Annotated in this window: 45 protein-coding genes; 13 read left to right on the top strand and 32 right to left on the bottom strand. The window is 72.5% G+C overall.

Translation table 11 applies throughout. The features are described from left to right. Nucleotides 1-297 precede the first annotated feature (297 nt). The 8 genes from ACZ4A5_RS27190 to ACZ4A5_RS27155 all read left to right on the top strand — a co-directional run bounded on the left by ACZ4A5_RS27190 (nt 298) and on the right by ACZ4A5_RS27155 (nt 10,177). On the top strand, nt 298-1,326 hold the full coding sequence (locus ACZ4A5_RS27190) for a rod shape-determining protein (protein WP_398873129.1): 1,029 nt from the start codon (nt 298-300) through the stop codon (nt 1,324-1,326). 90 nt (nt 1,327-1,416) lie between these two features. Beyond that, nucleotides 1,417-1,872: a tellurite resistance TerB family protein gene (locus ACZ4A5_RS27185; protein ID WP_361528839.1), complete on the top strand. Its 456-nt coding sequence runs from the start codon at nt 1,417-1,419 to the stop codon at nt 1,870-1,872. A 447-nt stretch (nt 1,873-2,319) separates the two neighbouring features. Continuing rightward, entirely contained in the window at nt 2,320-3,783 is a 1,464-nt protein-coding gene (locus ACZ4A5_RS27180; RefSeq protein ID WP_467589632.1) for an aminotransferase-like domain-containing protein, read from the top strand. Between the two features lie 158 nt (nt 3,784-3,941). Next, nucleotides 3,942-4,637, top strand: coding sequence for a heme oxygenase-like domain-containing protein (locus tag ACZ4A5_RS27175; protein ID WP_467589629.1), 696 nt, complete (start codon nt 3,942-3,944; stop codon nt 4,635-4,637). A gap of 102 nt (nt 4,638-4,739) precedes the next feature. Beyond that, entirely contained in the window at nt 4,740-5,999 is a 1,260-nt protein-coding gene (locus ACZ4A5_RS27170; protein WP_467589625.1) for an ATP-grasp domain-containing protein, read from the top strand. A gap of 172 nt (nt 6,000-6,171) precedes the next feature. Beyond that, nucleotides 6,172-7,395, top strand: coding sequence for an MFS transporter (locus tag ACZ4A5_RS27165; RefSeq protein ID WP_467589622.1), 1,224 nt, complete (start codon nt 6,172-6,174; stop codon nt 7,393-7,395). 35 nt (nt 7,396-7,430) lie between these two features. Next, entirely contained in the window at nt 7,431-8,693 is a 1,263-nt protein-coding gene (locus ACZ4A5_RS27160) for an ATP-grasp domain-containing protein (protein ID WP_467589620.1), read from the top strand. Beyond that, on the top strand, nt 8,690-10,177 hold the full coding sequence (locus tag ACZ4A5_RS27155; protein WP_467589617.1) for an ABC transporter substrate-binding protein: 1,488 nt from the start codon (nt 8,690-8,692) through the stop codon (nt 10,175-10,177). The genes ACZ4A5_RS27160 and ACZ4A5_RS27155 overlap by 4 nt, the downstream gene beginning before the upstream one ends. A gap of 262 nt (nt 10,178-10,439) precedes the next feature. Here ACZ4A5_RS27155 and ACZ4A5_RS27150 read toward each other — a convergent pair whose 3' ends face one another. Continuing rightward, a complete protein-coding gene (locus ACZ4A5_RS27150; RefSeq protein WP_398873143.1) occupies nt 10,440-11,510 on the bottom strand; it encodes a type III polyketide synthase in 1,071 nt (356 codons plus the stop codon). A 10-nt stretch (nt 11,511-11,520) separates the two neighbouring features. Beyond that, the gene (locus ACZ4A5_RS27145) at nt 11,521-12,729 is read right to left on the bottom strand and encodes a cytochrome P450 (protein WP_467589613.1); all 1,209 of its coding nucleotides are present in this window, start codon (nt 12,727-12,729) and stop codon (nt 11,521-11,523) included. A 337-nt stretch (nt 12,730-13,066) separates the two neighbouring features. Here ACZ4A5_RS27145 and ACZ4A5_RS27140 point away from each other — a divergent pair, with 337 nt between their 5' ends. From ACZ4A5_RS27140 to ACZ4A5_RS27125, 4 genes are read left to right on the top strand one after another with little or no spacing between them, the layout of a single operon-like run. Continuing rightward, a complete protein-coding gene (locus ACZ4A5_RS27140; RefSeq protein ID WP_361529689.1) occupies nt 13,067-13,252 on the top strand; it encodes a hypothetical protein in 186 nt (61 codons plus the stop codon). Beyond that, entirely contained in the window at nt 13,249-13,992 is a 744-nt protein-coding gene (locus tag ACZ4A5_RS27135) for a hypothetical protein (protein ID WP_467589610.1), read from the top strand. Before ACZ4A5_RS27140 ends, ACZ4A5_RS27135 begins: the two co-directional genes overlap by 4 nt. Further along, nucleotides 13,989-14,906, top strand: a complete 918-nt coding sequence (locus ACZ4A5_RS27130) for a DUF6895 family protein (protein ID WP_467589607.1) — start codon at nt 13,989-13,991, stop codon at nt 14,904-14,906. The genes ACZ4A5_RS27135 and ACZ4A5_RS27130 overlap by 4 nt, the downstream gene beginning before the upstream one ends. Continuing rightward, the gene (locus ACZ4A5_RS27125; RefSeq protein WP_467589604.1) at nt 14,903-15,985 is read left to right on the top strand and encodes a serine hydrolase domain-containing protein; all 1,083 of its coding nucleotides are present in this window, start codon (nt 14,903-14,905) and stop codon (nt 15,983-15,985) included. Before ACZ4A5_RS27130 ends, ACZ4A5_RS27125 begins: the two co-directional genes overlap by 4 nt. On the opposite strand, the gene ACZ4A5_RS27120 is transcribed toward ACZ4A5_RS27125, so the two are convergent. From ACZ4A5_RS27120 to ACZ4A5_RS27100, 5 genes are all read right to left on the bottom strand, one after another. Beyond that, a complete protein-coding gene (locus tag ACZ4A5_RS27120; RefSeq protein WP_467589601.1) occupies nt 15,887-16,786 on the bottom strand; it encodes a LysR family transcriptional regulator in 900 nt (299 codons plus the stop codon). The two genes, ACZ4A5_RS27125 and ACZ4A5_RS27120, sit on opposite strands and share 99 nt — an antisense overlap. A 193-nt stretch (nt 16,787-16,979) precedes the next feature. Then, nucleotides 16,980-18,731: a dipeptide ABC transporter ATP-binding protein gene (locus ACZ4A5_RS27115; protein WP_467589598.1), complete on the bottom strand. Its 1,752-nt coding sequence runs from the start codon at nt 18,729-18,731 to the stop codon at nt 16,980-16,982. After that, a complete protein-coding gene (locus ACZ4A5_RS27110) occupies nt 18,728-19,543 on the bottom strand; it encodes an ABC transporter permease (protein WP_467589595.1) in 816 nt (271 codons plus the stop codon). The genes ACZ4A5_RS27115 and ACZ4A5_RS27110 overlap by 4 nt, the downstream gene beginning before the upstream one ends. Continuing rightward, on the bottom strand, nt 19,543-20,484 hold the full coding sequence (locus ACZ4A5_RS27105) for an ABC transporter permease (protein ID WP_467589592.1): 942 nt from the start codon (nt 20,482-20,484) through the stop codon (nt 19,543-19,545). The genes ACZ4A5_RS27110 and ACZ4A5_RS27105 overlap by 1 nt, the downstream gene beginning before the upstream one ends. Then, a complete protein-coding gene (locus ACZ4A5_RS27100; protein WP_467589589.1) occupies nt 20,481-21,992 on the bottom strand; it encodes an ABC transporter substrate-binding protein in 1,512 nt (503 codons plus the stop codon). Before ACZ4A5_RS27100 ends, ACZ4A5_RS27105 begins: the two co-directional genes overlap by 4 nt. A gap of 262 nt (nt 21,993-22,254) precedes the next feature. Between ACZ4A5_RS27100 and ACZ4A5_RS27095 the strand changes: the two genes are divergently transcribed. Next, nucleotides 22,255-22,449: a hypothetical protein gene (locus ACZ4A5_RS27095; RefSeq protein ID WP_467589585.1), complete on the top strand. Its 195-nt coding sequence runs from the start codon at nt 22,255-22,257 to the stop codon at nt 22,447-22,449. Between the two features lie 24 nt (nt 22,450-22,473). On the opposite strand, the gene ACZ4A5_RS27090 is transcribed toward ACZ4A5_RS27095, so the two are convergent. The 25 genes from ACZ4A5_RS27090 to ACZ4A5_RS26970 all read right to left on the bottom strand — a co-directional run. Beyond that, nucleotides 22,474-23,190, bottom strand: a complete 717-nt coding sequence (locus ACZ4A5_RS27090) for a 4'-phosphopantetheinyl transferase family protein (RefSeq protein WP_467589582.1) — start codon at nt 23,188-23,190, stop codon at nt 22,474-22,476. Continuing rightward, complete coding sequence (locus ACZ4A5_RS27085; RefSeq protein WP_467589643.1) at nt 23,187-24,044, bottom strand: metallophosphoesterase family protein; 858 nt, start codon at nt 24,042-24,044, stop codon at nt 23,187-23,189. Before ACZ4A5_RS27085 ends, ACZ4A5_RS27090 begins: the two co-directional genes overlap by 4 nt. A gap of 81 nt (nt 24,045-24,125) precedes the next feature. Then, entirely contained in the window at nt 24,126-24,911 is a 786-nt protein-coding gene (locus ACZ4A5_RS27080; protein WP_467589579.1) for an ABC transporter permease, read from the bottom strand. Beyond that, a complete protein-coding gene (locus ACZ4A5_RS27075) occupies nt 24,908-25,855 on the bottom strand; it encodes an ATP-binding cassette domain-containing protein (RefSeq protein WP_467589576.1) in 948 nt (315 codons plus the stop codon). Before ACZ4A5_RS27075 ends, ACZ4A5_RS27080 begins: the two co-directional genes overlap by 4 nt. 64 nt (nt 25,856-25,919) lie before the next feature. Beyond that, on the bottom strand, nt 25,920-26,756 hold the full coding sequence (locus ACZ4A5_RS27070; RefSeq protein WP_467589573.1) for a DUF4097 family beta strand repeat-containing protein: 837 nt from the start codon (nt 26,754-26,756) through the stop codon (nt 25,920-25,922). Nucleotides 26,757-26,859: 103 nt separating this feature from the next. Beyond that, nucleotides 26,860-27,378 carry a toxin-antitoxin system HicB family antitoxin gene (locus ACZ4A5_RS27065; protein ID WP_467589571.1) on the bottom strand — a complete coding sequence of 173 codons (519 nt, stop codon included), beginning with the start codon at nt 27,376-27,378 and terminating at the stop codon, nt 26,860-26,862. Between the two features lie 165 nt (nt 27,379-27,543). Next, complete coding sequence (locus ACZ4A5_RS27060; RefSeq protein ID WP_467589640.1) at nt 27,544-28,404, bottom strand: AraC family transcriptional regulator; 861 nt, start codon at nt 28,402-28,404, stop codon at nt 27,544-27,546. A 105-nt stretch (nt 28,405-28,509) separates the two neighbouring features. Further along, complete coding sequence (locus ACZ4A5_RS27055; protein WP_467589568.1) at nt 28,510-29,763, bottom strand: ATP-grasp domain-containing protein; 1,254 nt, start codon at nt 29,761-29,763, stop codon at nt 28,510-28,512. A gap of 144 nt (nt 29,764-29,907) precedes the next feature. Beyond that, a complete protein-coding gene (locus tag ACZ4A5_RS27050) occupies nt 29,908-30,228 on the bottom strand; it encodes an AzlD domain-containing protein (RefSeq protein WP_467589565.1) in 321 nt (106 codons plus the stop codon). Beyond that, nucleotides 30,228-31,061, bottom strand: a complete 834-nt coding sequence (locus ACZ4A5_RS27045) for an AzlC family ABC transporter permease (RefSeq protein ID WP_467589561.1) — start codon at nt 31,059-31,061, stop codon at nt 30,228-30,230. The genes ACZ4A5_RS27050 and ACZ4A5_RS27045 overlap by 1 nt, the downstream gene beginning before the upstream one ends. 36 nt (nt 31,062-31,097) lie before the next feature. Then, the gene (locus ACZ4A5_RS27040) at nt 31,098-32,258 is read right to left on the bottom strand and encodes an acyl-CoA dehydrogenase family protein (RefSeq protein WP_467589558.1); all 1,161 of its coding nucleotides are present in this window, start codon (nt 32,256-32,258) and stop codon (nt 31,098-31,100) included. Nucleotides 32,259-32,525: 267 nt separating this feature from the next. After that, on the bottom strand, nt 32,526-33,680 hold the full coding sequence (locus ACZ4A5_RS27035; RefSeq protein WP_467589556.1) for an acyl-CoA dehydrogenase family protein: 1,155 nt from the start codon (nt 33,678-33,680) through the stop codon (nt 32,526-32,528). Between the two features lie 102 nt (nt 33,681-33,782). Further along, entirely contained in the window at nt 33,783-37,859 is a 4,077-nt protein-coding gene (locus ACZ4A5_RS27030; RefSeq protein ID WP_467589552.1) for a non-ribosomal peptide synthetase, read from the bottom strand. A 54-nt stretch (nt 37,860-37,913) separates the two neighbouring features. Continuing rightward, the gene (locus ACZ4A5_RS27025; protein ID WP_467589549.1) at nt 37,914-38,234 is read right to left on the bottom strand and encodes an acyl carrier protein; all 321 of its coding nucleotides are present in this window, start codon (nt 38,232-38,234) and stop codon (nt 37,914-37,916) included. Next, complete coding sequence (locus ACZ4A5_RS27020) at nt 38,231-39,628, bottom strand: DegT/DnrJ/EryC1/StrS family aminotransferase (RefSeq protein WP_467589547.1); 1,398 nt, start codon at nt 39,626-39,628, stop codon at nt 38,231-38,233. The genes ACZ4A5_RS27025 and ACZ4A5_RS27020 overlap by 4 nt, the downstream gene beginning before the upstream one ends. Further along, a complete protein-coding gene (locus ACZ4A5_RS27015) occupies nt 39,628-40,653 on the bottom strand; it encodes a BtrH N-terminal domain-containing protein (protein ID WP_467589544.1) in 1,026 nt (341 codons plus the stop codon). Before ACZ4A5_RS27015 ends, ACZ4A5_RS27020 begins: the two co-directional genes overlap by 1 nt. Next, nucleotides 40,650-41,243 (bottom strand): hypothetical protein, encoded by a 594-nt coding sequence (locus tag ACZ4A5_RS27010; protein ID WP_467589541.1) that lies wholly within the window; start codon nt 41,241-41,243, stop codon nt 40,650-40,652. Before ACZ4A5_RS27010 ends, ACZ4A5_RS27015 begins: the two co-directional genes overlap by 4 nt. Further along, nucleotides 41,240-42,184 (bottom strand): GNAT family N-acetyltransferase, encoded by a 945-nt coding sequence (locus tag ACZ4A5_RS27005; protein ID WP_467589538.1) that lies wholly within the window; start codon nt 42,182-42,184, stop codon nt 41,240-41,242. The genes ACZ4A5_RS27010 and ACZ4A5_RS27005 overlap by 4 nt, the downstream gene beginning before the upstream one ends. Further along, nucleotides 42,177-43,505, bottom strand: coding sequence for a M20/M25/M40 family metallo-hydrolase (locus ACZ4A5_RS27000; RefSeq protein WP_467589535.1), 1,329 nt, complete (start codon nt 43,503-43,505; stop codon nt 42,177-42,179). The genes ACZ4A5_RS27005 and ACZ4A5_RS27000 overlap by 8 nt, the downstream gene beginning before the upstream one ends. Next, nucleotides 43,502-44,278, bottom strand: coding sequence for a thioesterase II family protein (locus ACZ4A5_RS26995; protein WP_467589532.1), 777 nt, complete (start codon nt 44,276-44,278; stop codon nt 43,502-43,504). The genes ACZ4A5_RS27000 and ACZ4A5_RS26995 overlap by 4 nt, the downstream gene beginning before the upstream one ends. Before the next feature lie 45 nt (nt 44,279-44,323). After that, complete coding sequence (locus ACZ4A5_RS26990; RefSeq protein WP_467589529.1) at nt 44,324-46,117, bottom strand: amino acid adenylation domain-containing protein; 1,794 nt, start codon at nt 46,115-46,117, stop codon at nt 44,324-44,326. Between the two features lie 37 nt (nt 46,118-46,154). After that, nucleotides 46,155-46,352, bottom strand: a complete 198-nt coding sequence (locus ACZ4A5_RS26985) for an MbtH family protein (protein ID WP_467589526.1) — start codon at nt 46,350-46,352, stop codon at nt 46,155-46,157. A gap of 161 nt (nt 46,353-46,513) precedes the next feature. Further along, complete coding sequence (locus ACZ4A5_RS26980; protein WP_467589523.1) at nt 46,514-47,227, bottom strand: response regulator; 714 nt, start codon at nt 47,225-47,227, stop codon at nt 46,514-46,516. A 244-nt stretch (nt 47,228-47,471) separates the two neighbouring features. Beyond that, entirely contained in the window at nt 47,472-48,851 is a 1,380-nt protein-coding gene (locus tag ACZ4A5_RS26975; RefSeq protein ID WP_467589520.1) for an FAD/NAD(P)-binding protein, read from the bottom strand. A gap of 3 nt (nt 48,852-48,854) precedes the next feature. Beyond that, nucleotides 48,855-48,990: elongation factor 1-alpha C-terminal domain-related protein (locus ACZ4A5_RS26970; RefSeq protein WP_467589636.1), on the bottom strand; the 136-nt coding region annotated here is incomplete at its 5' end.

The following is a 48,990-nucleotide window of genomic DNA, read 5'->3' as shown; positions in this document are numbered from 1 at the left end:
GGGGTTGGGGGGGGGGGGGCGAGTTGGGGCCATCAGCGGCGGGCGACCCGCAGCGCACCGCGTTCCAGGTCCCCAGCCCGGAAGACCCACCCCCGGCACCCACCACAACCACAGCCCGGCCGGCGATTGAGGCCACCCGAACCCCAGCCACACACAACCCCTACGCCACAAGAGTGGCACCCCCCAACCCCCCATCAGCCAAGCGGCCCAACCCAGAGAGCTCAACCCCAAGACGCCCCGCACGATGGACCCGTGGGCCCCCGGCTGGTCCAGCGCCGTCTTCGGGAAGGATCCGTCTTGACCCCTCACAGCCTTGAGCAGCTGCGCCGTTGCACCGTGGCCGTCGACCTCGGGGCCGCCCGTACCCGGCTCTACGTCCGGGACACCGGACTGATCGTGGACGAGCCGAGCATCGCGGCGGTGAACACGCGCACGGGTTCCCTGATCGCGGTGGGCGCGATGGCGGAGGGGATGGCGGGGCGTACGCCGCACCACATCCGGGTCGTGCGGCCCATCTCCGGCGGCACGGTCGTGGACATCGACATGGCGCAGCGCATGCTCCGCTTCCTGGTGAGCGACAAGATCCGCCGGGCCTGGCGGCGCAAGCCGCTGCTGCGGGCGGCGGTCTGCCTGCCGCACGACGCGGAGCCGCTCGCGCAGCGGGCGGCGACGGAGACGCTGACGGGGCTGGGCGCGCGCCGGGTGGAGCTGGTGGACACGCTCATCGCGGCGGCCGTCGGGTGCGGGCTGCCGGTGGAACAGCCCGAGGCGACGATGATCGTGGTCTGCGGGGCGGCGTCCACGCAGGTGGCCGTCCTCTCCCTGGGCGCGATCGTGGCGGCCGAGAAGGTGCTGGTGGGCGGCGATGCCATCGATTACGCGGTGGTCCAGCACCTGCGCAGCAGGCATGAGCTGATGCTGCCGACGCAGGGCCTGGCGCCGTTGCAGCGCGCGCTGTGCGCGGACCCCATGGAGGAGGGCGCGGAGGTGCGCGGGCGCGATGTGGCCACGGGGCTGTCCCGCACGGTCATGGTGAGCACCGAGCACGTCCGCGAGGCGATCCACACCCCGCTGACGGGCGTGCTGGACGCCATCGGGCGTGTCCTGCGCGACTGCCCGCCGGACCTCGTCGCCGACCTCGCGGAGCGCGGCGTGATGCTGGCCGGCGGCAGCGCGGTGCTGCCGGGTCTGGACCGGATGATCGCGGATGCCACGGGGATGAAGGTGCGGATCGCGGAGCACCCGGACACCTGTGCGGTGATGGGGCTGGGCGCGATGCTGGAGGGCAGGGTGCGCCCGCTGCACCTCGACCCGATGGCCACCTGACCCCGGGACCCCGCCCGCCCCCTTGGGAACTTCTTTACCTTTGGGTCCGTTCCGTCTGTGCACCCCTGATTTTCACGAGGAGAGACACAGATGGCGCTCTGGGACCGGCTCAAGGACTCCGCCGCAACGATGCAGGGTCAGCTCGTGGCGAAGAAGAACGACCTCAAGAGCGGGGCGTTCCGCGACGCGAGCATGGCGATGTGCGCGCTGGTGGCGGCGGCCGACGGCTCGATCGACGCCTCCGAGCGGCAGCGCGTCGCGTCGCTGATCGCGACCAACGACGTCCTCCAGAACTTCCCGGCCGACGACCTCCAGGCCCGCTTCAACGACTACTGCCAGAAGCTGACGGCCGACTTCGACTTCGGCAAGGTCAGCATCCTCCAGACGATCGGCAAGGTCCAGAAGAAGCCGACGGAGGCGCGGGCGGTCATCCAGATCGGCATCGTCATCGGCGGCGCCGACGGCGACTTCGACAAGGACGAGCAGGCCGTCGTCCGCGAGGCGTGCTTCGCGGTGGGCATCAACCCGGCGGAGTTCGACCTGTAAATCAGGCGCGCGGTCCGGACACCGTCCGCCGCAGGCGCAAGGGGGCCCCTCCCCCGTCACTCGCCTGCGCGGGCGGTGTCCGCGAGCGCGTGGAAACCCTTGACACCCCGCCGCACCCCTGTTGAGCATGTGCGCATGACGGGGGAGTCAAAGAGGGGTTGTGAGCCGCGTCCTGCGCGGGCTCGCGTCAGATCGCGACTTGGTCGCCGTACCGGTTCCGCCGCTGCCTTCGACGCTCCGTCACCGCACCGGCAGGGCCGCCCCCCACGCCACTATCGGGCCCCGCTGTGTGCCGAAAGCCCCATTCGCCAGGCTCCACCTGCTACCGAACCCGGATAGCGGGACACTTCCTGTGCGTTCCGGTGGGCGGCCCGAAGGACCTCGGACGACCGCGCGGACGCACCGGCCCTTCCCGAATGGCACACAGTGGCAGAGATATTGCACGTGATGAGCCCAGGGCAGATGGGACGCCTCCTGGGTGACTGGCGTTCGCGCGGCCCCGCGTACGACGCGCTGGCGCGGCGCGTCCGGATCCTCATCCGCGAGGGCCAGCTGTCGCCAGACACCCGGGTGCCTCCTGAACGGGCCCTCGCCGGGCAGCTGGGCATCAGCCGCACCACCGTCACCAAGGCGTACGACATGCTCCGCGCCGAGGGCCGGCTGCGCAGCGCGCGGGGTTCCGGCACCGTGATCGCGCTGCCGGAGCCGGCGGCGGACGGCCCCGAGACGGCCTCGCCCTGCCCCGCCGCGCAGTGGTGCAGGCCCGCCACCGACTGGGCGGCCGACTTCGCCTCCGACCTCCTGCACGTCCCCGACGAGCATCTCGGCCGGGCGCTGGACGCCATCGCCCCGGCCGTGGCCAGGGCGTTCGCCGACCGGAGCCATGAGCCGTACGGGCTGCCGGAGTTACGGCAGGCCGTGGCCGACCGCTACACCGCGCGCGGACTGCCCACCTCGCCCGCGCAGATCCTGATCACCCAGGGGGTCGGGCACAGCTGGCAGCTGATGCTGCGGCTGCGGGCCCGGCCCGCGCAGCGCGTCCTCATCGAATCGCCCGCGGCACCCCACGTCATGGACGCGATCTGGCTGCACGGCGCCCGCCCGTGGCCCGTGGGCCTGGGGGCGAACGGCTGGCACATCGAGCTCTTCAGCGCCGCACTGCACCAGACCAGGCCCCAACTGGCGCTGCTCACGCCGGATTTCCAGCAGCCGACCGGCCATGTGATGCAGACCGAGGAGCGCCGCCTCCTCGTACGGACCGCGCTGCGCACCGGCACGCTCTTGGTCGCCGACGAGAGCGCGGCCGATCTCCGGCTGGACGAGGGCGGCATGCCCGAGTCGCTCGCCGCGCACGCCCCGGAGGGCACCGTGGCGCTGATCGATTCGGCGCGGGCGGTGACCGGGGACGGTGTGCGGGTGGGCTGGATCCGCGCGGCGACGTCGACCGTGCACCGGCTCGCTGTGCTCAACAGCGGCCTGGGGACGACGTGTTCGGTGCCGGACCAGGTGCTCGCGGCCCGGCTGATGGCCTCGGCGGACGAGTTGCTGGCCAAACGGAGAGCGGCACTCCTGGCCGGCCGTACGGCCCTGGCCTCGGCACTCGACCTGCATCTGCCCAGCTGGCGGTACACGCTCCCGAGCGGCGGGACCACCTTGTGGGTCGACCTGGGCACGGCCGTCAGCAGCGCGCTGGCAACTGCCGCGGAACGGCACCGGGTTCATCTGCTGAGCGGCCCGAGGTTCGGCACCGGCGGCACCTACGACAGCAGGCTGCGGCTGCCGTTCACGCTCGACGAGCACCTGCTGCGGGACGGCGTCCGGCGGCTGGCCCGCGCCTTCGACGAGGTCGCGCAGACCGCGGAGGCCGGGGCCGCCGAGCGCCCGGAGAACCGGAGCCCGGTCTTCGTCTAGGGCAGGCCAAGCCTTGCGAATTGGCTATTTGAAGCGCGCCCCCCATGTTTCATACTGGTAAAAGAAATTCTGCGCGGCCCTTCCCATTCCGTCGATGACCCTGGGCCCGGCCTTTTCTGTCGCCCGGTGGAATCACCATCGAAAGGCTGTATAGAAGCATGCCTAAGCTCGACCGTGATCGTCTTGAGTCCCTCGCCGCCGAGCTGCTGGAGAAGCAGTTCAAGCGCGTCCCGAAGATGCGCGAGCTGCACCGCGGCGAGTGGATCGACCGGGATTACTACATCCGCCACATCACCGAGACCGTGCTGCGGATCCGCCTCAACAACGAGGTGGACAGCTACGCCCTCTACAAGGTCGGTTCCAAGGACGATCAGCTGGCCGCGAAGCTGGCCCGCTATCTGGCCGAGGAATTCGGGCACGAGAACATGTTCACCCGTGACCTCCAGAAGTTCGGTCTGACGATCGAGCAGCTGGACGCCACCCCGGTGCTCATCTCGACCGCCAAGCTGATGGGCTACCTGCGGCTGGAGGCCGACCACGCGGGTCCGGCCCCCACCACCATCTGGGACTGGTTCGTCGAGTGGTACTCCGACCGCTACAACCCGGTCATCACCGACAAGGCCGCCGAGGAATTCGGCAAGGAATATGTGCACGGCACCCAGGCGCACATCGCCTTCGACGAACAGCACGACCACGACGAGCTGATGTTCCGGACCGTGTCCCGCGCGGTGGAGAACTTCAGCACGCCGGAGAAGGCCGAGATCTACCTCACCACCTTCATCGACCTCATCGGTGACTATTTCGCCGAGCTCTACGAGGTCACCGTCGGCGCCCGTGAGGCCGTTTCCGCCTGACAGCGCCCGGCGCACCGGCACCGCTGTTCCGACCAGTGAACGCAAGCGGCGGCCCCGACCCGTTCCGGGCCGCCGCCACCGATGTCCCGGAGAGCCACTGCAATGACCGAACCGCTGCCCCGATCCCGTATCCGCATTCTGGTCGTCGAGCCCATGTCGTCCGGAAATCAACTGCTCGTCGAGGCCCGCGCGCTCGGCTTCGAGCTCGTCGTCGCCTCCTACGACCGTGACGACCGGCGCATTCCCGGGCCGCTGCGCGAGCACATCGACAAACTCGTCGTGGTGGACACCAACGACGAGCCGGCGCTGTACGAGGCGGTGGCGGAGCTGCATCGCGAGCGGCCGTTCGCGGGCATCGTGCCCGGCTTCGAGTTCTACGTCGGCACGGCCGCCCGGCTCGCCGGCCGGCTGGGGCTGCCCGGCCTGCCCGTGGCCGGCGTGGAGGCGCTCCGGGACAAGGCGGTCATGCGCGACCGGGCGCGGGCCGCCGGGCTGCGGGTGCCGCGCTACGCCGAGGCGTCCGACGCCGCCGGCCTGGACGCGGCCGCCGCCCGGGTCGGCTTCCCCGCGGTCCTCAAACCCACCCGCTCGGCGGGCAGCATCCACGTCACGCGGGTGGAGACCACGGCGGAGCTGCGCCGGGCGTACGACTGGATACGCGCCGACCCGCGCACCGACATGGGCCGCGGCCTCGACGGGCCCGTGCTGCTGGAGGAGTACGTCGCCGGGCCGGAGGTCAGCGTCGAGGGGTATGTGCTCGACGGCCAGGTCGCCATCGTCTCCGTCACCTCCAAACTCCTCGGCGCCGAGCCCTACTTCGTGGAGCTCGGCATGATCGTCCAGCATGAGCTGGAGCCACCCGTGCGGGCCGCCGTCGAGGCGTACGTCACCGACGTCTGCCGCGCGCTGGGCGTCACCCTGGGCCCCTTCCACTGCGAACTCCGCCTGCCCGACGGCGATCCCGTGCTGATCGAGATCGGCGCCCGCCTCGCCGGGCACTCCATTCCCCAGCTCGTGGAGCTCGTCACGGGCGTCTCCCTGGCCCGCGTCATGCTGGCCGCGTACACCGGGCTCGACCCCGCCGAGCTGGGCGTCTTCTCGGCGCCGCGGGCGAAGTGCGCGGCGATGCGGTGTTTTGTCGCGGAGTCGGGGGTGCGGTCCTTCAACGGGCTTGTGGGGCTGGAGGAACTGCGGGAGTCTGACGACGTGTTGGATGTTTCGCTCTATTACGAGCGGGGGGCAGAGGTCCCACCCGCGGAGGACTTTCGGAGTCTGCTGGGACATGTCATCTTCCAAGCGGAGTCCTTCGGTGAGGCGGTCGCACGCTGGAACGCGATCGGTGATGCGGTGCGGCTCGCTTGACCGGCGCTTTTTCCCCTGCCCGCCCCTTCCCGGCTGCGTCTGACGGCGGCTCCGCCACGTGAGGGGCTGCCGCCCCAGACCCAGCAACACGCTTCGCGCGTTGTCCTCGGACGCCGGACAGGCTGAAGCGAGGTCACACAGCGGCCGCCTACATCCGTCGAGGACGAACCCTTTGGAACAGACCGCATCCCCGCCCGCCCAGGACAACCGCATAGGCAGAGACTTCGGCTTCCTCTGGTCCGCCAGTCTCATCGCGCCGCTCGGTGACGGCGCGCTCGTCGCCGCGTTGCCGTTGGCCGCCAAGAGTCTCACCGACGATCCCCGGCTGATCTCCGGCGTCGCCTTCGCGGCCACGCTGCCCTGGCTGCTGCTGTCGGTGGTCGGCGGGGCCCTCGTCGACCGGATGGACCGCCGCCGGCTGATGCTCGGCGCGCAGATCACGCAGGCGCTGCTGGTGGCGGTCATCGCCGTCCTCGTCTCCAGTGGCCTCACGCGGATCTGGATGCTCTACCTGCTGCCGTTCGGCGTGGCCTCCGCCGAGGTGCTGTTCACCACCGCCGGCCAGACCGTCATCGCCGCCGTCGTGCCCGAACGTCATCTGGAGCGGGCCAACGGCAGGCTGGTGGCGAGCGAGACGGTGGCCCGCGAGTTCGCCGGACCGCCGCTCGGCGCGGCCCTGTTCGCGTTCGCCGCGCCGCTGCCGTTCTGGCTGAACAGCCTCACCTTCGCCCTGTCCGTCCTGCTCATCCAGCGCATCCGCGCCCCCGCCCGGGAGCCTCGCCCGGCCGACGGCCAGAAGCTGTCCGCCGAGATCGTCGCGGGGCTGCGCTGGCTGCTGCGCCACCGGCTGCTGCGCACGCTGTCGCTGGTCGCGGGGGCGGCCATGTTCTGCGAGGCCATGGCGCTGTCGACACTGGTGCTGTTCGCCCACGACGAGCTGCACGTGGGCGACCGCGGCTACGGCGTCCTGCTGGCGGCCATGGCGATCGGCGGGGTCGTCGGCGGGATGGTCGGCGGCCGCGTCGTCGCCCGCGCCGGGCCCCGGCTGACGGCCATCGGGGCGCAGACCGCCTGCTCGCTGATGTGGCTCGCGATCGGCCTGGTGGGCCGCAGCCCGGTCACCGTCGTCGCGCTGTTCACCGTCTTCTCCGTCAGCGTCTCCCTGTGGGTCGTGGTGGTGCAGTCCGTGCGCCAGCGGCTGGTGCCCGCCGAGCTGCTCGGCCGGGTGTCGGGCGCCGCCCGCATGCTCACCTGGGGCGCGATGCCGCTCGGCTCGCTCGTCGGCGGCTTCGTCGCCAACTCCTTCGGCCTGGTCTCCCCCTGGCTCGTCGGAGGCGCCCTCTCCCTGCTCGTCACCCTGATCGCCCTGCCCGCCCTGATCCGCTGGGACCACTGACCGAACGCCGGACACCACCACTGGGGAACGCCACCGTGAACGCACAGTCATCCGGGCAGGACACTGCCCCGCTGCTCCTCGTCCTCAACCGGTTCGACGACGAATTCGGCGAGTACCACCGCTTCGTCCCGCCCGGCAGCTTCCGGCTCGCCTATCTGGCCACCGCCGACGCGCTCGCGCCCCTCGACCGGGACGGCGCCGTCGAGACCGTCGTCGTCGAGGACATGGCGTACGACACGCTGCTGCCCGCCGCCCGCCGCATCGTCGAGACACACGGCCCGCTCGCCGGCATCATCGGGCTGTCGGAGTTCGACCTGATCACCGCGGCCCGGCTGCGGGAGGCGCTCGGCGCGCCGGGCCGGAAGACGGAGTACGTCCTGCGGTTCCGCGACAAGACGCGGATGAAGCGCTGGATCCGGATGGCCGGGGTGCGGGCTCCGAAGTACCGGGCGCTGGACTCCGGTTCGCACGCCAAGTCCCTCGCCGACGAGCTCGGCCTGCCGATGGTCCTCAAGCCGCGCGACGGCGCCTCGGCCAAGGGGGTGCTGCTCGTGCGCACCGAGCGCGAGCTGGAGGAGGCCCTGGAGAGCGTCGACCGGGGTGGCTACGAGGCGGAGGAGTACGTCGAGGGCGCCATCCACCACGTGGACGGCATCCGCCGCGACGGGCACTTCCACTTCGCCACCGCCTCCGCGTACGTCAACACCTGCCTGGACTTCACCCGCGGCCTGCCGCTCGGCTCGGTGCTCCTCGACCCGGGCCCGCGGCGCGACGCCCTGATGGGCTTCGCGGCGGACTGCCTGGACGCCCTGGAGCTGTGGGACGGCCCGTTCCACCTGGAGGTGATCGTCGACCCCGCCGGGGAGCACGTGTTCCTGGAGGTGGGCCTGCGGCCGGGCGGGGCCGGGGTGCCGTTCGTCCACCGCGACATCTTCGGCATCGACCTCTACGCCGAGTCCGTGCGCGCGGCGGTCGGCCTGCCCCCGATGACCCCCTCGGACGAGCTCACCCAGCCCGGCCCCGGGGTCGGCGGCGGCTGGCTGGTCTTCCCCGAACCGAAGCCGTGGCCACGGCGCGTCCTCAGCCGCAACTCGCTGGTCGAGGCGATACCCGAGTTCTACGGGGAGGCGCTGCCGGCCCCCGGGCAGGTCTTCGACGGTGAGGGCGGCTACGACCACGCGGGCGGCCGCTTCCTGCTGCGCGGGCCCGACGAGGCGACCGTCCGCCGCGCCGTGCTGGAGGGCATCGCCCGCTACCGGCTGGAGACCGCGGCCGTGACCCACGCCCCGGCACGATGAGCGACGGCACCCTGCGGGTCCGCCTCGGCATGCCGTCCGCGATCGACCCCGGCACCGCCTTCGAACACGACGGCGCGCTGATCGCGGGGGTCATCGCCGACCCCCTCGTGGACAGCGACCCGGCCACCGGCCGGCTCGCCCCCGCCGCCGCGAGCGGCTGGGAAGTGGCACCGGACGGGCGCTCCGTGCGCTTCGCGCTCCGCCCCGGCGTGCGCTTCCACCACGGCCGCGAGGTGACCGCCGAGGACTACCGCTACGCGCTCTCCCGCGTGGTCGCGCCGGAGACCGGCTCCGAACTGGCCGAGCACCTCGCGGTGGTGGAGGGGTACGAGGACGTACGGGCGGGCCGGAGCGCCCGGCTCAGCGGGGTGCGCGTCCTGGGGCAGCTGCTGCTGGAGATCCGGCTGACCGGCCCCTTCCACGACATCGCGGCCGTCTTCAGCCACCGGGCGACCGCGCCCGTACCCGCCGAACTGGCCGAGGCGGACCCCGCCGGGTTCGCCCTGCGCCCGGTCAGCAACGGCCCGTACCTTCTGACGGGGCCGTGGCGGCCGGGCGAGGAGCTCACCGTCGAGCGGTTCGACGGCTACTACGCCGCCAACGCCGCGCACCCGGCGGGCGGGGCCGGGCGGGCGGCGCGGATCACCTTCCGCACGGACCCCGATCTGGCCACGGCCCACGAGGAGTTCCTGCGCGGCGAGGTGGACGTGACCGAGGTGCCGCCGACCACGATCGACGTGGCGGCGCGCGAGGGCGGACCGCGCTTCCGCGTCACGCCCAACCCCATGGTCACCTTCCTCGCCTTCCCCACCGGCGTGCCGCCCTACGACGATCCGGTGGTGCGGCGGGCGGTGGCCATGTGCGTGGACCGTGCGGCGATCGGCCGCAGACACTTCGCGGGCACGCGCCCCGTCGCCCACCGGCTCCTGCCGACGGTCCTGGACCCGGCGGGCCCGCTGCCGCCCGTCATCCCCTACGACCCCGCCGGGGCGCGCCGGCTCCTCGCGTCGCGGGGGGCGGCGCCGCTGCCGCGCTTCGTCTTCCGCTATCCCGCCGGGCAGGGGCATGAGGGGTGGGCGGCCGATCTGGCGGCGGGGGTGGGGGCGGGACTGGGCGTCCCGGCCGCGGCCGTGCCGGCGGAACGGTCCTCCTTTCTCTCCGAACTTCCAGGTTTGGACGGGCCGTTCCGGCTGAACTGGCAGATCGATTTTTTGTCCGCGGACAGTGCGGTGGCTCCGCTGTCGCGGAGTGTGGGGTACGGGGATGCCGCTGTCGAGCGGTTGCTCGCGCGGGCGCGAGGGGTGCCGGACGCGGCTTCGCGCCTGGCGGCGTACCGGGAGGTGGAGGCGCTGCTTCTTTCGGCGCTGCCGGTGTTTCCTCTGTGGGAGGGGGCGTTGTATCACCTGGTGGGTGAGCGGGTGGCTTCGCCTGGGCCGCTGAACGATGTGTTCGGGGAGCCGGTGCTTCGCGGGTACGGGGTGTGATTTCTGGCGGGCCTCGGCGAGAGGGTGCGGGCGGGTGGCGCTTTTCCCCAGCCCCGCCCCTTCCCGAAACCGGGGAGACCACCGGACCCCAGCGCCCTGCGGGCGCGTCCTCAATCGCCGGACGAGCTGATATTCAGCCCGTCCGGCGATTGACGACAACGCGCGAAGCGTGTTGCTGGGGGCTGGGGGCTTGCCCCCACGCGGCGGAGCCGCACATCAGACGCAGCCGGGAAGGGGCGGGGCTGGGGAGAAAAACCCCGCCTCAAGCCACAGGCACCGCCGCCTCCGACCGCGACCACGTCCCCAGGGCGATCTCCGCCGTGATTCCCGGGCCGAACCCCGCGATGACCCCCCGCGCGCCATCCGCCGCCCCGCCGTCCAGGAAGAGCCGCTCCAGCGCGTCGAAGATCACCGCCGAGGCGATATTGCCCCGCTCCGTGAGCGTCGCGCGGCTGTAGCGGAACATCTCCGAGGGGAGGTCCAGGTAGGTGCAGAGGTCGTCCAGGATCCGGGGGCCGCCCGCGTGGACGACGTAGAAGTCGAGGCCGGACATGTCCCAGTCGTAGGGCTCGGCCATGGCCCGCATGGCGGGGGCGAGCATGGCCATCGTGCCGGGCACCCGCTTGTCGAGCATGAAGTGGAAGCCGGTGTCGCGGACGCCGTAGGAGATCCAGTCCTCGGTGTCGGGCACCAGATGGGAGCCGTTGCACTCCAGCCGGACGCCGGAGCCGCCCTCGCCCCGGACGACCGCTGCCGCGAGGGCGTCGCCGAAGAGGCCGTTGGAGAGGAGATTGCCGACGCCGAGGTCTGTGGGCTGATAGCAGAGCGAGCAGAACTCGCAGGAGACGATCAGCACGTTCGACGCCGGGTAGGCCGTGCAGAAGTCATGGGCGCGGTTGATGGCCGCGCCCCCCGCGGCGCAGCCGAGCTGGGCGATGGGCAGTTGCCGGGTCTCGGACCGGAAGTCCATGGTGTTGATGATCCAGGCGGTCATCGACGGCATCATGAAGCCGGTGCACGAGACGTAGACGATGAGGTCGATGTCCCGGGTGGTGAGCTCGGCGTGGTCGAGGGCCTGCCGGATCACGTCCGGCACCCGGGACTTGGCCTCGATCTCGTAGAGGGCGTTGCGGGCGGTGAAGCCCGGGTGTTTGAGGGTGTCCTCGATGGGCTGCACCAGGTGCCGGGTCTGCACCCCGGTGTTGCCGATCAGTCTCAGGGCGAGGCCCAGCTGAGGGTGGTCCGCGTGCAGCGTGCGCGCGAGATCCAGGGTTTCTTCCCGGGTGATGACGTACTCGGGGACGGCGATGGACGGCCTGCACAGAGTTGCCATGATCCGCTCCTTACCAGGCGACCGGCAGGGCGAGCGGATAACGCCAGATGGAGACGGTGTTCCACTGCACCTCCTCCGCCGGTACGGCCAGCCTCAGTTCGGGAAAACGGTTGAGCAGGGTGCCGATGGAGACCTGGAGCACCATGCGGGCCATGTGGGAACCCAGGCAGTGGTGGCTGCCGTATCCGAAGGCCATGTGGACCGCGGGGTCCTTGCGCTCGAAGTCCAGCTCGTCGGGGTGTTCGTAGACCATCTCGTCGCGATTGGCGGTCAGATACGACACATGGACCGTGTCGCCCGCCTTGATGGTCGTCCCGTCGAGGTCGACGTCCTCCAGGGCCACCCGCGGGATGCCCACGCCCTGGCGGAACGGGATGAATCTCAGCAGCTCCTCGATGGCCTGCGGGAGAAGCTCGGGCCGCTCCTGCAGCTGCATGAGGTGCTTGGGGTGGGTGAGCAGGGTGTAGATGATGTTGCTGATGTCGTAGGTGGTGGTGTCGTGTCCGGTGACGACCAGCAGCATGGCGAGCACCGCCAGCTCGTTCTCGTCGAGCATCTCGTCGCCGATGCGCGCGGTGGCGAGTGAACTGATCAGGTCGTCACCGGGGTTGCGCCGGCGCTCCTTGCCGAGCTCGCTGAAATAGGCCCGCAGACCGGCCTTCGCCTCGGCCGCGGAGGTCTTGTCCGCGGCGGCCATGGACATCATGGCCATCGCCCAGCCGCGCAGCTGCTTGCGGTCCCGCTCGGGGATGTCGAGCAGCTCGCAGATGGTCATCAGCGGGAGCCGGCCCGCGAGGTGGTCGGCGACGTCGGCCGGAGCGCCGTGCTCCTCCATGCCGTCCAGCAGGGCGTCGACCGTCTTCTGGGTCCAGGGTCTGAGCTCCTCCACCTGCTTGGTGGTGAACGCCTTGACGATGAGCTTCCGCACGCGGTTGAGGTCGGGAGGGTCCATGACGTTGATCGCCTCGGCCTGGACGATGGGCGCCGGGGTGATCCGCGGGAAGTCCATCCCGACCAGCGCGGCCCGGCTGAAGCGTCTGTCCGAGGTGACCGTCTGCACGTGGTCGTAGCTCGTGACCAGCCAGCACCGGCCCTCGCCGTACGGCATGCGGACCCGGACGACCGGGGCCTCCGTCCGCATCCGCGTCATGAAGGGGTCCGGCTCCAGAGCCTCATCGTGTCGGAAGGGACAGCTTCGCACGGAGTCCGAAGTGGTCATCGCAGCACTCCCATTTGCCCAGGGCCCCGCCGATGGCGCGCCAGCCTATTTTCAGACCATGCCGCAATGACAAGCACGCCACACACAAGCCCCAGCGATTCACCCGGACGATGGATTTCTCATGGAATCACCGGCAACATCCCCCTCTCCCCCATCTTTTTCCCCTTTACTTCGCCGCTTCCCTTTTTGCCCGCAATAACGGAGTTCCGGGGTACACCCGTCCGGTCCCCCGTTTGCCTCTTCCGGTTGCTCTCGAGCTGCGGATGCCCACGGATCCTTTTACAGTCGAATCCGACATCACGGACAAGTGATGACATTCCGCTGCAAGGAGACGCTGATGCTCGCTCAAGAGACCCTCCGACTCGTCGCAACCCCCTCCGAGGCGGCCGCGATCGGCACGCTGATGGTGGAACCCGAGGCCACGGTCAGCGATCCGCCACTCCCCGCACCCGAAGCGGCGGGCTTCCTGCTCGCGCTGCTCCTCCTGTCCCCCAAGGAGCCGAAGGAGCCGAAGGGCAAGTGAGCTCGCGGGCGGATTTCGCCGCGGCGGCCGATGATCTGGCGATCCGTGTCCTTGGTGCCCTGCGGGGCGCCAAGGGCACGGCGCTCGTTGCCCGCCACATCGACAGCGCCCCCGACGCCCTGGCGGCACTCGCCGCGATCCGGGTGATCGGGGCGGACACCTTCTCCCCGTACGTCCTGGCCGACGCGGCCTTCCACGCCGAGGACGCGGCCGCCGTGGCCCGCTCCTTCGAGGCGTTCCCGCTGCCGGGCACCGGGCCCACGGCCCCCGTGGACGAACGGACCGCCGCCTGGCGCGACTGGGCGACGGCACAGCTGCTGGCCCGCCTCGGCGGGAACGGCACCTGGCGCGTGGACGCCGCGCAGCCCGAGGGCGACGCCGCGCTCGCCGACACCGCGGACTGGCAGCGCTGGTCCGTGCGCATGGCCCAGCTGGCGACGCTGGCCACCCCCGGACTCGACGGGCCCGTGCACGAGGCCGCCCGCGGCGCGGCCCTGCCGCTCGGCCGGGGCGTCACCCGTTCGCTCCTGCGCCGCGACTTCCCCACGGCGGTGCGCCTCATCCGCTGGCTGGCGTGGCTCGCCCACGAGGGCGTCCCGCTCCCGCTGGAACCGCTGCTCGCGCTCGAACACGTACGGCTGCTGGGCGGCGAGAGCCCGCGGACGGCCCTGGACCTGGCCGTCGCGCGCCACCTGCTCGAAGGACGGCACCACCAGGGCACGCAGGAGGTACGGACATGACGGTTCCGGAAGCCGTGGCCACGGCGGCCCGCAGCATGGCGGACCGGGCCCTGTCCTGGCTGCACGCCAACCGCGCGCACGGCGCCCTCCCGGAAGGCACCACCGAGACGATCGCCGACCCCGACAGCGTCTACAAGCCACTGGGCGAGACGACCCTCGCCGCGTCCATCCTGTTGCGCGACGGCGTGGCCGGGGCCGGCCAACTGGTCGCCGCGCAAGCCCTGATGGACTTCACCTGGCAGCAGCTGCGCGAGGGCGACATGCTCTACGAGCGCCAGCTCCGGCACACCCTGATGACCGATCCGCTGGAGATGTACGCGCCCTTCGTCCGCTGCGGCTACCGCCACGCCGACCTCGACCGGCTGCTGGCCCACCGCGCCCGGCTGCGCTCGGTGGAGGGCGTCGAGCTGCTGCCCAACCGCCGGCTCGCCGTCGCCAACGCCGCCCGCGTCGCCGGGCTCGCCCACGACGCCGACTGGGCCGCGCTCGCCCGCGCCACCTGGCTGGGCGCCACGCCGGAGCCCTGGGCGATCAACTGGATCACCGCCTACGCGATGACCCACACGGTCTTCCACCTCACCGACTGGGGCGGCCGCCCGCACGGTCTGCCGCCGGACCTCACCGCGTACGTACGGACCTGGCTGCCGGTGTGGATCGACATCTGGCGCGAGGTCGGGCAGTGGGACCTGGTCGCGGAGCTGCTCATCGTCGGCGCCTCCCTGGACGAGCCCTACTGCGAGCCCTCGGACTGGGAGGCCATCGCCGCACTCCAGCACGAGGACGGTTTCGTGCCCCGGGACGCCGACCCCGTGGACGACGACCCCCACCAGCGGTTCAAGGACCACCAGCACACCGTGGTGGTCACCGCCGTCGCGGGCTCCATCGCGCTCGCCCGCGCGGCGCGCGAGCCGTGAGTGAGGCGCTCGCCCGTGCCCTCACGCCCCTGTTGGGCGCCGCCGACGGCGCGCGTGCCGTGGCCGTCGCGGCGGTGCGCGGCGAGGAGCGCGTGCTGCTGTGCCGGGGGGCTGCCGAACCCGGAACGCGCTTCGAAGTCGGCTCCCTGACCAAGACGTTCACGGCACTGCTGCTCGCCGAACTCGTCGCCCGCGGGGAGGTGCGCTACGACGATCCCCTGGACCGCTATCTCCCACGCGTCGTACCGGGCCCGCCGATCACCCTGCTGCACCTGGCCACGCACACCTCGGGGCTGCCCAGGCTGCCGCCGGGGCTGATCGGCCGGGAGGCCCGCGCGGCCTGGTTCAGCAATCCGTACGCCGCCTTCACCTCCGCCGACCTGATGGCCGCCCTCCCCCGCACCCGGCTGCACCACCGGCCCGGCACCCGGGTGCGCTACTCCAACTACGGTGTGGGGCTGCTGGGTCACGTCCTGGCCCGCGCCGCGGGCGGTGACTACGCGGACCTCCTCACCGAGCGCGTCCTCGCGCCGCTCGGCCTGTCCGACACCGACTGCGACCCCTACCGCCCCCAGGCCACCGGCCACTGGCACGGCAGGCCGCGGCCGCCCTGGCTCGTCCCCGGGCTGCCGGGCGCCGGCGCCCTCCGCTCCAGCGCCCGCGACCTGCTCCGCTGCCTGCTGGCCCTGCTCGACCCCGAACGCGCCGGACCGCCCGGCCTGCGGACCGCGCTCGCCGACGTGCAGCGCCCCCGGCTGGCCCTGCCCCGCACCGGCCACCGTGTCTGCCTCGTGTGGAACCTCCGCCCGCGCGGCGGCCGGCCGCTGCTCCATCACTCCGGTGGCACACGGGGGTTCAGCGCGTTCGCCGGGTTCCTGCCCCGCTCCGGCTGCGCGATCGCGGCCCTGGCCGACACCTCGCCCACTCCGCTCGCCCCCTTCGTGCAGGCCGCGTACGGGACGCTGTGCGCCCTGGACGGGTCAGGCGTCGGCGACGTGCCGGGTGACTGTGTCCGCGAACTCCCGGGCGGAGGGCGAGAGAGCCGACCACTGCCGGGCGGCCCACCCCACGTCCAGTGACGGGATGCCGCTGACGGGGATCAGCCGGACGCCGTCACCCGCCTGGCCGAACAGCCCCGGCACCGCGGGTATCAGCGCGTGCCCCAGCCCGAGTTCGGCGAGGAGCAGCGCGGTGTCCCAGTCGGTGGCCCGCGTGGTGGTCGCGCGCGCCGGGAGGCCGTGTTCACCCAGATAGTGCTCCACCTGCCGGCCCGAACTCGTCCCGGCGGGCGGGCGGATGAGCCGGGTCCGGGCCAGGTCCTCGGCGCGCAGCGCGCTCTCCTGCGCGAGCGGGTCGTCCGGCCGTACGGCCAGCACCCAGTCGAGGCTGGCGACCGGCCGCTGTTCGACGCCCTGGATGTCACCTCCCGGGGTGATGGTCACCCAGGCCAGGTCGACGGAACCGGCCCGCAGCACGTCCAGGCAGCGGCCGCTGGAGCGCTCGGTGCGGAACTCCAGGCCCACCTCCGGGAACGCGCGGCTGAAGTCCTTGATGGCCGGGCCCAGGAAGTTGCGGATCGTCGTGGCGCCGGTGGCGATGACTACGCCACCGCCGTGGCCCGTCCGCAGCTCGTCGAGCATCCGCAGTCCCTCGGACAGCGCGGTGAGGCTGTCCGAGGCGGCGCGCCGGAGGATCCGGCCGGCCGGCGTGGGCACGACGCCGCGCGGCCGGCGCTCCATCAGCGGGAGGCCGACCTCCTTCTCCAGGCGGCGCACGTGCTGGCTGACCGCGGACTGCGTGCACTTCATCTCCCGGGCCACGGCGCTGAGGTTGCGTGCCTCACACACCATGACGAACACCTTCAGGTCGTCGAGGGTCATGGATCAACCCTAAGCTTTTCCTTGAAGGTGTAGGGGCAACTCTTAGGATTGACTGGGTTGCTGATGCGGCGACATCATCTAGGGCGACGGCGGCAACCTGGGCGCGGCCGTTCGCCCCGAGCATGCGCGGGGCCGACAAGGACAACAGCCGCGCCCGGGTGCCGACCTCCCCGCTCACGGGACCGGCGCCATCTCAGCCGGAGAGGCCCCGCCCCAGCACCGGTACCGCGCGCAGCAGTTGCCGCGTACAGGCGTGCCGCGGGTCGTTCCAGACCGCGTCCACCGTGCCCCGCTCCACCACCCGGCCCTGCCGCATCACGAGCACGTCGTCGCACAGGTAGCGGATCACCCCCAGGTCGTGGGACACCACGCACAGCCCCATGCCCCGCTCCTTTGTCACCGCCCTCAGCACGTCGAGGATCTGTGCCCGCACCGAGACGTCGAGCGCGCTCACCGGCTCGTCCGCCAGCAGCACCGAGGGTTCCGGGGCGAGCGCGCGGGCGATGGCGACGCGCTGGCGCTGGCCGCCCGAGAACTGGTGGGGGTAGCGGCCCGCCGCGTCCGCGGGCAGGCCCACCGCGGCGAGCAGTTCCGCGACCCGCCCGGCGGAGGCGGCGCCGCGCAGGGGCTCCGCGACGATGTCCCGTACGCGCATCCGCGGGTCCAGCGAGCCCATGGGGTCCTGGAAGACGACCTGGAGGCCCGCCCGGCCCGCGCCCTCCACCGTGCCCGACGTCGGCCGGTCCAGCCCGGCGAGCAGGCGCAGCAGCGTCGTCTTGCCGGAGCCCGACTCCCCCACGACGCCGAGGCGCCGTCCGGCGCGCAGCTCCAGACCGACGTCCTCCAGCGCGGTGACGTACGCGCGCGGCGCGAAGGGACGGGCCCGCGGACGGGCGTAGCGGCGGGTCAGGTTCCGGGCGGTGAGCAGCACCCGGCCGGCCTCCCGGGGCGTCTCCGGCGACGGCGGCACGGTCCCGGCCGGGGCGCTTCCGGGGCGGGGGTGCCAGCAGGCGACGGTGCCGCCCGCCGCGTCCGTGACCGGTTCGGGGCGTACGGCACAGGCGTCGTCCGCGTAGGCGCAGCGGTCCCGGAAGACGCAGCCTTCCGGCAGCGCGCCGGGCGCGGGCACGGTCCCGGGGATCGCCCGTGGGCGGGCGCCGGGCGAGAGGTCGCACGCGGCGAGGAGGGCCTCGGTGTACGGATGGGCCGGGCGCGACAGCACCCGCCGCACGGGCCCGCTCTCCACGACGCGCCCGCCGTACATCACCAGCACGCGGTGGCACACCGAGCCGACGAGCGCGAGGTCGTGGCTGATGTGGAGCACCGCCGTGCCGCGCTCCTCGGACAGGCCGGTGATCAGGTCGACGATGTCCTTCTGCACGGTGACGTCGAGGGCCGTGGTCGGTTCGTCGCAGATCAGCAGGGCCGGGTCGTTGGCGAGGGCGATGCCGAGGACGCCGCGCTGCCGCTGGCCGCCGGAGAGCTGGTGGGGGTAGGAGCGCGCGGCGCGGACGGGGTCGGGCAGCCGCAGGCGGCCCAGGAGGCCCACCGCCGCCTCCCGGGCGGCGGCGCGCTCCGTACGGGCTCCGTGCAGCCGCAGGGTCTCCGCGATCTGCGGGCCGACGCGCATCACGGGGTTGAGGGCGGTCATCGGCTCCTGGAAGACCATTCCGGCGAGCTTTCCGCGCACGGTCGACAGCTCGCGGTCGGAGGCGCCCACGAGGTCGAAGGGCACGCCGTCGAGCCGGGCGCCGCCGGTGGCCCGCAGGGTGTCGTCGAGGAGGCCGAGCAGGGCGAGGGCGGTGAGGGTCTTGCCGGAGCCGGACTCGCCGATGACGCCGAGGCGTTCGCCGCGCGCGAGGGAGAAGGAGACATCGCGCACGAGCGGCACGGCGCCCGCGGTCACGCCCAGCCCGGTGACCTCCAGCAGGGGCGCGGTGGTCATCGGACTCCTTCGAGCGTGGGGTCGAAGCGGTCGCGCAGCCCGTCGCCGAAGAGGTTGAGGCCGAGGACGGCGGCGGCGATGGCGAGCCCCGGCCACAGGCACAGCTCGGGCTTGGAGAACAGCAGCTCCTGGGAGTCCAGCAGCATGCGCCCCCAGGAGGGCGTGGGCGGCGGGGTGCCGAGACCCAGGTAGGACAGCGCGGCTTCGGCGAGCACGGCGGTGGCGAAGGCGACGGACACCTGCACGATGACGACGTCCCGGATGTTCGGCAGGACGTGCCGCCAGGCGATGGCCACAGGGGTGCGCCGGGCGAGCCGGGCCGCGTCGATGTACTCGGCCGCCATGACGCGCAGTGTGGCCGCCCGGCTCACCCGGGCGAAGCCGGGCGCCGAGGCGATGCCGATGGCGGTCATCGCGGTGAGCGTGCTGGTGCCGTAGACGGCCGCCAGCATGATGGCCAGCAGCAGCGCGGGGAAGGCCAGCAGGAAGTCGCTCACCCGCATCACCAGCGCACCGAGGAATCCTTGGGACATCCCGGCCGCGATGCCCATCGGCACTCCGAGGACCGTCGCGGAGCCGACGGCCACCAGCCCCACGAAGACGGTGGTGCGGGCCCCGGTCATCAGCCTGCTGGCGACGTCCCGGCCGAACTGGTCGGTGCCCAGAAGGTGTCCGCCGCCGGACGGTGCCAGCCGGTGGGCCGCGTCGACGTGCAGGGGGTCGTAGGGGGTCCACAGCAGGGAGAGCAGCGCGGCGGCGAGGACGAGGGCGACCAGGGCGCCACCGGCCGTCAGCGTGGCACGGTGTCTCATCAGCGGCTCCGCAGCCTGGGGTCGAGCAGGTGGTAGAGCAGGTCGGTCACGACGTTCACCACGAGCACCGCCACCACCAGGACGGTCACCACGCCCTGCACCAGCAGCAGATCGCGGTCGGCCACGCCCTGGAGGAGCAGGTCGCCGAGGCCGGGGACGACGAAGACGCGCTCCACGACGACGGCGCCGACGAGCACCGCGCTCAGCTGGAGGCCGAGCACGGTGAGCACGGGGACGGCCGCGTTGGGCAGGCCGTGCCGCCACAGGGCGGCGCGGCGGCGCCTGCCCTTGGCGCGGGCGGTGCGCAGGAAGTCCTGGTGCAGGACGGTCAGCACGGCGGAGCGCACATAGCGGGTGAGGACGGCGCCCTGCACCAGGCCGAGGGACAGGCACGGCAGGACGAGGTGGCGCGCCCACGCGCCGGGGTCCTCGGCGAGCGGGGTGTAGCCGCCCGCCGGCAGGACGCCCGCCCGGACCGCGAAGACGTAGACGAGGAGGATGCCCGCGAGGAAGGCCGGCACGGCGATGCCCGCCTGGCTGAGCGCGGACAGCAGCGTCCCGGCGGCCCGGCGGTGCCAGGCGGCGGCGAGCACACCGGCGGGCAGCGCGAGGAGCACGGCGACGCACATGCCGCCCAGGGCCAGCCAGCAGGTGACGCCCAGACGGTCGGTGATCCGGGGGCCGATGGGGTCGTGGGTGACATAGGAGGTGCCGAAGTCGCCGTGCGGCAGCCCCTGGGCCCAGTCGAGATACTGCACGGCCAGGGGCCGGTCGGTGCCGAATTCGTGCCGCAGCGCGGCCACCGCGCCGGGCGTGGCGTTGGTGCCGAGGGCCACCTCGGCGGGGTCGCCCGGCAGCACGGCCAGGAAGGCGAAGACCACGAAGCTCGCGATCACCGCGCTGATCAGCAGCGAGGCGAGCTTGCGCGGCAGCAGCCTCACTTCTTGGCCCAGCGGACACCGGTGAGCTCGAAGCCTTCGCCGGTCTGGTTGACCGGCAGGCCGGTGAGGTTCTTGTCGGCGACCATCAGGTTGGGCATCAGATACAGCCAGTCGGCGGCCGCGTCGTCGGACAGCAGCCGGGCCGCCTGGCGGTAGCGGGCGGTCTCCTCCGCCGGCTTCCCGGCGTCGCCCTCCTTGAGCAGCCTGCCGAATTCGGGGTTGTCGTAGTGGAAGTAGTAGCCGCTGTCGGCGAAGGTCCACAGGTCGCGCGGCTCGGCGTGGTCGATGATCGACATGTCGTAGTCGCCCTTGGTGAAGACCTCCGACAGCCAGCGCGCGGGGAACTCCAGCGGCTCGATCCCCACCTTCAGCCCGACCTGGTCGAGCTGGGACTTCACGACCTGTGCGGCGGAGACGGCGTACGGCAGGTTGGGCACCCGCAGCCGCAGGCTCCTCCCCTCCGCGCCCGCGTCCTTGAGGAGCTGCTCCGCCTTGGCCGGGTCGTACGGATAGCTGCCGGTGAGGTCCTCGTACCAGGGGTCGGTGGGGGTGGCCATGGTGCCGATGAGCTTGCCGTGGCCGGATCGGGCGGTGGCGACGAGCGCCCTGTGGTCGATGGCGTGGCGCACGGCCTGGCGGACGCGCTTGTCCTTGAACGGCTCGCGGGCGTTGTTCATCGACAGGACCACCTCGCCGGTCGAGGTGCCCTCGATGGTCTGGAAGCGGTTGGTGTCGGCGAAGCGGGAGAGCGACTCGGGGGCCTGCACCGTGCCGAGGACGTCGATGCCGTGGGTGAGCATGGCGTTGTTCATCGCCCCGGCGTCCTTGAAGTACTTCAGGGTCACCTTGCTCAGCTGGGGCGCGGTGCCCCAGTAGGCGGAGTTGCGGTCGAGCACGATGCGCTCGCCGCGCCGCCGCTCGGCCAGCTCGAACGGGCCGGTGCCCACGGGGTGGTTGGCGAGGTCGCCCACGCCGGTGCGGCTGAACATCGCGCCGACGCGCTCGGTCATCGAGAACAGCCAGCCGTTGCTGGGGCGGCCGAGCGTGACCGTGACGGTGTGGTCGTCGGCCTTCTCCGCCTTCTCGACCACGTCCATCTGGCGGGCGATCTTCAGCTTCCAGTCTCTCTTGACGCGGTCGATCGAGAACACCACGTCGTCGGCGGTGAAGTCGGCGCCGTTGGTGAACTTCACCCCCTGACGGAGGTGGAAGGTGTACGTCCGGCCGTCGTCGGAGCGCTCGTACCGCTCGGCGAGCTGCGGCTGGATCCTGCCCTGCTGGTCGAGCCGGACCAGCCCTTCGTAGACGCTGCCCAGCAGCGCCTGGGGGATCGCGGCGCCGTCGGTGGTGGTGAAGTCCAGGCTCGCCGGCTCGGCGACGAGCCCGACGGACAGGGTGTCGGTACCGCCGGAAGCGGACGATCCGCCACCGGAACCACAGCCGGCCAGCACACCCCCGAGCAGGGCGGCACCGGTCACGAGGACGGGCAATCGCTTCGACCTGGTCACTGTTTCTCCGTCGCTGTGCCGGTCGTCGACTCGACGCCGGCGCGTCGCCGGTCGCACTGTCTCCGCACGGACTTGGAATCGGTGGCCCTCGGGAAAACCTTTCCACGAGGGCAGCTGCCCACGCCATGGACCGGAGGCGGAGGTGATCGAGTTCACGCCCGCGTGGGTGCCCTCAACTCCCTTGCGCAGCCGCCTTCTTCCTCACGCGGTCGAGGGGAAGTCGAGGGGAATTCGACTTCTTCCGACCCGGAGTGGGGCCCGTATGACCGAGATCCTCACCGAGCCCGTGACCGGGCCGAGCGTCTGGCGGTCCGCCGACTTCACCGGCGAGGGCGAGTGGGTGGTGGCCCTCACACCGGAAGAGGTGGGCGAGCTCGACGCGGCACTGACCGCCGCACGGAATCGCGAACTCCCCTTATCTGCCGTGACGTTCACGAATTTCCCCCTCGCCACCTGATCTTTTTCCCCAGCCCCGCACCCCCTAGCCGCACCCCACCGAAGACTCCCTCAGCCCGCCCTCCGGGGATCGCGAGCCCGCCATCAGGGCGATCGCCGTCACGACCAGACCCTCCGCCGCCAGCCACCGCCCCGTGAAACCCTCCAAGCGGCATCCGCCGACCACAGGCCCCGGCACCAGCAAGCGAGCCGAGAACGTTCCGCCCGCCGCGTCGAAGGAGAGCTCCGCCTCGCTGAAGTCGAGCTCCTGGGCCGTGAGCGGATACCAGGTCTTGAAGACGCTCTCCTTCGCGCTGAAGAGCATCCGGTCCCAGGCCACCTCGGGCCGTCGCGCGGCCAGTTCGGCCAATTGCGTCCGCTCGGCCGGGAGGGATATCGCATCGAGGACACCGTCGGGCAGCGGAGCGTCCGGTTCGGCGTCGATGCCTATGGACACGGCGTCGGCCGCGCGCGCCACGACGGCCGCGCGGTAGCCCTCGCAGTGGGTCATGCTGCCGACCACGCCGGCGGGCCAGCCGGGGGCGCCGCGCCGGTTGGGGAGCAGGGGCACGGGTGCCAGGCCGAGTTGTCCGAGGGCCTTGCGCGCGCAGACCCGTACGGTCGCGAACTCGCCCTTCCGCTTGGGCACCGCGCGCACCACGTGCGCGGCCTCCTCGGGAAGGAGGAGGTGCGCCACGTCGGCGGGCAGCGGGCCGAAGTTCTCCTCCGAGACCGTTTCGGCAGGCAGGATGCGCTCGATCACCAGGCTGCTCCTCGCCGCTCGCCGGCCGGTCTGGGCAGGATCTGCCGCAGGGGTTCGCGCGGGGGGCGGGGGCGCCACTCGCGCGGATAGCCGACCGAGACCTCCTCGAAGCGGACTCCGTCGTGCCAGGTGACGCGGGGGATGTGCAGGTGGCCGTAGACCACGGCCGCCGCGCGGAACCTCCGGTGCCAGTCGGCGGTCAGCTCGGTGCCGCACCACTGGGCGAAGTCGGGGTAGCGCAGGATCTCCGTGGGGTGCCGGAGCATCGGCCAGTGGTTGACGAGCACGGTGCGGTGGGCGGGGTCGACGGCGGCGAGCCTGTCCTCCGTGTACCGCACCCGCGCCCGGCACCAGTCGTCACGGCCCGGATAGGGGTCCGGGTGCAGGAAGTGCTCGTCGGCGCAGACCACTCCCGCCTCGTACGCGCGGCGCAGCGACTCCTCCTTGGTGTCGGCGCCGGGCACCCGGAAGGAATAGTCGTAGAGCACGAAGAGCGGGGCCACGGCCACCGGGCCGCCCTCGCCCTGCCAGACCGGATACGGATCCTCCCGGGTGGCGATGCCCAGACTCCGGCACAGCTCCACGAGGTGCAGATAGCGCTTCTCGCCGCGCAGGTCGACGGGGTCCTTGGGGTGGGTCCACAGCTCGTGGTTCCCCGGCGCCCAGACGACCTTGGCGAAGCGGCCGGCGAGGAGGCGGAGTGCCCACTCGATGTCGGCGTATTTCTCGGCGACATCACCGGCGACGATCAGCCAGTCGCCGTCGGCTCTCGGCCGCAGCTGTTCGACGAGAGAGCGATTGTCCTTGTAGACGACGTGCAGGTCACTGACCGCGAGCAAACTTCCGTTGGGCACCGTGATGTCCTCCCCGGCCACCGAAACTAATCGATCATCCGTCCGGAAGGAAGCATTCACGGTCCTTTCCACCCCTGCGGGTCACTTGACCCGGCGGAACACCGAACGCGCCCACCAGTAGCCGACCGCCGTCAGACCGAGGCACCACGCGACGGCCGCGATACCGCTGTTGCCTATGTGCGTGCCCATCAGCAGGCCGCGCAGCGTCTCGATGATGGGCGTGAACGGCTGGTACTCGGCGAACCAGCGCAGCCCCGTGGGCATGGACTCCGGCGGGACGATGGCACTGCCCACGAAGGGGAGGAACTGGAACGGCAGCGGGATGTTGCTGGCCGTCTCGGGGTTCCTGGCGACCAGGCCGATCGCGGCCGCCAGCCAGGTGAGCGCGAACATGAGCAGGGTGAGCAGGCCGGCGGCGGCGGCCCACTCGGCCGGCCCCGCGCTGGGGCGGAAGCCCATGAGCAGCGCGACGCCTATGACGGCGGCGACACTGACCAGGGTCTGGATCACGCTGCCGACGACATGCCCGGTCAGGAATGACGCGCGGGAGATCGCCATCGTGCGGAAGCGGTTGACGATGCCCTCGGTCATGTCGACGGACACGCCGACCGCCGTGGCCATGGCCCCGGAGGTCGCGGCCATCAGGATGATCCCGGGAGCGACGTAGTCGATGTACGCGCTGCCGCCGGAGGGGGTACCGCCTATGCCGTCGCCGAGCGCGCCCCCGAAGACGTAGTTGAAGAGCAGCAGCATGACCACGGGCATCGCGACGACCGAGACCGTCATGGCGGGGTAGCGCAGGGCGTGCTTGAGGTTGCGCCGCAGCATCGTCATCGAGTCGCTGACGGCGTAGGAGATCGTGCTCATCGGACCGCCTCCTTGGCGGAGTTGCCGGTCAGGGTCAGGAAGACGTCGTCGAGGTCGGGGGTGTGCATGGTGAGCGACTCCGCCTCGATCGAGGCGGCCTCCAGGACATCGAGGACGGCGCGCAGCGTGAGGACGCTGCCGTCGCTGGGGACGCGCAGGGTGAGCGTCTCGTCGTCGCGCGTCACGGCACCGAAGCGGGTGGCCGCGGCGTCGAGTCCGCCGAGGTCGGCGAACCGCAGCTGGATGTGGCCGCCGGGGATCCGGCGCTTGAGCTCTTCCGCGGTGCCCTCGGCGACGAGGTGCCCGTGGTCCAGGACGGCGATGCGGTCGGCGAGTTGGTCGGCCTCCTCCAGATACTGCGTCGTCAGGAAGATGGTCACGCCCTCGTCGGTGACCAGGCCGCGGATGATCTCCCACATCGTGCGCCGGCTGCGCGGGTCGAGCCCGGTGGTCGGCTCGTCGAGGAAGATGACCCGCGGGTCGCCGACCAGCGTCATGGCGAGGTCGAGCTTGCGCCGCATGCCGCCCGAGAAGGTGCTCGCGGTCTTCCTGGCCACGTCGGTCAGGTCGAAGCGGCGCAGCAGTTCGGCGGCGCGCCGCCGGCCCTCGCGGCGGTCCAGGTGGTGCAGGTCCGCCATGAGGGCCAGGTTCTCCTCGGCGGTGAGCAGGTTGTCCACCGCGGAGAACTGGCCGGTGACGCCGATCGCGGTGCGCACGGCGTCCGCCTCGCGGGTCAGGTGGCATCCCGCGACGTACGCCTCGCCGGCGTCGGCGGGGATGAGCGTGGAGAGGATCTGCACGGTGGTGGTCTTGCCCGCGCCGTTGGGGCCGAGGAGGGCGAAGACCGTGCCCTCGGCGATGCTCAGGTCGCTGCCGTCGAGCACTTTCTTGTCGCCGTAGGACTTCACCAGTCCCGTGGCGGTGATCGCCGCAGGAGGCGTCATGGCTGTCGGATCCCTTCTGTGGGAAGGGGGCCGGGAGCGGCCCCCGGGAGGGCGCGCCGGGTGGTCAGGCGCGGTGGATCACGATGTCGCCGACGGAGGTGCGGGCGTGCACCTCGACGGTCTCCTCGCCGTCCTCGGGGCCTTCGGCCGGGCCGAGGGAGTTGCGCACGGTGCCGGCGCCGGTGCTCACGTCGAGCCAGGCCGCGGTGGTCCGCCGGATACCGACCTCGAGGTCGCCGGTGGAGCCCTGGAGCGTGACCTTCCCGCGCGCCACCTCGCCGACGTGGATGGCGCCGTTGGCGGACTTGGCCTCGACCCCGCCCTGTGCGACGCCGACCGAGATGGTGCCGTTGGCCGAGCGCGCCACCAGGTCTCCGGCGATCTCGCCGATCTCCGTGTCGCCGTTGCCGTTCTTGACCGAGGCCGCGCCGGCGATCTCACCGATCTCGATCCGGCCCGCGCCGACGATGTCGGCGTCACCCGTCACGCGGGCCACGCGGATGTCGCCGTGGCTGGTCCTGAGGTTGACGGTGGCCGCCTGGTCGACCTGGATGTCACCGAGCGAGGTCTTGAGCCGGCAGTCCCCGAAGGCGCCCTCGCAGATGAGGTCCGCCATGGGCGCGAAGCCCTGGACGTGCGATCCGGCCGGCAGCTCGACGGTCAGCTCGATCGCCCCGCTCCTGCCGAACACGGTGCGCTTCCTGGGGCCCTTCACCAGCAACTTGCCGCCCGCGAAGGTGACTTTGGTCTGCTGGGCGACCCGTACGTCGTCGTCCTTGGCGGAGTTGGCCGGCAGCACCTCGACGACGGTGTCCGTGCGCTTGCCCGCGATGATCCGGGCGATGCCGACATCGAATTCGAGGATGACGGCGATGGGGTCAGGGGTGTCGAAAGTTGGCATGGCTGTCCCGTCCTCGTGGCTCGTGTGCGTCCCCGCGGTCGGCGGGGGTGGTGGCCCCGCGGCTCGCGGGGGTGGTGAGAGGTGGTGCTCCGTGCCGGTCCGGCTAGCGGACCCAGCCCGTGTATCCCTGGCCGCCCACGGCGCGGCCGCGGGCGGCGGGGCGGGCCCTTCCGCCCGGCTCCAGGGCGGTGGCCACGGCCCGTACGAGCCAGGCGTTGACCGAGAGGCCCTCCTTGCCCGCGGCCTCCTCGGCCTTCGCCTTCAGGTGCGCGGGGAGGCGGAAGTTGATCCGCGCGGTGGCGCCGTCGTCCCCCTCCGGGACCGCGGCCGGCGCGGGTGCGGCCGCCGGCTCGCCTGCCCGCTCGTACGGCTCCTGCGCGGGCGGGGCCGTGACCACGAACTCGGGGTCGAGGCCCCGCAGCCGGACGTCGACCGAGCCGGGCGCGAGATCTCCGGTGACCTCCGCCATCGCGGCGGACAGCGCGTTCAGCAGCATCAGCCGGGCGGCGGACTCCAGGGGCGTGGTGAGCCGGTCGGCGAGGGCTCGGGCTTCCTCGCCACCGGCGTCCGCGGCGACCGCGAGCTCGTTCCGGAGGTTGTCGACGTAGGGCGTGAGGTCCATGGCACCATTATGGCACACCGATGGCGCCATGGCGAGCCATCGTGGCACCAAGTTGTGGCACCGACGGTTCCGCAACGCAGAAAGGCACCGCGACGCGGAAAGGCACCGCCCTGCCTGGCCGGCAGGCGCGGTGCCCGTCTGGTGGGCCCTACCGCGGGTGCGCGCTCAGTCGCGCTCCACCGGTATCCACAGCTCCACGTCCGCCCGCGTCCCCTCCTGCGACAGCCGCGTGCGCAGGATCTCGGGGCCCCGCCGGCTCCGGTACGGGTTGGAGGGGAACCACTGCGTGAACACGTCCCGCCACATGTGCTGGAGCGACTGCGGGAAGGGACCCGAGTCCTCGAAGACGGCCCACGTGCCCGCCGGGACGGCGAGCTCGTCCATGTCCTCGGGCGTGGGCGCGCCCGTCACCGCGCCGTGGTAGTAGTCGAATTCGGATCCTTCCTCCCGGCCCTCGGACAGCTGGTCGCTGACCGAGACGATCCCCTCCGGCTGCTGGTCGGACAGGCAGTGGATGCGCCGGTGCGTCTCCTTGTCGATGCCCTTGATGAACGCGGCGATGGCCGGGTTCACCCCCTCGTACACAAGAGGCACCCGGGCCTTCCTGCCGACCACACGGAACTCTTCCTTCTCCACGATCCGGTATCGCATGCTGCTGCTTCCTTCGACGACGAGCCGGAAGGACATCCGGGGCTGTGAGCGCAGCGCCGCACCCGTGCGGCGCGCCTCGCCGGGCCCGACGCCGTGCATGGCGCGGAACGCGCGGGCGAACGCCTCACCCGAGGTGTAGCCGTAGCGCACCGCGATCTCCAGCAGCGTCCGCTCCCCCGCGAGCACTTCGGCTCCCGCGACGGTCAGCCGCCGGCGCCGTACGTACTCCGACAGCGGCATCCCCGCCAGCGCGGAGAACATCCGGCGGAAGTGGTGCTCCGACGTCATCGCGAGCCGCGCCAGCTCCGCTCCCTCGATCCGCTGGTCGAGGCGGCCCTCTACGTGCTCCAGGGCCTGGTTGAGCTGCTCCAGCACTCCGGTCTCCTTCTCTCTTACGACCTTCACGCTAGGAGGGCCGCGGCCTGCCGCACCCGACTTCCTGTGCCCGTTCCTGTCGGGTGGCGCGCCCCCGGCGCCGCGTCAGCCGGACCCGCGGTCGTACGTGACCACCAGCGTCTTGTCGATCGCGTCGAAGAGCTCCGCCAGCACCGCGTGGTCGGGGGCCTCACCGTAGACGATGGCGGCGAACGCCTGGGTGCCCTCACGCCAGTCGACCACCTGCCCCGGGCGGCGGACGACCTCGACGCGCCGGACGCCCGGCAGGGCCTTCGTTTCCTTGACGCCCGTCATGGAGACGATCGCGCGGGCGTCGAGCGGCGGGGCGAAGAAGCGCTGGAAGGCGATGCGTTGGTGCACTGGTGCGGTGAGGTCCGCGGGGAGCCGTCCCAGGGCGCAGTCGAGGGCGGTACGGAGCATCGGGAACCCCGTCGCCCTGCCGACGGTGTCGTCGATGAAACCGCCCAGCCTGCCGTTGACCTCGATCAGGCGCGGGCCGTCGGCGGTGAGCTTGAACTCGGTGTGGGCGATGCCGGACGTCACCCCCAGCGCGCGCAGCGCCTGTTCGGTGGATTCGGCGAGCCGGGCGGCCGTGGCGGCGTCGACGTTGCTGGGGAAGAAGGCGCCGGTCTCACGGAAGGGGTCCAGCAGGGGCGGCTTGCCCGTGATGCCCACCTGGACGATCCTGCCGCCCACGGCCACCGACTCCACCGAGACATAGTCACCCCACCGCGGGCCGGCGACGGCCGGGTCGCCGACGAGATACTCCTCCAGCACCAACTCGCTCTCGCCCGACGCCAGCAGCTCCTTCACCGTGCGGACGCAGTCCGCGACAGTCCACGCGAGGACGGTGTTGCGGCTGCCCGCGCCCTGTCGCGGCTTGACGACGGCGGGGGCGCCCACGGCCGCTGCCGCCTCGGCGGCGTCCCCGGGCGCGGAGACGGCGGCGTAGCGGGGCAGCGCGGGCACTCCCGCGGCGGCGAGGGTGGCACGCTGGAGGTGCTTGTCGGCCAGGGCGGCGGCCGTGGCCGGGGAGTGGAAGGCAAGGCCCAGACGCTCCGCGAGCGCCGCGGTGGCCTCCAGCGCGCGGTCGCTGAAGGTCGTGATCCCGGCCGGGCCGAGGGCTTCCAGCCGCCGGGCCGTGGCCTCGGCCAGGGGCGCACCGGCGTCGAACTCCACCATGGTGCCGATCTCCCGCAGCAGCGGGAGGTCCTTGGCGACGGCGGGTACGGACAGGTCGCAGAGGAGGAGAAGTTCGCAGTGGCCGGCGGCGGCCGCGGCGAGCTGGAGCGGGGTCACGGAGCCGTTGTCGTGGACGACGGCGAGGCGGGGTGGCATGCGGGTCCTTTTCGGTGGTCAGTCGCGTCCTTTTCGGCGGACAGCGGGTGCGGGGGTGGCCTGTCGTGCCCTCAGCCGCCGGACGGGCTCGCCTGCGCACCCTCGTCCGCCGCGGCCGGCCGGTCCGGCTCCCGGGGACACCGCCTAAGCGCCCAGCAGCTGCCGCAGGACGAAGAACGTCACCACACCGATCGCCGCCACCGCCAGGAAGTTCTTGATCAGGCGGCCCGCGATCAGGGTGACGATGCCGCCGACCAGCGTCGGGACCGCCCATTCCCCGCCGCCCTCGTACATGGGCGTGACGACCTCGGGGAAGACCAGGGCCGCGAGCACCGCTCCCGGCACGTAGTTCAGCGCGGTCTTCACCGCGTCCGGCAGTTCGCGGTCCTGGAACAGCACGATGGGCAGATAGCGCGTCGCGAAGGCGCAGGCGGCCATGCCGATGATGAGCAGGGTCAGGAACATCAGGCCGCCTCCGTGGACTTCGCGCGCTTCTTCTCCCAGGTGTCGCAGCCCGCGCCGATCGCCGCGCCGCCGAGCGTGGCGACGACGAGTCCGAGGTTGTACGGCAGGGGGTGCGCGGCAAGGGCGAGCGCCCCGGCGCCCAGCACCGCGGCCCACACCTTCCAGTTGACCATCGCGCCCGCCATCATGGCGATGAAGATCGCCGTCATGGGGAATTCGAGGCCCTGGTGGGCGATGTCCGGCACGGCCGAGCCGAGAATCATGCCCAGGACGAGGGACGTGATCCAGTTGGCGAACATCGCCATCGACGCGCCGAGGAAGTACCACTGCCGGTCCCGGATGCCGGTCAGCGTCTTGAACTTGTCGACGACGACGAAGAAGACCGCGTCGACCAGCCCGAAGGCCAGCAGCGCCCGCCAGCGCTGCGGCAGCTCGCGCATGTGCGGCCGGAGCATGATCGCGTAGATCATCATCCGCAGGCTCAGCACCAGGGTGGTGAGAAGGATGATCGGCCAGCCCACCCCGTCGCGGAGCAGCTGCTGGCCGGCGAGCATCGCGGTGCCGGAGTTGACGGCGGCGGCCATGGCGACGGTTCCCGCCCAGCCGATGCCCCCGGCGATCCCGGCGGCTCCGGCGATGATGCCCATGGGGAACGCGCCGATCATGAACGGGGTCATGGCCCGCGCACCCGCCCAGAACTCCGTACGGTGCGTGCCCCGGCCCCCGGCCCCGGTGTCCCCGCCGTCGGCCCCTGCCGCCACCGGCTCACGCGTGCCGACGCGTTCGTCCGCCGCACCGGGCTCCTTGGTCCCGCTGCATACGGGCTCCTCCAACGGGTCCACCTCCCTCCACATAGCCACCTGGGGAATTCATGCAGACTGCGGATGCCCCAGGCCGGTCAGCCGGTCCTTGAGCAGCGGGACCACCTCGCCGCGCAGCTCAGCGGGTGACCCCAGGCGGAGAGACTCCACCGCGGCGCGACGATAGAACAGTTGAGCGTCGCTGTCTTCCGTCATCCCGTACGCACCGTGCACCTGCATGACCTCCGCGGTGATCTTGCGCGCGGTTTCGGCCGCCATGGCCAGCGCCTGCGCCGCCTCCAGCCGGACCGCGCCCGTGCGCCGGTCCGCCGCCCACGCGGCGGCCCGGACGACCAGTCGTACGGCGTCGAGGCGGGCGGTGAGATCGGCCAGCCGCAGCGCGATCACCTGTTGGTGGCCCAAGGGCTTCCCGAACTGCTTGCGGGACTTCGCGTAGGAGACCGCCAGGTCGAGAGCGCCCCGGCCGAGTCCGACGAGATACGCGGCCTGCCGGACGCGAGCGGCGTCGAGCACCGTCCGCCAGTCCTCCGCGAGGGAGGCACCGGCGTCCGTTTCCAGCCAACTGTCGACAGGGGCACCGTCGAAGGCGACCGCGTACAGCTCGCCCCGCCCCAGCTCCTCGTGGCGCCGGGCGGTCACTCCGGGCGCGTCCGGCCGTACGAGCGCGACGCGCACCGTGCTGCCCTCGTGGCCGACCACCAGGAGAAGGTCCGCCTCCGGCACGAAGCCGACGAACGTCCGGGTGCCGGTGACCGACTTCCGGTCCTGGCCGACGGTCAGCGGGGCCGGGACGGCGGTCGTGCCGGTGCCGTGCTCGCGCGCTGCCAGCGCGATCCGGATGCCGCCGGCGACGGCCGGCAGGAGCTCGTCCCGCACGCCGTTCGCGTCCGTACGCGCCAGGAGCTCGGCGGCGGTCACCGTGTCCAGCAGCGGCCCCTGGTACAGGGCGGCCCCCAGCTGCTCAGCGGCGACCGCCCAGGCTTCCTGGGGGCGCTCCCGGCCGCCCAGCGCCTCTGGGAGCGACAGGGCGGACAGGCCCAGGTCGGTGAGCGCCTGGTGGACCATGGCGCGGATGTCGGCGTCGTCCTCGGTGCTCGTGCGGGGGGAGCGGTCTGCCATGCGGCGCACCAAGGGGGTGAGCTCTTCGTCGAGGAACTCGCCGAGTCGGGCTTCGAGTGTCCGCTGACCGGGGCTCAGGGTGATCTTCATGTGGGTGGTCCTCCGTACGTTCTGGCCGGCCGGCGGGGTTTTCCCCGGCCCCGTCCCTTCCCGCCGCATCTGAGGTGCGGCTCAGCCGCGTGGGGGCGCGTGCCCCAGGCCCCCGGCTGCGGGCCGGTTCGCGCCTGCGGCGTAAAGCGCCCTCGGTGCCCCGCGGAAGAAGTCCGGGAGCGTCCTCGAACGCCGGACGGGCTGGATGCGGCTGATGCCGATGTGGATGCGGCCTCGGACCCGCCAGGCTGTCGAGACACCTCGCCCTCACGCCAGCAGGCCCAGCCCCGTCGACGCGATCAGCGACCGCATCACCTCCGACGTGCCCGACGCGAGCGTGAGGCCCACCGCCTCGCGGTAGGCGGCCTCGCCCGTGCCCTCCGTCACCGCTCCCTCGTCGTGGCGGGTGAGCGCGCCCTCCAGCCCGGTGAGGTCCAGGTGGGCCTGTGCCACGTCCTGGGCGACCTCCGAAGTGATCAGCTTGGACATGGCGTTGTGCACGTCGTCGCTCGCGCCCTCGCCGAGCTCGGTGACCGAGCGCCAGGCGAGCAGCCGGGCGGCCCGTACCCAGGAGTCGAGCTCCACCAGCCGCGGCCCGTGCACCGGGTGGTCGAGCAGCCCCGTGCCGGCCGCGTGCCGCAGCAGCGCGTCGAACCAGCGGCACGCCTTGGCCTCGAACTCGACGCCCGTGCGCTCCAGTCCGAGGACGCTGTTGATGACCTCCCAGCCGCCGTCGACCTCGCCGACGACGTCGTCCTCGGTGACCCTGATGCCGGTGAGGGTGACGTCGCCGAACCGCTCGTCGCCGAGGTTCCACAGCGGGTCCACCAGGACGCCCGGTGTCTTCAGCGGCACGGCGAACAGCGTGATGCCGTGGTACTTCACCTCGGACTCGCTCGTGCGAGCCGCGCACAGCGCGAAGTCGGCGAGGTGCGACTTCATGCTGTAGACCTTGCGCCCGTGGATCCGCCAGCCGTCGCCGTCCGGCTCGGCACGGGTCTGGAGCGACGCCAGGTCGGAGCCCACGGCGGGCTCGCTGAAGAGGATGCTCGCGGCGCCCTCGCCCCGGGCGATCCTCGGCAGGAGCCGGCTCTTCTGGCTGTCCGTGCCGTACATCATCAGGGCCAGGCCGACGATGTCGATGCTCAGTGTGTGCACGATGTCGGGCACACCGTGGGCGATGAGCTCCTCCGTGAGGATCGCCTTGTCCTGGAGGGTGCCGCCCAGCCCGCCGTACTCCTGCGGCCAGTTGACCGCGAGCCAGCCGCGTTCGCCCAGCCTGCGGTAGACGTCGAGCAGCCCCGGCTCCACGCCCCGCGCGCCGCGGACCGCCGCGACCTCGGCACGGACCTCCTCCGAGCACAGCAGCGCGCAGATCCGCTCGCGGAACTCCCGCTGCTGTGCCGTCGGCTCCAACTCCACCGTTCCGCTCCTCTTGTTCGAAGGCTGCTCGAAGACTGATCGAAGATTTCCCGGCGTCCCGCTCGGCGGGCTGCCCGGCCGGCTGCCCGAGATCCGCTCCGCTCAGCCCGCCGCCGCGTCGAGCGCCCGCCGCACCGCGCGGGCCAGTTCCTCGACGTGGGGCGGCTGGAGCATCGTGTAGTGGGTGCCGGGGACCTCTACGTGGTCGGCGCCGCGCCCGGCGAGCTCGCGCCACAGCGCGACCGGGACGTTGTCCTCCTCGGCCGCGCGGAGGAGGGTGACGCGGGCGTCGACGGGACGCGGCACGTGGGTGCGTACGGCCTCGGTGGTGGCCAGGAACACCCCGACGCGGGCGCGCAGTTCGTCCCGTACGCCCTCGGGTACCAGGTCGCTCTCCTCCAGCAGGCGCACCACGTGGTCCGTCCGCTCGTCGTCGGTGAGCGTGCGCAGGTGCGCGAGGCCGACGTCGGGCACCGGCCGCTCGCGCAGGTGGGCCAGGTCGTGTACGAAGGAGGCCAGGCGCTCGGCGTGGTCCGGCGCGCCCCCGCCGTCGCGCGAGCCCTCGCCCGGAGTGGCGGTGTCGAAGAGGATCAGCGCGCCGATCTCCTGCCCAGCGTCCCGCAGTTGCGCGGCCATCTCGGCCGCGACGGCACCGCCGACGGACCAGCCGCCCAGGTGGTACGGGCCCTCCGGCTGGGCCTCGCGGACGGCCGCGACGTACAGCGCGGCGAACTCCGCCAGCGTGTCCGGGGTCGGGCCGCCGTGGAGACCGGGCGCCTCCAGGCCGTGGAACGGCTGGTCGTCGCCGAGCAGCCGGGCCAGCGGGATGTAGGGCACCGCCGCGCCGCCCGCCGGGTGGACGCAGAAGAACGCCGGGCGCGAGCCTTCGGGGTTGAGGGGTACGAGGATGTCCGGGCTCTCGGCGGCGGGCGCGGTGTGCTCGTCGATCAGTGCCGCGACACCCCGCACGGTCGGCGCGAGGTAGAGGCGGCGCACCTCCAGGGTGACGCCGAACTCCTGCTTGACGGCGGTGGTCAGGCGGATCAGGTTCAGCGAGTTGCCGCCGAGGCCGAAGAAGCTGTCGTAGACGCTGAGTCGGTCGCCGTCGACGCCGAGCAGGGAGGCCCACAGGGCGGCGAGCTTGCGCTCGGTGGGCGTCGCGGGCGGGGTGCGCCCCTGCTCGCCCTGTGCCTCCGGCAGCGGCAGCCGCTTCTGGTCGACCTTGCCGTTGGCGGTGAGCGGCAGGGCGTCCAGCGGGACGACGACCGCGGGCACCATGTGCAGCGGCAGCCGGCCGGCGACGTCCTGGCGGACGCGTTCGCCGTCGAGGCCGGGCGCGCTGTCCGGCTCGAGCACCACATAGGCGACCAGGCGGGCGTGCGGGGTGCCCTGGTCCTGCACCACGACGACGCCCTGGCGCACGGCGGGCAGGCCGGTGAGCGCGTGCTCGACCTCGCCCAGTTCGATGCGCAGGCCGCGGATCTTCACCTGGCGGTCGGCGCGGCCGAGGAACTCCAGATTGCCGTCGGACCGCCAGCGGACCACGTCGCCGGTGCGGTACATCCGCTCGCCCGGTGCCTGCGCGAAGGGGTCCGGCAGGAAGCGTTCCGCGGTGAGGTCGGGGCGGCCCAGATAGCCGCGTGCGAGCCCGGTGCCGGCCACGTACAGCTCGCCCGGCACGCCGACCGGCACCGGCCGGAAGGCGGCGTCCAGGACGTACGCCCGGTGGCCCGCCATGGCGCGGCCGATCGGCGGCGCGGCGGTGAGGCCCCCGGGTGGGCAGAGGTAGTCGACGCAGGCGACGGTGGCCTCGGTCGGGCCGTAGCCGTTGTGGAAGTCCCGGCCGGGCGCGCTCCAGCGGTTGACGAGCTCCGCGGGGAACGCCTCCAGGCCCACGAAGAGCACCCGCAGGTCGTTCAGCGGCGCGGGGTCGAGCAGCCGCAGCACGGCCGGGGGCACGTCGGCGACCGTCACCCGCTCCGCGCGCAGCAGTTCCTGGAGGGCGTCGGGGTCGAGCAGTCGCTCGCGCGGGGCGCCGATGACGGCCGCGCCGGAGCCGAGTGCCGCGTAGAAGTCGAAGACGCTGACGTCGAAGGCGGGGTTGGCGAACTGGAGCAGCCGGTCGTCCGGGGTGATCCGGAACAGTTCGCGGACGCCCTCCACGAAGCCCACCGCCGACCGGTGGGAGATCAGCACGCCCTTGGGCCTGCCGGTGGAGCCGGAGGTGTAGATGACGTACGCGAGGTGGTCGGGGCGGACGTCGACGGCCGGTGCGTCAGCGGGCAGTTCCGCGAGCTCCCCCGCCGCGTCGTCCATGCACCAGTGGTCGACGGGGCCGGGCACCAGGTGGGCCAGGTCCTTGCTCGTCAGTACGGTGCGCACGCCCGCGTCGGCGAGCTGGTGAGCGATGCGGTCGGCGGGGTACTGCGGGTCGATCGGCAGCCAGGCGCCACCGGCCTTGAGGACCGCGAGCTGGGCGACCGGGAGGTCGAGTCCGCGGTCGAGGAGGACGCCGACGACCTGGTCGGGGCCTGTGCCCCAGCGCTCGCGCAGCAGGTGCGCGAGCCGGTTGGCGCGGGCGTCGAGCTCCCCGTGGCCGAGCTGCTCGCCCTCGAACCGCATGGCGACGGCGCCGGGCCGCTCGGCGGCGTGCCGGGCGACGAGTTCGTGCAGCAGCGCGCCTTCCGTGGGCCGGGGGCGCGGCGCGGGGTTCCACTCGCGCAGGACGAGGTCCCGCTCGTGCGCGGGCAGCACCTCGAAGCCGTCGACGCGGGTGTCCGGCGCGGCCACGGCCTGCGCGAGCACACTGTGGAAGTGCTCGACGAGCCGCTCCATGCGCTCGCGCTCGAAGAGGTCGGTGGAGAACTCGATCCAGATGCCCAGCTCGCTGCCCGGCCGGTCGATGACCTGGAAGGCGAGGTCGAAGCGCGAACTGCCCTGCTGCACGGGCAGTTCCTCGACCTCCAGGCCGCCGAACGCGAAGGTGCCCACGATCGTCCCGGTGAGCAGCGTGAAGCTGATCTGGAAGAGCGGGTTGCGGCTGGGGTCGCGCTCCGGGCGCAGCTCCTGCACGAGGGTCCCGAAGGGGATGTCCTGGTGCTCCAGGGCGCCGAGGACACCGCTGTTGGAGCGGGCCACCAGCTCGGTGAAGGCGGGGTTGCCCGTGAGGTCCGGGCGCAGCACGAGGGTGTTGGCGAAGAAGCCGACGAGCGGGTCGGTCTCGGGCCGCGTACGGCCGCTGAAGACGGAGCCGAGGGACAGCTCTTCCTGGCCGGTGTAGCGGCCGAGGACGACGGCGAAGGCGGACAGCAGCACCGACAGCAGCGAGACGCGCTGTTCGCCGGCGAACGCGCGCAGCCGTTCCCCGAGCTCCGCCGGGAGGTCGCGCTCCAGGACGGCTCCGGCCCAGGTGGGCTGTGCCGGGCGGGCCCGGTCGGCGGGGAAGTCCACGGTCGGCAGGCCGTCGAGTGCCTTCCGCCAGTAGGTGACCTGCTCGGTGAGCGCGTCGCTGGTGAGCCAGCGCTGCTGCCAGGCGGCGAAGTCGGCGGGCTGCACGGGCAGTTCCGGCAGTCGCGCCGGGCTGCCGGTGCGCTCCGCCTCGTACAGCGCGGCGAGCTCCTCCGTCACCCGGCCGACGGACCAGCCGTCGGTGACGATGTGGTGCATGACGAGCAGCAGGACGTGGTCGTCGGCGGCGACGCGGAAGAGCGACGAGCGGAAGACCGGCCCCGTCTCCAGGTCGAAGGGGCGCCCGGCCTCCTCGTCGAGGATCTCCCGTAGCCGGTGCCCGTCCTCCCCGAGGTCGGTGACCGGCAGCGGCCAGGGGCCCGGTTCCGCCACCGTCTGGAAGGGCACGCCGCGCTCACTGCCGAAGCGGGTGCGCAGGCTCTCGTGCCGGGCGACCAGGGCACCCAGCGCGGCCGTGAGCGCGGCGGTGTCGAGCGCGCCGCGCAGCCGCAGGGCGAACGGCACGTTGTACACCGGGCGCTCCGGCGCGACCTGGTGGAGGAACCACAGATAGCGCTGCTGCTCCGAGACGGCCAGCTTGCCTTCCCGGCCTACCGCGACGATCCGGTCGCGCTCGGCCTTCTCCGCGCGCTTCTGCCGCAGCTTCATCTCCAGCAGCTTGCGCTTGACGTCGGAGAGACCCTGTCCGGTGCCTCGCTCTGTCTCAGCCATGTCCCTCGTCAACCTCTGTACTCGTCGGCTGTACCCGTCGGCCTGCGGTGGCGGTCAGCGGTGTTCCCCGCCGGCTTCCTCGTGTTCCTGGAGAAGGCGCAGTGCCTCCTCGTCGGTGAGCGCGTCCGCGCCGGACAGCAGCTCCTCCTCGACGATCGCGGCGAGGCCCGCCGGGCTTCCCTCCGTGAAGATCACCGGCAGCGGGATCCGCACGCCGAAGTCCTCCTCGACGCGGGTCATCAGCTGCACCGCCTGAAGGGACGTGCCGCCGAGCTCGAAGAAGCCCTCGTCGGGGTCGATCTCGTCGGCGGTGACCTTGAAGACGTCCTGCCAGATGGCGGCGAGCCCGTCCCGTACGGGGTCCGTGGCGCTCACGCGTCCGCCTCCGAACGCTCGGCCTCGGCGATCTCCGCGGCCTTGTCCCACGGCGGGCGGTGGTCCATGGAGGTGGCGTGGCGCGTCCACACCTCGCGGTGCTTCCAGACCTTCTCGAAGGCGTCCGCGTAGGCGGACAGCAGCGGCCGGGCGCCGGGCGACAGGTGGGCCTTCTGGATGGTGAAGGAGTCGTCGATGACGGCCAGCGTGGTCGGCTGGTCCTCGGCGCGGTAGCGCCGCGGCGGGACGCCGGGAAGCCGCCACGGGTAGCCGCCGTAGCCGAGCTGTTCCTGGAAGACGCGCTGCTGCGGCAGCGACATCAGCTGGTAGTGCCCGGCGGGCACGCCCTCGGCGCGCAGGGCGCGCATCAGCGAGGCGCGCAGCGGGCCGGCGAGCGCGGGGCCGAGGCCGAGCGCGGCCGGGTCGACGCGGAAGCGCAGGATGTGCCAGGCGTGCGTGCGGTCCTCGGGGACGTGCGGGGTGAGCAGGCCGGGCAGGGCGGAGAGCCGCTCCAGGAAGTACCGGACGTTCTCGTCCCGGATCTTGGCCTCCTCGGGGAGGCGCTCCAGCTGGCTGCGGGTGAAGGCCGCCTGGATGGCGTTCGGCTTGTGGTTGAAGCCGAGCGTGTGGGCCACGTAGGAGCGCTCGCCCTGCTTGGGGATGAGCTCCCCGAACTGCCGCAGCATCAGCGCCCGGCGGGCCAGTTGGTCGTCGTCGGTGGTGATGAGACCGCCCTCGCCGCAGGTGGCGAGGTTCTTGCTGACGTTGAGGCTGAAGGTGTTGATCGCGCCCAGCGAGCCGACCGTACGTCCCTGGTAGACCGCGCCGTGCGCCTGGGCGGCGTCCTCGACGACGGGGATGCCGTGCTTGCCGGCGACCGCGAGGATCTCCGTCATGTCGACCGGCAGGCCGTGCAGGTGGACGACCACGATGGCGCGGGTGCGCGGGGTGATCGCGGCCTCGACGGCCTCGGGCGTGACGTTGAAGGTCCGCGGGTCGATGTCGACGAAGACGGGCACCGCGAGGATGTGCAGCGGCGCGACGGCGGAGGCGAGGAAGCTGAGCGCGGGCACGATCACCTCGTCGCCCGGCTGGATGTCGAGGGCGCCCAGCGCCACGGAGATCGCGGCGGTGCCGTTGCTCACCATGACGCAGTGCTTGGTGCCGACCGCCGCGGCCCACTCGCGCTCCAGCGACTCGATCTCCTGCTCGCCGGAGGACGCCGAGGTGAAGCGGCCGCTGGCCACCGCCCGCATGACCGCCGCCTCGTCGGCCTCGGTCACCCGCGGCCAGGCGGGGATGCGCAGGGAGCGCGGGACGGACCGGGCGCCGCCCCGCATGGCGAGCTTGTCGGGCGACCTGGTGGCGCCCGAACCAGAACCGGCAACAGCCATTACAGTTCCGCTCCTTCGTGTGCGAGTCCTGCCAGCACCTGTTCCAGGTCCTTCAGGAGGGTGTGGGCGCGCCTGGTGAAGCGCGCCGCGCCGAGCCCCTCGGACCGCGTGAGCGCCGCCATGATCCGGATCGCGGACCAGTGGTGGGCGATCCGCTCGACGGCCCGGCCCTGCTCGGCCAGGCCCGGGTGGCCGAGCGTGCGCCCGGCCAGGGCCAGCCAGTCGGCGTGGACGGCCGTGTTGGCCAGGGCCGCGCCCGCGACGACGAACAGCTCGTCGCGTACGCTCTCGCCGGCCGTGAGCCGCTTGCCCATGTCGGCGAAGAACGCGGTGAGCCCGTCGAGGCCCGCGTAACCGTCACCCTGGGCCGGCTCGTGATAGCCGCGCAGGTTGCGTTCGACGACGTCCCGGATGTGCGCCCGGTCGAACGCCGGGAAGTCCTCGGGGTTCGCGTCGAGTTCGACGGACAGCCAGCGGTTGCCTATCCGCACATCCGTGAAGAACATGTCCCGGTCGTGCACGGCCGCGTTCCCCGAGTCGCGGGAGGCGGTCAGCTGCCGCAGGGTGATGTCACCGTGGAAGTGCGGCGGTACGGCGTCGAGCACGTGGACGGTGCCCGCCTCCTCGTCGAAGCCGTGCACGATCACCATGTGGTTGGAGTGCACGTCCTTGTAGGCGGGGCGGAAGGGCAGCTCGAAGTTGTCCACCGCGACGGCCACCGGACGCCCGGCCTCGACCTCGGCCCGCACCCGTGTCCAGCCTTCGGCGGCGTCGGCCGGGCTGTGCCACACGGAGCGCACCGGGTGGTACGGAGCCAGCGCGCCCAGCAGCGACTCACCGGCCGCGCAGGGGTAGAAGTACTCCTCGCGCCGTATGTCACCGGGCAGATGGCGAAAGCGCCAGGCGGCGCCCAGGGTCTCCAGCGGGGCCACGCCTCGGTGCCGCAGGAGGGTCGCCATGCAGGCGTGCAGACAGCCGGCCAGATCGTGGCGCCAGCTGTGCACGTTGTCGATGAGGGTCGTCACTGCGCGGCCTCCGGCGGTGTGGTGGGCGCGAGGGTCATCGCGAACACGTGGATCGCGGGGTTGTCGGGCAGGGTGAGGGCCGTCAGCTCCCGCTGCCGGGTCACGGGTACGCGCTGCCGCCAGATGGTCGGCCCCATGGAGCGCTGGACGTGCCGGGGGTAGTGCAGCCGCGTGCAGGAGAACGCGGCGCTCTCGCCGAAACGGGCCGCCGTCTCCGGCCAGAAGTCGGAGACCCGCAGCCACTCCGGGTCCACCGAGCCGTCCGCGTAGTGCAGTTGGACGAAGTCCTCGGTGCGCCGCTCGGCGGCAGCGAGGACGTGGATCCAGTCGTAGCGCCCGGCGGGCAGCTCCAGGAACTGGCCGGCGCAGCGGACGTTGTCCGGCGCGCCCGCGGCCGGCGCGGGGAAGCGGAAGGGGATGCCGTCGACGGTGATCTCGCCGCCGGAGGGCAGCTCCTCGGCCGGGAAGGTGTTGCCCCAGATGTTGAACGCGCCGTCGGACAGCCGGTCCTCGGTGGTGATGCCGGTGTTGTTGGCGAACGCCGTCAGGTCCAGGCGCGTGGGCGTCGTGTGTGCGGTCTGTGTTCTCAACTCGGGCTTGCTCCAACGGTTCCGTGAGCGGGGGGTGCGGCCGGCGACGGCCGGTGCGTCCGGCCCGGGGCGAGCCGCAGGACGGCCCGCAGCCCGGGGTGGAGGGTGCGCGGCATGAGGTGGGCGGCCACGCGCTCCCGGCCGCCGGGGAAGGAGAAGACCCCGTGGCCCCCGGCGACGGCACCGGCCTCCGGCAGCCACACGGCCAGCCGGGACCGGCCCTCCGGACCGGCGTCGGGCCAGACGTCGAGACCGGCCGCGCCCTCGGCGCCGGTGCGGGCGCAGGCCCTCGCCAGCAGCTCCGACGGACGCCCGCCCGCTTCGAGCACGGCGAGCAGCCGGCCGTCCGCGGGCAGCCAGGCGAGCGCGAGGGAGGACGGCCCCAGCGGCTCGTCGACCAGGGGCAGGGATCCGGTGTGGCACGGTGCGCCGGGGACGCGTTCCAGCGTGGTCTCGGACAGCGGCTTGTCGGCGGCGGACCAGTGGCGTACGGCCCGGAAGCCCATCCGGCCGTAGACGGCGGGCAGGCAGCGCTCCACGACGGCGTCGAGCCACAGCCGTGGCACACCGCGGGCCAGGGCAGCCTCCTCGACGGCCGCCAGCATGCTCCGGGCGATGCCCTGGCCCTGCCGCGCGGGGTCGACCGAGACGCGGTGGACCTCCCAGCCCGCCGCGCCGTGGTCGGTGACGCGCAGGGCGCCGGCGGGCCGCCCGTCCGGGCCGGTGGCCAGCCACACCTGGCTGCCGCGCGCGATGGCGCGCAGGACACCGGCCTCGGTCTCCCGCGCGCCGTCGGGGACCGGCAGGCCGGGGTAGGGGTCGGAGAGCGCGTACGCGGCCCGGGTCAGCCCCGCGACCGGGCCCGCCCAGCGGGCGGCCGCCGCGCGGCCGGAGGGCAGCGGTGTCACGTCGACGGCCACGGCCGTGTGCGCCTCACTCATGGTCACGCAGCAGCTCGTGGAAGCAGTGGGCGCCGAATTCCAGGTCCGCGACCGCGATGCGCTCGTCCGCGACGTGCAGCATGTCGCGGTAGGAGACGCCCGTGGACTGCCGCAGCGGCAGCCAGCCGTAGGTCTCGATGCCCAGCTGCGGGAAGAGCCGCGCGTCGGTGGAGGCGGTGGTGACCATGGGGATCGGCACGCCACCGGGGTCCTGTTCGCGCAGCACCGCGGCGAGCCGCTCGTAGAACGCCCCCAGCCTCGGCTGCGGCATCTGCTCGCCCTCGACGAGGACCTCCAGGTCCATCTCGACACCGGACTTGGCGCGCAGTCCGGCGAGGAAGCCGGGGGTGTCGAAGTCGCCGGGCAGCACCCGCCCGTCGAGCTCCACGGAGATCTCGCTCGGCAGCACGTTCGTCTTGGTGCCACCGCGGATCACCGTGGCGTTGACGGTGTGCTGCACGACCGAGCTCAGGTAGCGGATGTCGCGCTCGTCGAAGCCGTCCAGCGCGGAGGTGTCGGACGGGTCGGCGCGGAAGGCCGCGATCCGGCGGCTGCCGTCCTTGGGCAGCACGCGGGCGAGCTCGCCGAGCATGGTGTCGACGGCCGGGGTGAGCACGGTGCCGAGCCCGCCGCCGTCGATGGCGGTGAGCAGCCGGGTCAGCTTGTGGGCGGCACCGGTGCCGCCGGTGACGCGGGAGGCGTGCCCCGCGGTGCCGCGCAGCACGGCCCGCACCCACACGGCCCGCTTCTCGGCGACCACGATGGGGTGGAAGCGCACCCGGCCGCCGAGGTCCAGGCTCGCGCCGCCGTCCTCGCCGATGGCGTAGCGCACTCCGGCGAACAGCTCGGGGTGCTCGTTCACGAGGAACTTCGCGCCCGCCGCGCTGCCCGCCTCCTCGTCGCAGACGACGGCGAGGACGACGTCCCCCGCGGGCGGGGTGCCGGTGGCCCGCAGCCGCAGCAGGGCCGTGAGCATCATGGCCAGCTGGCCCTTCATGTCGACGGCGCCGCGCCCCCACACCTCGCCGTCGACGAGCTCGCCGCCGAAGGGCGGGCGGGTCCACCGCTGGTTCTCGGTGGGCACCACGTCGACGTGGGCGTGCAGCAGCAGCGGCGGCGCCTCGCCCCGGCCGGGCAGCCGGGCGATGAGGTTGGGCCGGGCGGGCTCGCGGCCGAGCAGCCGGGTCTCCAGTCCGGCGGCGGAGAGCAGTCGCTCCACGTACCGCACGCAGGCGGCCTCGTCGCCGGGCGGGTTGGTGGTGTCGAAGCGGATCAGCCGCTGCGTGAGCGCGACGACGTCCGGTGTCTCCACGGTGCTCATGCGCGTCCGGCCTCCGTCTGCTGCGCCACGAGAGCGTCCAGGTCCGCGGCCAGCTCGGCGACGAGGGCGGCCGGTGCGTCCAGGAAGGCGTAGTGGCCGCCGTCCAGGAGGACTTCGCGGGTGTCGCCCTCGGGGGCGTACGCGCGCCAGCCGGCGGTCAGCGCGGCGGGGATGACGTCGTCCTCCCGCCACCCGACGGTGGTGAGCTTGGTGGGCAACCGCAGCGGCGCGTCGAGCCGGTAGCGCCGGTTGGCCTCGATGTCGGCGGACAGGACGTCCACGCCGAGGTCGATGAGATCGGGGTGCGGCTCGCCGCCCATGGCCCGGGTCAGGGTGATCAGCTCCCCGGCGAGCTCGTCGTGCGCGAGGTCGAGCAGCCGCCCGTACGGGCCCTCGTGGGGGGCCACCTGGGAGGAGAGGAAGAGCCGGCCGGGGACGCGCTCACCGCGCCGGGCCAGCTCGGCCGCGGCGGCGAAGGCGGGCAGGGCGCCGCTGCAGTGCCCGAAGAAGGCGAACGGCCGGTCCAGATGCGGTGCGAGCCCTTCCAGCAGCCCTTCCATGAGCTCCTCGTACGTGCCGAAGTGCGGCTCCCGCAGCCGGTTCTCGCGGCCCGGCAGCTGGACGAGGCACACCTCGGCGGGCCCGACGGTCCGCGGCCACCTGGCGTACATGGAAGCGCCGACGCCCGCGTAGGGGAAGCAGAAGAGGCGCGCGGGGCTGTCGCCCTCCGGGCGGCGCAGCAGCCATTTCGAGGGACGTCGGTCGGCAGTCATCCTTCACCTCATGTCGGGGGCGGTCGCGGGCGGTGCGGGGCGAGTTCAGCCCGCCGACTCCTCGATGATCTGGGCGAGTTCGGCGACGGTCGCGCTCAGGTAGAGGTCGCGGGGCCGGAGCTCCACTTCGTGCCGCTCCGCGACGTGGGCGACGATCCGGGTGACCATCAGGGAGTGGCCGCCCAGCTCGAAGAAGTCGTCGTCGGCGCCGACCTCGTCCAGTCCCATGAGACCGGCCCACAGCGCGGCGAGTTCGCGTTCCAGCGGGGTCGCGGGCGCCCGGAAGTCGGCGTTGGTCCGCGGCCGTTCACGGACCTCGCGGGCCTCCAGGGCGGCCCGGTCGACCTTGCCGTTGCGGGTGAGCGGCAGGGCGTCGACGCGGGCGAGGAGCGAGGGGACCATGTAGGGCGGCAGCGCGGCGGCGACGGCTTCGCGCAGGGCGGTGGGCGGAACGCTGTCGTCGGCGACGTAGAAGGCCACCAGGCGCTTGCCGGACTCCGGGTGGGTGTGGACCACGACGGCGGCGTCCTTGACGCCCTGGTGGGCCACCAACGCCGTCTCGATCTCTCCGGGTTCGATGCGGAAGCCCCGCACCTTCACCTGGTTGTCGATCCGGCCGAGGAATTCCACCACGCCGTCGGCGCGGCGGCGTACCAGGTCGCCGGTGCGGTACATCCGCCCGCCGGGCTCGGCCGCGTGCGGGTCGGGCAGGAAGCGTTCGGCGGTGAGGCCGGGGCGTCCCACGTAGCCGCGGGCCACTCCCGCGCCACCGGCGTAGAGCTCACCGGTCTCGCCCGCGGGCACCTCCCGCAGCCGCTCGTCGAGGACGTGCACGGTGGTGCCGGTGACGGGCAGCCCGATGGGCACGGGCCCGTCGCCGACCGGCCCGTCCATGATGTGGCAGCAGGTGAACGTGGTGTTCTCGGTGGGTCCGTAGCCGTTGACGATCCGGATGCCGGGCAGCGCGGCGAACGTCCGGTCGACGTGGTGCGGCGAGAGGACGTCCCCGCCCGCGAGCAGCTGCCGGACGGTGGTCAGCCGGGCGACGGGCCCCTCGGCCATCTGGTGGAAGAGCCCGGCGGTGAGCCACAGGACGGTGACGCCCTCCTGTACGACCGCCTCGGCGAGCTCGTCGAGCGAGGGCTCCCCGGGCGGCAGGACGGCCAGCCGGGAGCCGTTGAGCAGGGGCGCCCAGATCTCCAGCGTCGACGCGTCGAAGGCGAGCGGCGCGAACATCAGGAAGGCGTCGTCGGGCCCGGCCGTCAGGAAGTTGCTCCGCTGGACGAGGCGGAGCACCGCGCCATGGGGCACGCACGCGCCCTTGGGTGTGCCGGTCGAGCCGGAGGTGTACGCGATGTACGCGGCGTGGCCGGGCCGCACCTCCAGGCCGAGGCCGGTGGTGGGAAGCCTTGAAAGCACCGTCGCGTCGAGCGCGGGGTCGTCGAGGACGAGGGTCCGGGCGAGCCCGGACACCTGGCCGTGGAGCCGCCCTTGGGTGAGGATCAGCTCCAGGCCCGCCTCCTTCACCAGGGTCGCGTGGCGCTCGCGCGGCTGGCGGGGGTCGAGCGCCACATAGTGGCCGCCCGCCTTGAGGATCGCGAGAAGGGCGACCACGGTCTCCACGGACCGCTCCACGCAGACGCCGACCGGGCTCTCCACGCCGACGCCCAGGTCACGCAGGTGGCGGGCGAGCCGGTTGGCCCGCGCGTCGAGCTCGGCGTAGCCGACCCGGGTGTCGCCCGACGTGATCGCCACGGCGTCCGGGGTGGCGGCCGCGCACCGCTCGAAGGCCGCGTGCACGGATTCGGCCGGGTGCGCCGATTCAACGGTCGTTGTCATTCTCGAACCCTTTGCGCGTTTTCCACGGACGGCCGGATCAGCTGCGCAGGCTCAACGGCCGCAGGTCCGTCCACAGGGTGGCTATCCGGTCCAGACACGCCTGCCGGTCACCCGTGAATCCGATTTCGTGCCAGCCCGCCGGGAGTTCTCGTCCGGCGGGCCAGATCGAATGCTGTTCCTCGTGGTTGACGACGATCGCCCAAGAATCCCGCGCCGCTTCGGCAGCCTCAGTCATGATCGGCCCTCTGGTTTATCCGCAGTGCTGCAGTGATATCGCCAGAGCGTAGGCAGGGCCGCCGTAATGCCGCGTCCACCCGGCGGTTGACCTGCCGGGCGGCCGCCCGTCGACCCGGGGTCGCCCGGGTCAACGTCCCGCTGAAGAGCGTCCAGAAATCCTCAACACGCCTCGGCCGGGGTCTGCATCAGGCCGGCGCGGTAGGCGAAGGAGACCAGCTGGGCGCGGTCCTTGAGGTCGAGCTTGTTGCGCAGCCGGTGCAGGTGGGTGCGGATCGTGCTGACCCCGATGCACAGCTCCGTCGCCACCTCGTCGATCGACATCCCCCGGCCGATCAGCGTGAGCACCTGGCGCTCGCGCGAGGTGAGCGAGCCTATGGACGGCCGCAGTTCGGCGGCCGGGCGCAGGTCACGGCCGCGGAACCACTCGACGAGCCGGCCCGCGACCTCGGGGGCCAGGGCGGTGCCGCCGCGGGCCACGGTCCGCACGGCGCTCGCGACCTCCTCGCGCTTGGCGTCCCCGATCAGCACACCGTTGGCACCGGCGTGCAGCACCTCGGTGATCACGTCGTCGGCGCAGTCCATGCTGAACACCACGGAGCGCGGGGCCGGCACGTCGTCGTCGGACCGGGCGAGCCGGCGGATCAGCTCGATCCCGGACATCCCCTGGAACTTGATGCCGGTGACGACCACGTCGGGCCGGTGCGTACGGATCAGCATCAGGGCATTCATCGCACTGTCCGAGACATCGACGACGTCGATGTCCTGCGCGGCCTCCAGGAAGGTTTTCAATCCATTACGAATGATCGGCGTCTCATCACAGATGACCACTTTGATCGCCACCGCGCCCCGCACCCCCAGATCACGTAATCCCATGGCAAAGAGGTGGCCATCCAAGGGGCGGTGCGCCAACAAGTGCAACAGAATTGGCTCACCGCGAGGCCGACCACTCGTTCTGCCTTTGTCACAAGGCCGCAAAGCACCCAGAAACGCGGTGTCCCCCGCAGCACCGTTCGTCAATCTACTTCATGGGGACGGACGGCCGGAGTCCGTGAAGAACGTGACCAAGCTCACCCGGTGGCCCATCGTGGGCAGAAATCGGGTATGTAAATGGCGGTATTCAGCGAATGATCCGGCTGCACTCTTTTGCCAAGGAATCCGCCAATTGGATGGCCTGCACACGGATCTCCGGAATAGCGGTGGTTTCCCATAGATTGCCGCGGCGCGGGGAGCCCAGCGTCCACACCAGCCGCCGCGCCCCGCCGTCCGCCGCGACCAGCCGCCCGTCCGGAGCGGTGTCGAAGCCCAGGTCATGCGGGCCGGGACGGGCCGTTCCGGTGGCGAGCAGGTCCCCCACCAGCACATCCTCCGACCTGCGTACGGAGGCTTCCGCTCCGGTGCAGTTGACGACGGCTCCGAAGCAGCCCGTACCCCCGTCGGTGAAGCTCACACGCACCCCTCCGGGCGAGGGCTCCGCGTCCGCCAAACCCCCTGCCCGGACGGACACTTGACCGCTCTGCCGGGCCGCGTCGAGGGCGGCCGCCGTGCGCGGGGGCAGCCGGTGCCGCAGCACCTCCCACAGCCGCAGGTCCTCACTGAGGAAACGGTCGCGGTCGGTGGCCGGAAGTCCCTGCCACAGCGCGGTGGTGTGCGGCCGCAGCTCGTCGACGGCTGGCCGCCAGTCGCCGTGCGCCCGGCGGTGGTACGCGGCCCGCACCGCCAACCACCGCCGCAATCCGGCCAGATCGGCGACGGCGGGAGGGGTGGGAAGCGGGCCTGAGGCGGCCGGTTTCCCCGCGTGGACGTACGGAACGAGGCCGTGCCGTGACACGGCGTGCACCGTGCGGCCCGGCCGCGCGAGGGTCAACGCCAGGTCGCAGGCAGTCAGTCCGGTGCCGACGAGGAGGACGTCGGCGTCGGCGGGGACGCCGTCGAGCGCGCCCGGCCGCCAGGGATCCGACACGAAGTGTTCATGTTCGCGGAGGCGTCCGGGGACCCAGCCGAGCCCCGGGGCGCCGGCCCCGAGGGCCAGCACGACCGCGTCGGCGTCGACGACAGCGCCCGAGCTCAGGACGATGCGCTGGGTCGCGTCCCCGTCCGGGCCGGCCAGCCGGACCGCCCGTTCGCGCACCCGGCGCACGGCACCGGCGCCGTACCGCGCCACCGCCTCGTCCAGCCCGGCCGCGAGATAGGCGCCGTACGCGCTCCGTGGCGCGAACTCCCCCGCGCGGGCCGTGCGGTGCTCCTGCTCGCCGAGCCAGCGGACGAAGTCGTCCGGCCGGTCCGGGTGGCCGCTCATCCGCCCCGCGGGCACGTTGAGAAGATGACGCGAATCTTGTGTCGCGTACGCGACACCACGGCCCGTTCCGGGCGCGGGGTCGACGAGGGTGAGGGCGACCCGCGCCCCGGCCTCGTGCGCCGCCTCCAGCAGCCGCGTCGACGTCAGCGTGCCGGCCGCACCGGCCCCGACGACCGTGACACGGAAGGTGTGTTCACGCACGGATCACTCGGCAGTTCCGGCCATGCCGGCGGCGAGTGTGGTGCCGTCGGCGGGGTCGATGATGAGGAAGGAGCCGGTGTGGCGGGCGGTGGCGTAGGGGTCGAGGGCGAGGGGTTCGGCGGTGCGGAGGGTGACGCGG

Source organism: Streptomyces sp. NPDC025618 (assembly GCF_055558795.1).
This window is presented reverse-complemented; position numbering and strand designations above follow the sequence as displayed.

Bases quoted from the DNA above. Each gene is read 5' to 3' on its own strand.
- ACZ4A5_RS27185 (WP_361528839.1), top strand. From the start codon at position 1,417: ATGGCGCTCTGGGACCGGCTCAAGGACTCCGCCGCAACGATGCAGGGT.
- ACZ4A5_RS27180 (WP_467589632.1), top strand. From the start codon at position 2,320: ATGAGCCCAGGGCAGATGGGACGCCTCCTGGGTGACTGGCGTTCGCGC.
- ACZ4A5_RS27175 (WP_467589629.1), top strand. From the start codon at position 3,942: ATGCCTAAGCTCGACCGTGATCGTCTTGAGTCCCTCGCCGCCGAGCTG.
- ACZ4A5_RS27170 (WP_467589625.1), top strand. From the start codon at position 4,740: ATGACCGAACCGCTGCCCCGATCCCGTATCCGCATTCTGGTCGTCGAG.
- ACZ4A5_RS27155 (WP_467589617.1), top strand. From the start codon at position 8,690: ATGAGCGACGGCACCCTGCGGGTCCGCCTCGGCATGCCGTCCGCGATC.
- ACZ4A5_RS27150 (WP_398873143.1), bottom strand. From the start codon at position 11,510: ATGGCAACTCTGTGCAGGCCGTCCATCGCCGTCCCCGAGTACGTCATC.
- ACZ4A5_RS27145 (WP_467589613.1), bottom strand. From the start codon at position 12,729: ATGACCACTTCGGACTCCGTGCGAAGCTGTCCCTTCCGACACGATGAG.
- ACZ4A5_RS27140 (WP_361529689.1), top strand. From the start codon at position 13,067: ATGCTCGCTCAAGAGACCCTCCGACTCGTCGCAACCCCCTCCGAGGCG.
- ACZ4A5_RS27130 (WP_467589607.1), top strand. From the start codon at position 13,989: ATGACGGTTCCGGAAGCCGTGGCCACGGCGGCCCGCAGCATGGCGGAC.
- ACZ4A5_RS27120 (WP_467589601.1), bottom strand. From the start codon at position 16,786: ATGACCCTCGACGACCTGAAGGTGTTCGTCATGGTGTGTGAGGCACGC.
- ACZ4A5_RS27115 (WP_467589598.1), bottom strand. From the start codon at position 18,731: ATGACCACCGCGCCCCTGCTGGAGGTCACCGGGCTGGGCGTGACCGCG.
- ACZ4A5_RS27110 (WP_467589595.1), bottom strand. From the start codon at position 19,543: ATGAGACACCGTGCCACGCTGACGGCCGGTGGCGCCCTGGTCGCCCTC.
- ACZ4A5_RS27095 (WP_467589585.1), top strand. From the start codon at position 22,255: ATGACCGAGATCCTCACCGAGCCCGTGACCGGGCCGAGCGTCTGGCGG.
- ACZ4A5_RS27080 (WP_467589579.1), bottom strand. From the start codon at position 24,911: ATGAGCACGATCTCCTACGCCGTCAGCGACTCGATGACGATGCTGCGG.
- ACZ4A5_RS27075 (WP_467589576.1), bottom strand. From the start codon at position 25,855: ATGACGCCTCCTGCGGCGATCACCGCCACGGGACTGGTGAAGTCCTAC.
- ACZ4A5_RS27070 (WP_467589573.1), bottom strand. From the start codon at position 26,756: ATGCCAACTTTCGACACCCCTGACCCCATCGCCGTCATCCTCGAATTC.
- ACZ4A5_RS27065 (WP_467589571.1), bottom strand. From the start codon at position 27,378: ATGGACCTCACGCCCTACGTCGACAACCTCCGGAACGAGCTCGCGGTC.
- ACZ4A5_RS27055 (WP_467589568.1), bottom strand. From the start codon at position 29,763: ATGCCACCCCGCCTCGCCGTCGTCCACGACAACGGCTCCGTGACCCCG.
- ACZ4A5_RS27050 (WP_467589565.1), bottom strand. From the start codon at position 30,228: ATGTTCCTGACCCTGCTCATCATCGGCATGGCCGCCTGCGCCTTCGCG.
- ACZ4A5_RS27040 (WP_467589558.1), bottom strand. From the start codon at position 32,258: ATGAAGATCACCCTGAGCCCCGGTCAGCGGACACTCGAAGCCCGACTC.
- ACZ4A5_RS27030 (WP_467589552.1), bottom strand. From the start codon at position 37,859: ATGGCTGAGACAGAGCGAGGCACCGGACAGGGTCTCTCCGACGTCAAG.
- ACZ4A5_RS27020 (WP_467589547.1), bottom strand. From the start codon at position 39,628: ATGGCTGTTGCCGGTTCTGGTTCGGGCGCCACCAGGTCGCCCGACAAG.
- ACZ4A5_RS27005 (WP_467589538.1), bottom strand. From the start codon at position 42,184: ATGAGTGAGGCGCACACGGCCGTGGCCGTCGACGTGACACCGCTGCCC.
- ACZ4A5_RS27000 (WP_467589535.1), bottom strand. From the start codon at position 43,505: ATGAGCACCGTGGAGACACCGGACGTCGTCGCGCTCACGCAGCGGCTG.
- ACZ4A5_RS26995 (WP_467589532.1), bottom strand. From the start codon at position 44,278: ATGACTGCCGACCGACGTCCCTCGAAATGGCTGCTGCGCCGCCCGGAG.
- ACZ4A5_RS26990 (WP_467589529.1), bottom strand. From the start codon at position 46,117: ATGACAACGACCGTTGAATCGGCGCACCCGGCCGAATCCGTGCACGCG.
- ACZ4A5_RS26985 (WP_467589526.1), bottom strand. From the start codon at position 46,352: ATGACTGAGGCTGCCGAAGCGGCGCGGGATTCTTGGGCGATCGTCGTC.
- ACZ4A5_RS26980 (WP_467589523.1), bottom strand. From the start codon at position 47,227: ATGGGATTACGTGATCTGGGGGTGCGGGGCGCGGTGGCGATCAAAGTG.